At 69.8% G+C, this 56,272-nt stretch carries 55 protein-coding genes and 2 rRNA genes (2 of these 57 cut by a window edge); 26 read left to right on the forward strand and 31 right to left on the reverse strand.

All coding sequences use genetic code 11. The features are described from left to right. Nucleotides 1-1,608: ribosomal RNA gene (locus OG698_RS25175) — 23S ribosomal RNA — on the forward strand; it begins 1,516 nt to the left of the window's first position. Between the two features lie 89 nt (nt 1,609-1,697). Continuing rightward, nucleotides 1,698-1,814 (forward strand): 5S ribosomal RNA (rrf, locus tag OG698_RS25180). Nucleotides 1,815-1,901: 87 nt separating this feature from the next. Here the strand turns inward: rrf and OG698_RS25185 are convergent. From OG698_RS25185 to OG698_RS25200, 4 genes are read right to left on the reverse strand one after another with little or no spacing between them, the layout of a single operon-like run. Beyond that, nucleotides 1,902-2,564 carry a response regulator gene (locus tag OG698_RS25185; RefSeq protein ID WP_406105577.1) on the reverse strand — a complete coding sequence of 221 codons (663 nt, stop codon included), beginning with the start codon at nt 2,562-2,564 and terminating at the stop codon, nt 1,902-1,904. Continuing rightward, on the reverse strand, nt 2,561-3,823 hold the full coding sequence (locus OG698_RS25190) for a sensor histidine kinase (protein WP_406105578.1): 1,263 nt from the start codon (nt 3,821-3,823) through the stop codon (nt 2,561-2,563). Before OG698_RS25190 ends, OG698_RS25185 begins: the two co-directional genes overlap by 4 nt. A gap of 37 nt (nt 3,824-3,860) precedes the next feature. Then, nucleotides 3,861-4,634, reverse strand: coding sequence for an ABC transporter permease (locus OG698_RS25195; protein ID WP_406105579.1), 774 nt, complete (start codon nt 4,632-4,634; stop codon nt 3,861-3,863). Next, nucleotides 4,631-5,560, reverse strand: coding sequence for an ABC transporter ATP-binding protein (locus OG698_RS25200; RefSeq protein ID WP_406105580.1), 930 nt, complete (start codon nt 5,558-5,560; stop codon nt 4,631-4,633). Before OG698_RS25200 ends, OG698_RS25195 begins: the two co-directional genes overlap by 4 nt. A gap of 104 nt (nt 5,561-5,664) precedes the next feature. Between OG698_RS25200 and OG698_RS25205 the strand changes: the two genes are divergently transcribed. After that, complete coding sequence (locus OG698_RS25205; protein ID WP_406105581.1) at nt 5,665-6,231, forward strand: GNAT family N-acetyltransferase; 567 nt, start codon at nt 5,665-5,667, stop codon at nt 6,229-6,231. On the opposite strand, the gene OG698_RS25210 is transcribed toward OG698_RS25205, so the two are convergent. From OG698_RS25210 to OG698_RS25235, 6 genes are all read right to left on the reverse strand, one after another. Beyond that, on the reverse strand, nt 6,228-7,799 hold the full coding sequence (locus OG698_RS25210) for a TraM recognition domain-containing protein (protein ID WP_406111266.1): 1,572 nt from the start codon (nt 7,797-7,799) through the stop codon (nt 6,228-6,230). The two genes, OG698_RS25205 and OG698_RS25210, sit on opposite strands and share 4 nt — an antisense overlap. Nucleotides 7,800-7,864: 65 nt before the next feature. Further along, entirely contained in the window at nt 7,865-9,295 is a 1,431-nt protein-coding gene (locus OG698_RS25215) for an ATP-binding protein (RefSeq protein ID WP_399974704.1), read from the reverse strand. Nucleotides 9,296-9,310: 15 nt separating this feature from the next. After that, nucleotides 9,311-10,870, reverse strand: a complete 1,560-nt coding sequence (locus OG698_RS25220) for an SCO6880 family protein (protein ID WP_399974706.1) — start codon at nt 10,868-10,870, stop codon at nt 9,311-9,313. Beyond that, nucleotides 10,867-12,207: a hypothetical protein gene (locus OG698_RS25225; RefSeq protein ID WP_406105584.1), complete on the reverse strand. Its 1,341-nt coding sequence runs from the start codon at nt 12,205-12,207 to the stop codon at nt 10,867-10,869. Before OG698_RS25225 ends, OG698_RS25220 begins: the two co-directional genes overlap by 4 nt. Further along, nucleotides 12,197-13,009 (reverse strand): hypothetical protein, encoded by an 813-nt coding sequence (locus tag OG698_RS25230; protein ID WP_406105585.1) that lies wholly within the window; start codon nt 13,007-13,009, stop codon nt 12,197-12,199. Before OG698_RS25230 ends, OG698_RS25225 begins: the two co-directional genes overlap by 11 nt. A 143-nt stretch (nt 13,010-13,152) precedes the next feature. Then, entirely contained in the window at nt 13,153-13,461 is a 309-nt protein-coding gene (locus tag OG698_RS25235) for a hypothetical protein (protein WP_100595588.1), read from the reverse strand. A gap of 476 nt (nt 13,462-13,937) precedes the next feature. Between OG698_RS25235 and OG698_RS25240 the strand changes: the two genes are divergently transcribed. From OG698_RS25240 to OG698_RS25265, 6 genes are all read left to right on the forward strand, one after another. Then, on the forward strand, nt 13,938-14,375 hold the full coding sequence (locus OG698_RS25240) for a hypothetical protein (RefSeq protein WP_406105587.1): 438 nt from the start codon (nt 13,938-13,940) through the stop codon (nt 14,373-14,375). A 15-nt stretch (nt 14,376-14,390) separates the two neighbouring features. Continuing rightward, complete coding sequence (locus OG698_RS25245; RefSeq protein WP_406105588.1) at nt 14,391-16,655, forward strand: hypothetical protein; 2,265 nt, start codon at nt 14,391-14,393, stop codon at nt 16,653-16,655. Further along, the gene (locus tag OG698_RS25250; RefSeq protein WP_406105590.1) at nt 16,655-17,182 is read left to right on the forward strand and encodes a hypothetical protein; all 528 of its coding nucleotides are present in this window, start codon (nt 16,655-16,657) and stop codon (nt 17,180-17,182) included. The genes OG698_RS25245 and OG698_RS25250 overlap by 1 nt, the downstream gene beginning before the upstream one ends. Further along, the gene (locus tag OG698_RS25255; protein WP_406105592.1) at nt 17,164-17,313 is read left to right on the forward strand and encodes a hypothetical protein; all 150 of its coding nucleotides are present in this window, start codon (nt 17,164-17,166) and stop codon (nt 17,311-17,313) included. Before OG698_RS25250 ends, OG698_RS25255 begins: the two co-directional genes overlap by 19 nt. 200 nt (nt 17,314-17,513) lie before the next feature. Further along, nucleotides 17,514-18,536, forward strand: a complete 1,023-nt coding sequence (locus OG698_RS25260) for an NlpC/P60 family protein (protein WP_406111268.1) — start codon at nt 17,514-17,516, stop codon at nt 18,534-18,536. 235 nt (nt 18,537-18,771) lie between these two features. Continuing rightward, a complete protein-coding gene (locus OG698_RS25265) occupies nt 18,772-19,491 on the forward strand; it encodes a phosphatase PAP2 family protein (protein WP_406105594.1) in 720 nt (239 codons plus the stop codon). A gap of 434 nt (nt 19,492-19,925) precedes the next feature. Here OG698_RS25265 and OG698_RS25270 read toward each other — a convergent pair whose 3' ends face one another. Further along, complete coding sequence (locus tag OG698_RS25270) at nt 19,926-21,494, reverse strand: FAD-binding oxidoreductase (RefSeq protein WP_406105596.1); 1,569 nt, start codon at nt 21,492-21,494, stop codon at nt 19,926-19,928. 391 nt (nt 21,495-21,885) lie between these two features. Between OG698_RS25270 and OG698_RS25275 the strand changes: the two genes are divergently transcribed. Together OG698_RS25275 and OG698_RS25280 are read left to right on the forward strand one after the other, a co-directional pair. Continuing rightward, nucleotides 21,886-22,707 carry a hypothetical protein gene (locus OG698_RS25275; RefSeq protein ID WP_406105597.1) on the forward strand — a complete coding sequence of 274 codons (822 nt, stop codon included), beginning with the start codon at nt 21,886-21,888 and terminating at the stop codon, nt 22,705-22,707. Between the two features lie 97 nt (nt 22,708-22,804). Continuing rightward, entirely contained in the window at nt 22,805-22,996 is a 192-nt protein-coding gene (locus OG698_RS25280; RefSeq protein ID WP_399974728.1) for a hypothetical protein, read from the forward strand. A gap of 92 nt (nt 22,997-23,088) precedes the next feature. Here OG698_RS25280 and OG698_RS25285 read toward each other — a convergent pair whose 3' ends face one another. After that, nucleotides 23,089-23,439, reverse strand: a complete 351-nt coding sequence (locus OG698_RS25285; protein WP_384245867.1) for a metal-sensitive transcriptional regulator — start codon at nt 23,437-23,439, stop codon at nt 23,089-23,091. A gap of 188 nt (nt 23,440-23,627) precedes the next feature. Here OG698_RS25285 and OG698_RS25290 point away from each other — a divergent pair, with 188 nt between their 5' ends. Together OG698_RS25290 and OG698_RS25295 are read left to right on the forward strand one after the other, a co-directional pair. After that, nucleotides 23,628-24,248, forward strand: a complete 621-nt coding sequence (locus OG698_RS25290) for a DUF47 domain-containing protein (RefSeq protein ID WP_100595596.1) — start codon at nt 23,628-23,630, stop codon at nt 24,246-24,248. Nucleotides 24,249-24,257: 9 nt separating this feature from the next. Next, nucleotides 24,258-25,256 carry an inorganic phosphate transporter gene (locus tag OG698_RS25295; RefSeq protein ID WP_100595597.1) on the forward strand — a complete coding sequence of 333 codons (999 nt, stop codon included), beginning with the start codon at nt 24,258-24,260 and terminating at the stop codon, nt 25,254-25,256. A 106-nt stretch (nt 25,257-25,362) separates the two neighbouring features. Here the strand turns inward: OG698_RS25295 and pstB are convergent, their stop codons facing one another. The 12 genes from pstB to mshD all read right to left on the reverse strand — a co-directional run bounded on the left by pstB (nt 25,363) and on the right by mshD (nt 37,998). Then, nucleotides 25,363-26,139, reverse strand: coding sequence for a phosphate ABC transporter ATP-binding protein PstB (pstB, locus tag OG698_RS25300; RefSeq protein ID WP_100595598.1), 777 nt, complete (start codon nt 26,137-26,139; stop codon nt 25,363-25,365). Between the two features lie 25 nt (nt 26,140-26,164). Continuing rightward, complete coding sequence (gene pstA / locus OG698_RS25305) at nt 26,165-27,235, reverse strand: phosphate ABC transporter permease PstA (protein ID WP_399974735.1); 1,071 nt, start codon at nt 27,233-27,235, stop codon at nt 26,165-26,167. After that, nucleotides 27,232-28,233 carry a phosphate ABC transporter permease subunit PstC gene (gene pstC, locus OG698_RS25310; protein WP_399974738.1) on the reverse strand — a complete coding sequence of 334 codons (1,002 nt, stop codon included), beginning with the start codon at nt 28,231-28,233 and terminating at the stop codon, nt 27,232-27,234. Before pstC ends, pstA begins: the two co-directional genes overlap by 4 nt. Nucleotides 28,234-28,332: 99 nt before the next feature. Beyond that, nucleotides 28,333-29,463: a phosphate ABC transporter substrate-binding protein PstS gene (gene pstS / locus OG698_RS25315; RefSeq protein ID WP_406105601.1), complete on the reverse strand. Its 1,131-nt coding sequence runs from the start codon at nt 29,461-29,463 to the stop codon at nt 28,333-28,335. 238 nt (nt 29,464-29,701) lie between these two features. Continuing rightward, the gene (locus OG698_RS25320) at nt 29,702-30,160 is read right to left on the reverse strand and encodes an NUDIX hydrolase (protein ID WP_406105602.1); all 459 of its coding nucleotides are present in this window, start codon (nt 30,158-30,160) and stop codon (nt 29,702-29,704) included. Continuing rightward, nucleotides 30,157-31,218, reverse strand: coding sequence for a CHAD domain-containing protein (locus OG698_RS25325; RefSeq protein WP_406105603.1), 1,062 nt, complete (start codon nt 31,216-31,218; stop codon nt 30,157-30,159). The genes OG698_RS25320 and OG698_RS25325 overlap by 4 nt, the downstream gene beginning before the upstream one ends. Continuing rightward, complete coding sequence (locus tag OG698_RS25330) at nt 31,199-33,571, reverse strand: RNA degradosome polyphosphate kinase (RefSeq protein ID WP_383096561.1); 2,373 nt, start codon at nt 33,569-33,571, stop codon at nt 31,199-31,201. Before OG698_RS25330 ends, OG698_RS25325 begins: the two co-directional genes overlap by 20 nt. Before the next feature lie 112 nt (nt 33,572-33,683). After that, on the reverse strand, nt 33,684-34,631 hold the full coding sequence (locus OG698_RS25335) for an ABC transporter permease (RefSeq protein WP_406105605.1): 948 nt from the start codon (nt 34,629-34,631) through the stop codon (nt 33,684-33,686). Then, nucleotides 34,628-35,641: a hypothetical protein gene (locus tag OG698_RS25340; RefSeq protein ID WP_406105606.1), complete on the reverse strand. Its 1,014-nt coding sequence runs from the start codon at nt 35,639-35,641 to the stop codon at nt 34,628-34,630. The genes OG698_RS25335 and OG698_RS25340 overlap by 4 nt, the downstream gene beginning before the upstream one ends. Then, nucleotides 35,638-36,558 carry an ABC transporter ATP-binding protein gene (locus OG698_RS25345; protein ID WP_399974753.1) on the reverse strand — a complete coding sequence of 307 codons (921 nt, stop codon included), beginning with the start codon at nt 36,556-36,558 and terminating at the stop codon, nt 35,638-35,640. Before OG698_RS25345 ends, OG698_RS25340 begins: the two co-directional genes overlap by 4 nt. Next, entirely contained in the window at nt 36,555-36,944 is a 390-nt protein-coding gene (locus tag OG698_RS25350) for a GntR family transcriptional regulator (RefSeq protein ID WP_384245948.1), read from the reverse strand. Before OG698_RS25350 ends, OG698_RS25345 begins: the two co-directional genes overlap by 4 nt. Nucleotides 36,945-37,065: 121 nt before the next feature. After that, nucleotides 37,066-37,998 (reverse strand): mycothiol synthase, encoded by a 933-nt coding sequence (gene mshD, locus OG698_RS25355; RefSeq protein ID WP_406105608.1) that lies wholly within the window; start codon nt 37,996-37,998, stop codon nt 37,066-37,068. A gap of 172 nt (nt 37,999-38,170) precedes the next feature. Here mshD and OG698_RS25360 point away from each other — a divergent pair, with 172 nt between their 5' ends. Further along, complete coding sequence (locus OG698_RS25360) at nt 38,171-39,982, forward strand: bifunctional metallophosphatase/5'-nucleotidase (protein WP_406105609.1); 1,812 nt, start codon at nt 38,171-38,173, stop codon at nt 39,980-39,982. Between the two features lie 127 nt (nt 39,983-40,109). Then, the gene (locus OG698_RS25365) at nt 40,110-41,393 is read left to right on the forward strand and encodes a DUF2993 domain-containing protein (RefSeq protein WP_406105611.1); all 1,284 of its coding nucleotides are present in this window, start codon (nt 40,110-40,112) and stop codon (nt 41,391-41,393) included. Nucleotides 41,394-41,400: 7 nt separating this feature from the next. Here OG698_RS25365 and OG698_RS25370 read toward each other — a convergent pair whose 3' ends face one another. From OG698_RS25370 to OG698_RS25380, 3 genes are all read right to left on the reverse strand, one after another. Continuing rightward, nucleotides 41,401-42,867, reverse strand: a complete 1,467-nt coding sequence (locus OG698_RS25370; protein ID WP_406105612.1) for an ATP-binding protein — start codon at nt 42,865-42,867, stop codon at nt 41,401-41,403. After that, nucleotides 42,864-43,598, reverse strand: a complete 735-nt coding sequence (locus OG698_RS25375) for a response regulator transcription factor (protein ID WP_399974765.1) — start codon at nt 43,596-43,598, stop codon at nt 42,864-42,866. The genes OG698_RS25370 and OG698_RS25375 overlap by 4 nt, the downstream gene beginning before the upstream one ends. Before the next feature lie 99 nt (nt 43,599-43,697). Continuing rightward, nucleotides 43,698-44,789: a S1C family serine protease gene (locus OG698_RS25380; RefSeq protein WP_406105614.1), complete on the reverse strand. Its 1,092-nt coding sequence runs from the start codon at nt 44,787-44,789 to the stop codon at nt 43,698-43,700. Between the two features lie 338 nt (nt 44,790-45,127). Here OG698_RS25380 and OG698_RS25385 point away from each other — a divergent pair, with 338 nt between their 5' ends. Next, the gene (locus OG698_RS25385) at nt 45,128-46,882 is read left to right on the forward strand and encodes a trypsin-like serine protease (RefSeq protein WP_406105616.1); all 1,755 of its coding nucleotides are present in this window, start codon (nt 45,128-45,130) and stop codon (nt 46,880-46,882) included. A gap of 75 nt (nt 46,883-46,957) precedes the next feature. Here the strand turns inward: OG698_RS25385 and OG698_RS25390 are convergent, their stop codons facing one another. Together OG698_RS25390 and OG698_RS25395 are read right to left on the reverse strand one after the other, a co-directional pair. After that, nucleotides 46,958-47,980, reverse strand: a complete 1,023-nt coding sequence (locus OG698_RS25390; RefSeq protein ID WP_329572548.1) for a LacI family DNA-binding transcriptional regulator — start codon at nt 47,978-47,980, stop codon at nt 46,958-46,960. 23 nt (nt 47,981-48,003) lie between these two features. Next, nucleotides 48,004-48,867, reverse strand: a complete 864-nt coding sequence (locus OG698_RS25395) for a winged-helix domain-containing protein (protein ID WP_399974772.1) — start codon at nt 48,865-48,867, stop codon at nt 48,004-48,006. A gap of 256 nt (nt 48,868-49,123) precedes the next feature. Here OG698_RS25395 and OG698_RS25400 point away from each other — a divergent pair, with 256 nt between their 5' ends. The 9 genes from OG698_RS25400 to OG698_RS25440 all read left to right on the forward strand — a co-directional run bounded on the left by OG698_RS25400 (nt 49,124) and on the right by OG698_RS25440 (nt 55,267). Further along, on the forward strand, nt 49,124-49,957 hold the full coding sequence (locus OG698_RS25400) for an alpha/beta hydrolase (protein WP_406105619.1): 834 nt from the start codon (nt 49,124-49,126) through the stop codon (nt 49,955-49,957). A 36-nt stretch (nt 49,958-49,993) separates the two neighbouring features. Then, entirely contained in the window at nt 49,994-50,248 is a 255-nt protein-coding gene (locus tag OG698_RS25405; protein ID WP_100595616.1) for a MoaD/ThiS family protein, read from the forward strand. A 5-nt stretch (nt 50,249-50,253) separates the two neighbouring features. Beyond that, nucleotides 50,254-51,492 carry a hypothetical protein gene (locus OG698_RS25410; protein ID WP_406105620.1) on the forward strand — a complete coding sequence of 413 codons (1,239 nt, stop codon included), beginning with the start codon at nt 50,254-50,256 and terminating at the stop codon, nt 51,490-51,492. 126 nt (nt 51,493-51,618) lie between these two features. Beyond that, a complete protein-coding gene (locus tag OG698_RS25415) occupies nt 51,619-52,347 on the forward strand; it encodes a DUF2993 domain-containing protein (protein WP_406105622.1) in 729 nt (242 codons plus the stop codon). Nucleotides 52,348-52,538: 191 nt separating this feature from the next. Then, nucleotides 52,539-52,619 carry a putative leader peptide gene (locus tag OG698_RS25420; protein WP_351257108.1) on the forward strand — a complete coding sequence of 27 codons (81 nt, stop codon included), beginning with the start codon at nt 52,539-52,541 and terminating at the stop codon, nt 52,617-52,619. 135 nt (nt 52,620-52,754) lie between these two features. Beyond that, a complete protein-coding gene (locus OG698_RS25425; protein ID WP_406105624.1) occupies nt 52,755-53,594 on the forward strand; it encodes a sulfurtransferase in 840 nt (279 codons plus the stop codon). Nucleotides 53,595-53,642: 48 nt separating this feature from the next. Continuing rightward, complete coding sequence (locus tag OG698_RS25430; protein WP_100595620.1) at nt 53,643-53,930, forward strand: DUF1416 domain-containing protein; 288 nt, start codon at nt 53,643-53,645, stop codon at nt 53,928-53,930. Between the two features lie 375 nt (nt 53,931-54,305). Next, nucleotides 54,306-54,776, forward strand: coding sequence for a protease inhibitor I42 family protein (locus OG698_RS25435; RefSeq protein ID WP_406105626.1), 471 nt, complete (start codon nt 54,306-54,308; stop codon nt 54,774-54,776). Nucleotides 54,777-54,817: 41 nt separating this feature from the next. Then, nucleotides 54,818-55,267, forward strand: a complete 450-nt coding sequence (locus tag OG698_RS25440; protein ID WP_406105628.1) for a hypothetical protein — start codon at nt 54,818-54,820, stop codon at nt 55,265-55,267. A 28-nt stretch (nt 55,268-55,295) separates the two neighbouring features. On the opposite strand, the gene OG698_RS25445 is transcribed toward OG698_RS25440, so the two are convergent. Next, nucleotides 55,296-55,562 carry a DUF3099 domain-containing protein gene (locus tag OG698_RS25445; protein WP_399974787.1) on the reverse strand — a complete coding sequence of 89 codons (267 nt, stop codon included), beginning with the start codon at nt 55,560-55,562 and terminating at the stop codon, nt 55,296-55,298. A gap of 25 nt (nt 55,563-55,587) precedes the next feature. After that, nucleotides 55,588-55,950 carry a DsrE family protein gene (locus OG698_RS25450; RefSeq protein WP_100595624.1) on the reverse strand — a complete coding sequence of 121 codons (363 nt, stop codon included), beginning with the start codon at nt 55,948-55,950 and terminating at the stop codon, nt 55,588-55,590. A 112-nt stretch (nt 55,951-56,062) separates the two neighbouring features. On the opposite strand from OG698_RS25450, the gene OG698_RS25455 reads away from it, so the two are divergent. Beyond that, nucleotides 56,063-56,272, forward strand: the beginning of a protein-coding gene (locus OG698_RS25455) for a hypothetical protein (RefSeq protein ID WP_406105630.1). Its footprint extends 582 nt past the window's final position; the window shows 210 of its 792 coding nt (coding positions 1-210); it begins with the start codon at nt 56,063-56,065; its stop codon lies off the right edge, out of view.

Consider the following 56,272-nt stretch of genomic DNA (forward strand, 5'->3'; position numbering starts at 1 on the left):
GGTACCCGCTGTGAAGCGTCAAACATTGAATCAGGCGATGCTAAGTCCGTGAAGCCGTTCCGGACCCTTCGGGGAAAGGAAAGTGGTGGAGCCGACGGACCAGACTTGTAGTAGGTGAGTGATGGGGTGACGCAGGAAGGTAGTCCAGCCCGGGCGGTGGTTGTCCCGGGGTAAGGGTGTAGGCCGTGTGATAGGTAAATCCGTCACACATTAAGGCTGAGACCTGATGCCGAGCCGATTGTGGTGAAGTGGATGATCCTATGCTGTCGAGAAAAGCCTCTAGCGAGTTTCATGGCGGCCCGTACCCTAAACCGACTCAGGTGGTCAGGTAGAGAATACCGAGGCGTTCGGGTGAACTATGGTTAAGGAACTCGGCAAAATGCCCCCGTAACTTCGGGAGAAGGGGGGCCATCACCGGTGATTGAATTTACTTCATGAGCTGGGGGTGGCCGCAGAGACCAGCGAGAAGCGACTGTTTACTAAAAACACAGGTCCGTGCGAAGCCGTAAGGCGATGTATACGGACTGACGCCTGCCCGGTGCTGGAACGTTAAGGGGACCGGTTAGTGCACTTTCGGGTGTGCGAAGCTGAGAACTTAAGCGCCAGTAAACGGCGGTGGTAACTATAACCATCCTAAGGTAGCGAAATTCCTTGTCGGGTAAGTTCCGACCTGCACGAATGGCGTAACGACTTCTCGACTGTCTCAACCATAGGCCCGGTGAAATTGCACTACGAGTAAAGATGCTCGTTTCGCGCAGCAGGACGGAAAGACCCCGGGACCTTTACTACAGTTTGATATTGGTGTTCGGTTCGGCTTGTGTAGGATAGGTGGGAGACTTTGAACTCTGGACGCCAGTTCAGGGGGAGTCGTCGTTGAAATACCACTCTGGTCGTGCTGGATGTCTAACCTGGGTCCGTGATCCGGATCAGGGACAGTGTCTGATGGGTAGTTTAACTGGGGCGGTTGCCTCCTAAAGAGTAACGGAGGCGCCCAAAGGTTCCCTCAGCCTGGTTGGTAATCAGGTGTTGAGTGTAAGTGCACAAGGGAGCTTGACTGTGAGACCGACGGGTCGAGCAGGGACGAAAGTCGGGACTAGTGATCCGGCGGTGGCTTGTGGAAGCGCCGTCGCTCAACGGATAAAAGGTACCCCGGGGATAACAGGCTGATCTTCCCCAAGAGTCCATATCGACGGGATGGTTTGGCACCTCGATGTCGGCTCGTCGCATCCTGGGGCTGGAGTCGGTCCCAAGGGTTGGGCTGTTCGCCCATTAAAGCGGTACGCGAGCTGGGTTTAGAACGTCGTGAGACAGTTCGGTCCCTATCCGCTGTGCGCGTAGGAATATTGAGAAGGGCTGTCCCTAGTACGAGAGGACCGGGACGGACGAACCTCTGGTGTGCCAGTTGTCCTGCCAAGGGCATGGCTGGTTGGCTACGTTCGGAAAGGATAACCGCTGAAAGCATCTAAGCGGGAAGCCTGCTTCGAGATGAGTATTCCCACCCCCTTGAGGGGTTAAGGCTCCCAGTAGACGACTGGGTTGATAGGCCAGATCTGGAAGCCCGGTAACGGGTGGAGGTGACTGGTACTAATAGGCCGAGGGCTTGTCCTCAGTTGCTCGCGTCCACTGTGTTGGTTCTGAAACCACGAACAACCCCACGTTTGTCACAGAGCGTGGTGCGGTTGACAGTTTCATAGTGTTTCGGTGGTCATAGCGTGAGGGAAACGCCCGGTTACATTCCGAACCCGGAAGCTAAGCCTCACAGCGCCGATGGTACTGCAGGGGGGACCCTGTGGGAGAGTAGGACGCCGCCGAACTATTTTTGATAAAAAGCCTCATTCCCCGAGTGAAAACTCGGGGAATGAGGCTTTTTTGCGTTCCCGACCATAAAGGAAGCCGCAGATTCACGCCGGCTCCACCAGCTTCGCGTCGTACGCCACGATCACCGCCTGCACCCGGTCCCTGGCGCCCGTCTTCGCCAGGATGCGACTCACATGGGTCTTCACCGTCGACTCGGCCAGGTGCAGGCGCGCGGCGATCTCCGAATTCGTCCAGCCCCGGGCGATGACCGTGAGGATCTCGCGTTCCCGGTCCGTGAGGGCGGCGATGCGCGGGTCGGGGCCCTGGGGTGCGTTCGTGGCCGGCAAGTGCTGGACGTACGCGTCGAGGAGACGGCGCGTCAGGCTCGGGGCGACCACCGCGTCGCCCGTCGCGACCGCCCGGATCCCGGAGAGGAGTTCCTCCGGCAGCGCGTCCTTGACGAGGAAGCCGGACGCTCCCGCGCGCAGGCCGTCGTACGCGTACTCGTCGAGGTCGAACGTTGTGAGGATCAGGACCCGGGTGCGGGCGCCGGACCCGACGATGCGGCGCGTGGCCTCGATGCCGTCGAGGCCCGGCATGCGGATGTCCATCAGGACGACGTCCGGGTGGAGGCGTGCCGTGAGGCGGACCGCCTCGGCGCCGTCGCCCGCCTCGCCGGCGATGGTCAGGTCGTCCTGGCTCTCCAGCAGCATGCGGAAGCCGAAGCGCTGCATGGGCTGGTCGTCGACGATGAGCACGCTGGTCACGGGGAGGGTTCCTTCGGGAGGTGGAGATGGACGCGCCAGCCGCCCGGGGGCGTGGGCAGCGGGCCTGCCTCAAGTGTGCCGTCGTAGAGGGAAGTTCGCTCGCGCATGCCGGTCAGGCCGCGTCCCGCGCCCGGCTCCGGCGCCGGGCCTCCGCGGCCCGTGTCGGTCACGCTGACGCGCACCCCGTCGTCCCCGTACGTGACGTCTACGGCCGCGGCGGCGCCGGGACCGGCGTGCTTGAGCGTATTGGTGAGCGCCTCCTGCACGACGCGGTACACCGTCAGTTCCCTTCCAGGGGCGAGGGAGTCGGGGCGGCCGCGCAGCGCGAGGCGTACGGGCAGGCCGGCCGCGCGTACGCCGTCGACCAGCTGATCCAGGTCCGTGAGTGCCGGCTGGGGAGCCAACTCGGCTGTGGGCACGGCCTCTTCGCGCAGGACGTCGAGCAGACGGCGCAGTTCCGCGAGGGCTTGGCGGCTCGTCGTCGCGATGGCCTCCAGGGCCTGCCCGGCGCGCTCGGGGCTCTTGGCCGCCGCGTAGGAACCGCCGTCGGCGAGACCCGTGATGACGGAGAGGTTGTGGCCGATGATGTCGTGCATCTCGCGGGCGATGCGGGTGCGTTCCGCGGCCGCGGCGAGCCGGGCCTGCTGGTCGCGCTCGACCTCCAGGCGGCGGGCGCGCTCGACGAGGGACGACGTGTACTCCTGGCGGCTGCGGACCGCGATGCCGAGCAGTGCCACCAGGGTGATGGCCCAGACCTGCGGGACGATCTGCTGGTCCCAACTGCCCTTCGGATAGCGGGCGACGCCCACGACGACCGGCGCGATCGTCAGCGCGCAGGCGGCGGCAAGGAGCTTGAGGGGGCGGCGCAGCGCGACGTTGAACACGACGATGAGCTGGACCAGCGCCGCCTGGAGCAGGGCGCCCGTCCAGCTGTTCACGACACCTGCCGCCACCATCACCGCCAGGGCCGTCATCGGGCGCGTGCGGCGCCACAGCAGGGGCACGGTCAGAGCGAGGCTCAGGCACAGGATCAGCGGGCCCCGTACGTCGGTGTTGTGGGCGATGTTGCGCCAGCCGCCGCCCGCGTAGTCGATGACGGCGGCGGTCACGAAGAAGCCCGTCAGGTGCAGATCCCAGACGAGCGGGCGGCGCCGGTCGAAGGCGCGCACCCGCTCGGTGAGCCGCTGGACGTAAGCGGTGAGGGGGAAGGGGGCTCGCTCGGGCCCCTGGGTCCTGTCGTCCGTCACCTCGTCCGTCACCGCTTCATCCTCGTACGGGAAAGGGTTCCGCGGGGCGTCATACGTCGCGGCGCCTGAGGAGCAGGGCCGCGGCCGTGAGGACCGCGGCGGCCCACAGGGTCAGGGAGAGGAGCCCCATGGCGGGCGAGACCGCGTCGGCGAGCCGGGTGGCGGAGCCGAGGGCTTCGGCGGACTGGGTCGGGAAGTAGTTGATGGCGCTGTCCACGGCGTCGTACGGGAGCATGCCGAGGATCTCGGGGAGGATCATCACGCCGCCGACGAAGGCGCCGATCGCGGCCGGGACCGAGCGGAGCAGGCCGCCGAGACCGAGGGCGATCAGGCTCATCAGGGTGACGCCGGCGGCGTTGCCCGCGAGGGCGCCGAGGACGCCCGCGTCGGTGAGCGAGGTCGCCTTGTCGCCGTCGGAGAGCCAGATCTGTGCGACGAGGAACGTGACCACGTTCGTCACGAAGCTCAGGGCGAACGCGACGGCCGCGAACACGGCGGCCTTGGACCACAGGACGGGCGACCGGCGCGGGACCGCCGTCAGCGAGGCGCGGATCATGCCCGTCGAGTACTCGCTCGCCGTGACCAGGATGCCGAGGACGGCGACGCAGATCTGCGAGAGCTGGGTGCCGAGGAGGACGAAGACGACGGTGTCGATCTCGGAGTCGTCGCCGTCGTACGTCGAGCCCATGGTGACGCCGACAGCGAGGATGAGGGCGCTCGCGACGGCGAGGGTGATCCACGTGGAACGCAGGGTCCAGAACTTGTGCCACTCGGAGCGCAGCACGCGGGGCGTGGTGACGCGGTAGGGGACTGCGGTGGTCATGCTGCTGCTCCCGTCAGGGCGGTGGCCTGGTACTCGACCGAGTCGTGGGTGAGGTCCATGAAGGCCTGCTCCAGAGAGGCGGTCTGCGGGGTGAGCTCGAAGAGGGGGATGCCGTGCGTGGCGGCGGCGCGGCCGATGTCCGGGGCGTCGGTGCCGCGGACGTGCAGGGTGTCGGGGGACTCGCCGGTGACGTCGACGCCGGAGGCGCCGGACAGGAGCTCGCGCAGGCGTACGGCTTCGGGCGTGACGACCTTGACGTAGGCCGCGCCTGACTCGCGTACGAGGTCCGAGACGGTGGTGTCGGCGAGGAGGCGGCCGCGGCCGATGATGATGAGGTGGTCCGCGGTCAGGGCCATCTCGCTCATCAGGTGCGAGGAGACGAGGACCGCACGGCCTTCCGCGGCCAGGGACTTGAGGAGGTTGCGGACCCACAGGACGCCCTCCGGGTCGAGGCCGTTGACCGGCTCGTCCAGGATGACGGTGGCCGGGTCGGCGATGAGCGCGGCCGCGATGCCCAGGCGCTGGCCCATGCCGAGGGAGAAGCCCTTCACGCGCTTTCCCGCGACCTCGGTGAGGCCGGTGAGCGCGAGGACGTGGTCGACGCGGGAGCGCGGCACGCCGTGCGTGTGGGCGAGCGCCATGAGGTGGTGGAACGCGGTGCGGCCCGGGTGGATCGAGCGGGCCTCCAGGAGGGCGCCGACCTCGTGCAGCGGCGCGGCGTGTGCGGCGTAGGCGCGGCCGCCGACGGTGGCGCGGCCCGAGGTGGGGGCGTCGAGGCCGAGGAGCATGCGCATGGTGGTGGACTTGCCGGCGCCGTTCGGGCCGAGGAAGCCGGTGACGGTGCCCGGGTTGACCGTGAAGGTGAGGTCCTGGACGACGGTCTTGTCGCCGTAGCGTTTGGTGAGTCCGTGTGCCCTGATCGTCATGCTTCGAAGGTAGAAAAAGGGGCCGGGACGGGGCGTCCGACCGTGGTCCGGAGCTGCGGAAAACGCGTAGTACCCCGGTACGACGGTCCCGTAGGGTCCGGCCCATGGAGCCTGCCGAGAAGTACGTCGTACGTCCTGTCCGGTCACAGGAGTGGGAGGCGGTGCGGGAGATACGGCTCGCGTCCCTGCGCGATCCGGCGGCGCCGATCGCCTTCCTGGAGACGTACGAGACCGCGCTCGCGCGGCCCGAGGAGCTCTGGCGGGAACGGGCCGGACGGTTCGAACTCGACGGCTCCGCACGGCAGTTCGTCGCCGAGGGAGCGGACGGCCGGTGGTGGGGATCTGTGACCGTGCTGGTCGAGGAGGCCGGTGCGCCGCTCGCGTTCGGCGAGACGAGCGACGTGCGGCAGGCGCATCTCGTCGGCGTGTACGTGCGGCCCGAGCACCGGGCGAGCGGCGTGACCGAGGCGCTGTTCCTGGCGGCCGTGGAGTGGGCGCGCTCACTGGAGGGCCTGGAGCGGGTGCGGCTGTACGTGCACGAGGACAACGCGCGGGCGCAGGCGTTCTACCGGCGGTTCGGCTTCGTCCCTACCGGGGCGAGCGTGCCGGTGCCGTCGGACCCGTCGAAGTACGAGTACGAGATGGTGCTGGAGGGATCCGGGGACAACTAGGCCTGGGGAACCGGGAGTTCTGCGTGCGGCCAGCGGGCCCGGCCCTGTTCCCGGGAGCGGAGGAGGGCCAGGGTCGGCAGACCCCGGTCCGCTCCGGTGGACAGCAGCTCCGGCAGCTGGGGAAGCGGAGCCACCGCGGCGACATCGTCGAGGACGAGCGCCATTGGTGGGTCGAGCCGACCGGCAGATGACCGTTCGGCCATGCGCCGGCCGTGCTCGACCACGCTTGAGGCGAGGGCCGTGAGGAGGGGCATCGCGCCCGGGTCCGACTTGGGATCCTCGATGGCTTCACCCACCACATAAAGCGTGCCCCCTTCGTTCACGAAGGAATCCAGGGTGAGCGCATCAGTTCGGTTTGGGGTGCAGGCCTCGCGGATGTGGACAGAGAACAGCGAGGACAGAGCGCGCGCCGTCAACTCCTGGGCCATGTCCCGGCGTTCGAGATGAGAGGTGAGCGCGGCCTCCAGCTCGCCCGCGGCGCCGGCCGCGGCCTTCGGGCTGGTACGCAGAATGCGTACGGCCTCCTGGACCTGACTGCCCTGCGCCCAGCGGTGCACGTGCCGGAAGGGCTTCGCGTCCACGGCGGCGGCGTGCAGAAAGCTCCGCAGCAGCGTCTCGGCCGTGTCGGCGGTGGCCATGTCGAGTTTGGCGGTGGGCCGGATCGGGGCGAGGAGCGCGGCCGCCCGGGACGCGGCCGTGGGCTTGTCCTCGCAGCCCTGCGCCGGGTTCCAGTGGAGGCGGGCCGGGGTGTCGCACAGATGGGTGGGGTCGTAGACGAGGACGGGGCCGAGCTTCGACCGGGCGTCCTTGGTCTCGGCCCAGACACTCGCCGACGACGTGACGACGAGGACGGGACCCTCGGCGTCCCGGATGGCCTGAATGGCCCGGGGAGCCCGGGTCTCGGCGGGGCCGAGGACGACGGGGCCTCGGGGGGCGGGGACGGCCATGGGGGCGGCGGCCGGTGTGACGGGACTCGCGAGGTGCTCGAGATGCTCGTGGTGCTGGTCCTGCGCGTGGCGATGGTCGTGCTGGTCGTGCGCGTGACTGTCAGGGGGTTCCGCCCCAGCCGCCGGGACGACCTCCGAGACGGTGGCCCGGGGAGCGGGCGTGACCGCAGGCGCCGGTTCGGCCGACGGAGCGGCAGCGGCCCCCGCCCGGCCCCTCCGCCGTACGGCCCGCCACCGCGCCAACGTCCCCGCGACGAACACCGCGAGCACGATCAGCACGAGCACCTGGCCGATGAAAAGGCCCCAGAACAGCCCGTACCCGGAGAGCTGCCCGTCGGGGGTGTCCGGCCACGCGCCCGGCAGGTCGTGCGGGCGGCCGATGAGGGAGCGCATGGCCACCGGCGTGTGGCGGATCGTCACGCCGTCCGGCCAGGCGCCCTTGGCGAACAGACCCGACAGGCCCGTCGCCGTCCACACCATGACGGTCATGCCGAGCAGGAACGCGAGCACGCCGAGGAGCAGCCCGTCGGGAACGCCGCGTTCCCGTTCCCGCGGGGCGGGGCCACCGCGGCCCCGCTCCCCGTACCTGTCGTCCTGCTCGTAGGCGTCGTGCCGCCGCATCCCGCTCTCGCTCTCGCCGAGCCCCACAAGTAACTTCCCAGGCCTCAGGCCTCAGACCTCAGACCTCAGGCCACCGTCGACTCCGACGAGTCCTTGTACCGGTCGCCCATGTGCTGTTCCACGAACGCGGCCGCCCGTTCCTCCGCCTCCAGGTCGGCGGCGCGCATCGCGTCGTCGTCACCGAGCGTCTCGGCGGAGGACTCCGTCATGGCGCGGTCGGTGAAGACCAGGGGCCGTTCCGTCTCGGTGATGAGGTGCTTCACGACCTGGACGTTCCCGTTCACGTCCCAGACCGCGATGCCCGGCGTCAGCGAGGGGATGATCTCCACGGCCCAGCGTGGCAGGCCGAGCACGAGACCGGTGGCCCGTGCCTCGTCGGCTTTCTGGGCGTAGACGGTCCTGGTCGACGCCATCTTCAGGATCGCGGCCGCCTCCTTGGCCGCGGCCCCGTCCACCACGTCACTGAGGTGGTGGACGACCGCCACGAACGACAGGCCGAGCCGCCGCCCGAACTTCAGGAGCCGCTGGAACAGCTGCGCCACGAAGGGCGAGTTGATGATGTGCCACGCCTCCTCCACCAGGAAGATGCGCTTCTTGCGGTCCGGCCGGATCCACGTGTGCTCCAGCCACACGCCCACGATCGCCATCAGAATCGGCATCGCGATGGAGTTGCGGTCGATGTGGGAGAGGTCGAAGACGATCAGCGGGGCGTCGAGGTCGATGCCGACCGTCGTCGGACCGTCGAACATGCCGCGCAGGTCACCGTCCACGAGACGGTCGATGACGAGGGCGACATCAAGTCCCCATGCCCGTACGTCGTCTATGGCCACGTTCATCGCTTCCGCCGACTCGGGTTCCGGGTGGCGGAGCTGCTCGACGATGTCGGTCAGGACGGGCTGGCGGTCGACGATGGTCTCGTTGACGTAGGCGTGCGCGACCTTGAGGGCGAAGCCGGAGCGCTCGTCGAGGCCGTGCCCCATGGCGACCTCGATGATCGTCCGGAGCAGGGCGAGCTGCCCGGTCGTCGTGATCGCCGGGTCGAGCGGGTTGAGCCGGATCCCCATGTCCAGAGCGGCCGTCGGGTCCAGCCGGATGGGAGTTATACCCAGCTCCTGGGCGATGAGGTTCCATTCGCCGACCCCGTCCTCACCCTGCGCGTCGAGGACGACGACCTGGCGGTCCTTGAACCTCAGCTGCCGCAGGACGTACGTCTTCTCCAGCGCCGACTTGCCGTTGCCGGACTCGCCGAGGACCAGCCAGTGCGGGGCGGGCAGCTGCTGCCCGTACAGCTGGAAGGGATCGTAGATGTAGCCCTTGCCGGAGTAGACCTCCCGGCCGATGATGACGCCCGAGTCGCCGAGCCCGGGGGCGGCCGTCGGCAGGTAGACCGCCTGGGCCTGGCCCGTCGACGTACGCACAGGAAGCCGGGTCGTCTCCACCTTCCCGAACAGGAAGGAGGTGAAGGCGTCGGTGGCCATGGACAGCGGATCCCGCATCTCAGAGCCCTGCCTCTACCGTCGGATGCCGGTCGCGAACGGCAATGTGTTGACGAAGGCCCGGTGGTGCTCGCGGTCGCACCACTCCAGCTTCAGATAGGACTTGCCGGCGGAGGCGCGGATCGTGCGCTTGTCGCGCGCGAGGCTCTCCGGGGAGCGGGAGGAGACGGTGATGTAGCCGACGAGGTTGACCCCGGCCGCGCCGCTCGCGAGGTCCTCGCCGCGCTGGTCGAGGCGGGTGTTGGCGGCGACGTCGCGTGGGTCGACGGTCCGGTTCATCTTGGCGGCGCGGCTGGCCTCCGCCTCGTCGTTCGTCTTCTCGGTGAGCATCCGCTCGATGGCGACCTCGGTGGGTTCCAGGTCCATCGTGACGGCCACGGTGCGGATGACGTCGGGGGTGTGGACGAGGAGCGGCGCCAGGAAGTTCACGCCGACCGGCGTCATCGGCCACTCCTTCACCCAGGCGGTGGCGTGGCACCAGGGCGCGCGCGTGGACGACTCGCGCGTCTTGGCCTGGAGATACGTCGGCTCCATCGCGTCCAGCTCGGCCGGCCAGGCATTGCGCTTGGTCATGGCCTGGATGTGGTCGATCGGATGATCCGGGTCGTACATGGAGTGCACGAGCGAGGCGAGCCGCCCCTGCCCGAGCGGCTGGCGCACCCGGATGTCGGCCTCCTGGAGGCGCGAGCAGATGTCGGTCAGCTCGCGCGCCATGACGACCGCGAGCCCGGCGTCCCGGTCGACCTTGCGGCCGCTGTGCGGACGGGCCGCGCGCGCCATGGCGTGCGCCTCGGCGGCCAGCTCGCGGGTGTAGTGCATGCAGGCCACGAGGTAGGCGCGGTGCTGCTCGCTGCTCGTCGACACCATCGACTGGAGCTGGTTGTACGACTGCTGCAGCCAGCCCGGCGTGCGGTCGTCACCGCGCACGGCGACGTCCTTGGCATGCGCGTCGGGGTCGGCGGGGAGCGTGCGGGCGAGCATCTGCAGCCGCGTGACGAAGCCGTCCCCGTTCGCGACGTGCTTCAGGAGCGTCCCGAACCGGTCGACCAGCGCCTCCTGGTCCTCGCTGTCCCGCAGACCGACACCCGGGCCCTCGATCTCGATGGCGGCGGTGACGGTCCGCCGGTCGGCGTGCAGCAGCACGGCGATCTCGTCCGGCCCGAACGGCGCGGCCAGCCAGGTCAGCCGGCCGATGCCGGGCGGCGGCCCGATCTCCACCTCGCGCCCGTCGAGCCGCACCCCCGCGTCCATGGCCCGCGACCGGTACGTCGTGCCGCGCTTCAGCTGCCGCTTGTAACTGCGGTTGATCTCGAACCACTTGTAGAAGGTGCGGTGCTTGTACGGGATGTAGACGGCCGCGAGCGCGATCAGCGGGAAGCCCAGGAGCAGCATGATGCGCAGGGACAGGGCGGGGACGAGAAGCCCGCACATCATGCCCAGGAAAGCGCCCCCGATGATGAGGGCGATCTCGCCGGTCTCGCGGTTCCTGCCGACGATGGCGTTCGGCCGGGCACGGCCGATCAGATACGTACGGCGGGGCGTGACCGATGGGGACACATGGGACTGGGTCGTCAACGCCCTGCACCTCCTTGCCGATTGCTGTTGCCGGTGTTCCCGCCGCTACGCGTATTGCGCGCGTGCGGCGTGCTCGTGGGACTCGTACGGGGCGGAGGTGCGGCGGAGGGGACAGATCCGCCGCCACCGCCACTGCCCCCGGAGGAAGGGCGTGTGCTGTGTGCGGCCACGCCTCCCGACACGGGGTTCGCGGGGCGGGCCTGGGACTGGCCGCCACCGCTGCCGCCGCCACCGTCCGCACGGGCGCTGTGCGTCTTGATGCCCTGCGAGACGAGTGCGGCGGGTGAACTGATCACTGCGGCGGCCTTGTTCTCGGCGCCGCGCATGATGCGGTTGTTACGGCCGTTGGCGATCTCGTCGCCGAAGCCGGGTACGAAGCGGTAGATCATGCCGCTGGCGAAGATCGCGAGCAGCACGATGGCGAGACCGGAGACGACGGCGGCGAGGGAGTCCGGCCCTTCCGACCCGGACAACGCGCCGGCCAACCCGAGCACGATGACAATCACCGGTTTCACCAGGATCACGGCGATCATCACGCCGGCCCAGCGGCGGACGTGTCCCCACAGGTTCTTGTCGACGAGCCCTGCGTAGACGACGATGCCGAGCAGAGCACCCACGTACAGCAGCACGGCCCGCAGATACAGCTCCAGGTACAGCACGCCCGCGGCGAGGATCGACACCAGCGAGACGACGATCAGCATGATCGGCCCGCCCCCTATGTCGTCGCCCTTCTTCAGCGCACCGGAGAACGTCCCGAAGAACGCGTCCGTCTGATCCCCCGTCGCCTTCGCCAGCACATCCGAGACACCGTCCGTCGCGGATACGACGGTGTAGAGGATCAGGGGCGTGAACGCGGACGCGATGACCGTGAGCCAGAGGAACCCGATGGCCTCGGAGAGGGCGGTACCGAGGGGGACGCCCCGGACCGCCCTCTTGGCGACGGCGAGCAGCCACAGCAGCAACGTGAGAATCGCCGACGCCGCGAACACGATGGCGTACTGCTGGAGGAACTTCGGGTTGGTGAAGTCGACGTTGGCGTTCTGCTTGATGGACTTGCTGAGCATGTCCACGGTCCAGGACGCGGCGTCGGCACAGCCTCTGGCCAGGGAGGAGAGGGGGTCCAGGGGGTTGGTGGTGCCGGGGGGTGTGGCGGGGGTGCCGCCGCCGGATCCGGCCCTTCCGTTGCCGCGTTCGCAGTACTGCTTGGCGGGTCCGACGATGAGGTCGCACTTGTCATCGCCAGGCGCCGAGTAGGCACGGGTCGCCAGCAGGACGGTTGCGGTCTGGACGGCTGCCGCGGCGCCGGCGAGCTTCAGCAGATGGCGACTACCGGGCATAGGTGAACCCTCCGTACTGCTCAACGGCCTTGGCGATCTCGTCGGCCGACGAGATCTTGTTGTCGCCGTTCACAGGGGACGGTCCGTCCTTCTGGGAGAAGCTCTCGACCTTCCAGTCGCCGTCCGTCCACCGCAGCTTCAGAGTCATCGTGAACCAGTCGTTCGTGACAGGGTTCTTCGCGCTCTCACCGGCTGTACCGAAGGCACCCGTGCACCAGACCTCTGCGGTCGCCGTGCCGTCCGAGTACGCCGTGGTCTTGGTCCCGACCGGGACGGTCCGCGACACATAGGTCTGGCCCGCCGGCGCGTTGCCGTTCGTGTCCAGTCCGAGTTGGCTGAGGAAGGCAGTGGAGTACGCCTTGTCGAACTTGGCTTCCAGCCCGGCGACCTTGTCGGAGACGAAGAGCTGCCTGACGATCTCGGACCGGCGCTCCGGCTTCAGGATGTCGGCGGAAACCAGGGCCACCGCATAATTCGCCGCAGCGCTCTGCGCCCCCTGCTCGTCATGCGCGAACCCCGAAGCGACCGGCTTCGTCCCGGTCGCCGCCGTCGCGGAAGCGCCCGGCTTCTTCCCGTCGCCGCCCCCCGAAGAGGACTCGTCCCCACCGCGGTTCGCGAAGGCGATAGCAGCGATGAGGAGCACCACCACCCCGACCACCGTGATGAGGCTGCGCGATGACGACCTGGCGGGTCTGCGCCCGTCGCCGTATCCGTCGCCCGGCCCGCCCTCCGGCAGGCGCGTGCGGGTCTGGCCCGTGCCGCCGTAGAGGCCGTCGTCGTCGTTGCCGTCGCCCGGACTCATCCCGCGTACGCCCCCTCAGGCTCGTGCTGAACCGCCACGTACGACGGTAGCCGCGCGGCTTTCCGCGCGGGCGCGGTGTGGTGACTCGACATCAGGGAGTTGCAACCTCAGTGCAGATGAGACCGGAGCGGGCGGAACAGGGGCTAGATCGCCATGCCGTACACGATGGTGAAGAGCGTGCCGAGTGAGCCGATGATGAATACGCCGGTCAGGCCTGCGACGATGAGGCCCTTGCCCTGCTCGGCGCTGAATGTGTCGCGCAGCGCTGTCGCGCCGATCCGTTGCTTGGCCGCGCCCCAGATGGCGATGCCCAGGCACAGCAGGATCGCCACCGCCATCACGACCTCGACCATGACCTGGGCTTCCTTGCCGAGGTTCTGGAATGGGCCCCAGTCGGGGGCGATCCCGCCGATGATGGTGTCGATGTTGCCCTTGCCGGCTGCCAGCAGCATGTGTAACTCACCGCCCCATGTGGGTAGTTCTGTCGCCCCCGCCGCAGCGCAGAGGTCAGGCCCATTCTTGCCCAGATCGCCGCGGATGCCTGCCGACTTGGCGCCATTCCTTGGCTGAGTTCCAACGTCTTCACATGGTTGCGTATACGAGGGAACGTATGGTCACTCTGTGTATCACGCTGCGTCACTCCGGGCAATGAACCTCAAGTCTGTGCCGTGACCTGAACGGTGACGGTTCGTTGGCCACTCACTGAACGTCGTGCGGGGGCGTGGGGTGAATTGTCCACGAAGATCCCTCCGCCGTTCGCGGCGGGCGTCAGGACATCGTCAGAACACCGTCAGGGCAGGTGAAACAGCCCTTCCACCCTCAGTGGCGTCTGTGAGCGTTGTGGCTTTCCCGTGTGGCGCCCTCTGTCGGTCTGGCCGAGCGGTGCGGCTGCCGTACGGGACAGCGATCGCACGGGGAGACGGTGGACATGGCGTGGGACGAGTGGGAGCAGCTGAAGGCCGAGGCACTGGCCCGGCGGCAGGGCCATATGCAGCTGAACAGTCTGGCCCCGGCCGGTGGCCCCGGCGGTGGTGACGTCGGCACCCTCAAGTCGAGTACGTCGAGGAAGAAGGCCGCGGTCAAGGTGTTGCAGGAGGACATCAGGCCGGGGACGGACAAGGCGGGGGGCCACGCCGACGAGTCCTCGGGCTCGACGGTCCGGGAGTTCTCGGGCTGGGACACCGGTTCGGGGCTGAAGGGCGCGCACGCCGAGTGGGAGTTACAGGTCGAGGGCCTGAAGGGCCGCCTGGGCCGGGACCAGACGGCGCTGGAGCAGACCAAGCAGCACTTCCAGTACGTCGACCACGGAGTGAAGAGCCGGGCGGACCAGGTCGACACGGGGCGCGCCGGCCGGCGCGAGGCCTAGGGGCGGGGGACGCACATGCTCACGTATCAGGACGTCATCGCGGTCAATCTGAGGTCGCTGACGACGACGGCCAAGGACTGGGACGACATGGCCGACGGATTCGAGGATCTGGAGACGCTCTACAGGAATCAGGTGGAGTCCGTCGCGAACGACGGCAGTTGGGTGGGGGTGAGCGCGGGCGCCGCCTCCTCGCAGTTCACCGGGACGCGGAAGCAGTACGCGGACGCCCAGGTCGAGGCGCGTGCCGTCGCGTCGATCCTGCGCGACGCCCACGGGCAGTTCTCCCGCCTCATCGGTCATGTCGAAGACCTGGTCGAGCAGGCGAAGAAGGCCGAGATGCCCATCAACAACCAGGGTGAGGCGGTCTACGACTACAGCAAGCTGACGCCCAACCGGCACGACGAGGACTATCCCTCCCTCGTCTCGCAGTACAAGAAGGCCGAGGCGGCCTGGACGAAGAAGATCAAGGATGCCGTGCAGGCTGTCGACGACGCGGACCAGGGCGTGAAGCTCGCGCTCCACGATGCGGCAGGCATCAAGAGCTGGTTCGAGCGGGCCATGGATCCGCTGCACGGCATGGAGCACGGCTTCAACGGCGACGCCGTCGGTGACATCGAGGTCGTCGAGGCGCGTGAGGCCAAGCAGTACGCGGACCGGATCCTCGGGGGCGAGAAGCCGGACGATCTGGAGGAGTGGAAGCGCCTGATGCGCGACAACTCCGACGACCCGGTGTTCAGCCGGACGTTCCTGGACTCGCTGGGCCCCGACAAGACATTGCAACTGACCAACAAAATAGACGACTTGGCGTATTTCGACGACAAGAAGAACAAGAACGACTACCTCAACATCAACGGCGGCATAGCCGATTCGCTGGCCACCGCAACCCGCGTACCGGATTTCAAGGACGCGAACGGCAAGCACATTCCGTTCGGCACCGCCGCGTACAACGACGCTTTCAAGGGCTGGCAGAAAACATCGGATGCCGGCTTCTACAACAAGTGGCGCGACGCTCTGCATGAGCGCGGCGACGACAAGTACGACCTCAAGGCGGCGGGCGAGAACGTCGGCGTCGGCTTCAAGGGGCACGACCAGCAGGTCCGCGGATACCAGAGCCTCGCCACGCTCATGGAGCAGGGCCACAAGGACTTCTCGCCGCAGTTCGTAGCGGATGTCACGGACGACATGATCTCCATGGAGAAGAAGGACCCGGACATCTGGAACCTGTACGGCACCTTCGACGGGAAGGGCGGCGACGGCTGGTTCGCGAACGACCCGGTCGACGGAGCGCTCGGCGTCATGTCGCGCACCCCCGAGGGAGCCGCCGGCTATCTGGACCCCGGCACGGACGAGGGCAAGAACCGCTTCGACTACCTCCTCGGCAAGGGCGAGGGAAGCCGGGACTGGCAGGTCGTCAACGACACCAACTGGCAGGGACCAGGGGGAAACGTCGAGGTCGACGCGGGCGAGAGCTCGGACACCGACAACCGCAAGGGCCTGGGCGACGCGCTGACCGCGGCGGCGACGGGCATCGATCCGTCGGGAGCACCACACGGCCCGACCGCACACACGGCCGCCAACGACCGCGTTTTCCAGGCCGCGCTGAGCACGCTGTCCGGACAGGGCGACGACATGCCGTCGGCATTCCGGGACGACATGGCGAAGATCATGACCAGCCATGGCGACGAGGTGTATGCGGCGATGTCCGACGTCAGCGGCAAACACTCGACGCTGGATCAGGAGCAGGTCATGGAGATGACCAAGCAGATATCCCGGAGCGAGAACTCGTACGGAATGCTGCACGAGGGCATGAACTACGCCATCGTCGACAGCTTCCACGACCGCTCAAGAGCGCCGGAGGACACGCTGGACTCGGCGGGCTACGCCGTCGGCTTCATGGAGGAAGCCCGGTACAACGCGCTGAAGGGCGACCAGCACGACTACACCTGGGACAAGGCGTGGAGCTACCACGGCTCTGGAGCGATCCTCAACTTCATCCCCGTCTACGGCGACATCGCGCAACGCGGAGCAGACGTGGTCACCACCGCCTGGATCATGGACGAGCAGGAGCATCAGGCGCAGCGGCTGACGGACGACAGCACATCGACATACGCCACCCGGCGAAATCAGCTCAACGAGCTGGCTGATCAGTGGTACTCCGTCAATTCGAGCTGGGCTCTGGACGAGACCGGTTACTCCTTCCAGGACGGGGTCTACAAGAAGATCGCCGCAGCAGCGAACGACGGAAACGACATGGCCGACGGAATCGCGGGAGACCATTAGTGAAGACGACGACCCGCTCGGCGCTGCTTCTGGCCGCCCTCGCGATGACGACCACCGGGTGCGGCAGCGGCTATGCCGTCCCCGAGACGTTCTGCGATGCCGCGGTGAAGAAGGACGACCTCTCGCCGCTCCTGCCTGAGGGAGAGAATCTCAAGAACAAGCGGGTGAAAGCGCGGTCGAAACCAGGCGCCTTCTGCTCTCTGAGCGTCGACGGAACCCGCATCCTGTACGTGGCCTATCAGCATGACGACGCCCCACTGCTTCCGGAGAACCGCAGGGCGGTGATCCAAAGACTGGAGCGGGCAGCCGCGCGAAATGTGTCGTTCCCGGGCCAGGCCGTCATCGGGAGCAACGGTGCAGAAGTCAGCGCCAAGTGCGGTGATCCCACGCCCTACTTGACTTTCAACGTCCAGTTCGCAGGGGATCGCGTGGAGGATTCGAGCTCCGGCTACAAGAAGCTTCAGCGCTTCCTGGACGACTTCGTGCCGGCTGTGACGAAGAAGGTGGAGTGCACGGCGGACAGCTGACCGGTCGGGGCCGGACCAGTACGTTCGTCAGGCCGCAGGAGACGGCCGCCGGGCATCTGCGGGCGTACTTCGACCAGCCGTTGGAGCTCTCGCACTACCTCGCGGCCGAGCGGCTCGTCGCCGACACGTAGTTGAGCGGGGAGCAGCGGGCCGCCATCGTCGCCGAGCTGGTGCGGGCGATGGTCGGGTCGGGGGGACCGGGTGACGTGAGGTCCGGGCGTGCGTGATTCGGACAATCCGGGGGGTGCGTCCTCGCCATGAGGGCCGGTGAGAACCCTGCCCACCTACACTGAGGCCCGGCGTACTACCGGGCTTCGAGGGGCGGGTGACGGTGCGTAAGGCGTGGGTCGTCGGGGGTGCGCTCGCCGCCGGGGGGACCGGGTTCGTGACGCTGCTCGTCGTCGGTACGTTCATGGCCGCCGGCTCTCTCGCGAGCGGTGTCGGCAAGGGGGCCGTGGGGCTCGCCAAGGGCGCCGTGCCCTCCGCGTACCAGTCGATCGTGCAGGAGTGGGGGAACCTCTGCCCCGCGATCAATCCGGCGCTGCTCGCCGCTCAGCTGTATCAGGAGAGCGGGTTCAACCCGAACGCGAAGAGTCCCGCGAAGGCGCTCGGCATAGCGCAGTTCATCCCGGGGACGTGGGCCGCGCACGGGGTCGACGGTGACGGGGACGGGGACCGCGACATCTGGGATCCGAAGGACGCCATTCCGTCCGCGGCCTCGTACGACTGCTCGCTCGCGAAGTACGTGAAGGACGCGCCGGGCAATCAGACCGAGAACATGCTCGCCGCTTACAACGCGGGCGCGTACGCCGTCATCAAGTACGGAGGCGTACCGCCGTACCGCGAGACGCAGAACTACGTGAAGACGATCACGAACCTGGAGAAGAGCTTCGCGCGGCCGGTCGGGCGTGTGCAGCCGTCGCAGCAGGCGGCGGGCGCCATCTACTACGCGCAGAAGAAGCTCGGGACCGAGTACCTGTGGGGCGGGAACGGGACCGCCGATCAGGGCGGCCGGTTCGACTGTTCGGGGCTGACGCTCGCCGCGTACCGGGAGGTCGGGATCGAGCTGCCGCGGGTCGCGAACGACCAGTACAACGCCGGGCCGCATCCCAAGCGGGACGAGCTGCTGCCGGGGGACCTCGTCTTCTTCTCGGACGACCTCACCGACAGCCGCGCGATCCGGCACGTCGGGATCTATGTGGGCGGCGGCTACATGATCGACGCACCGCGGCCGGGTGCCGTGATCCGGTTCGACCCGGTCGACACACCCGACTATTTCGGGGCGACGCGGGTGACCGAGGATGGTGCGAAGGCGGTGCCGAGCGAGAGGCCGGCTGGGAACACCGAAGTGTGACGTGGCCGGAACTCTCCGTCAGAGCCCTGCCCTGAGCTGCGGCTTCGTGTCTCTCTTCGATAACGTCTGCGTGATCATTCGGTGGAGTGCGGAACGAAGGAGAGGGGACCGTGCGTTCCTTTTCCTGAGCCGATCGCGGATCGACGAAGACCGCGGAGCAATGACCACGGGGGTGGACGAGCGGCGCACGACAGTGTGCGCCCACTGAGCAGCAAGACGAAGGGGCCGCGGCGAGATGGCTGGACTGGCTGGACTCTCGGCACTCGGGGCCTCCGGGTCCAACCCCGACGTCGGTCTGCTCTACGACATCAACGGCCTGGCGAAGTCCGCCCCCGGCTGGGTCGACAGCGCCATGGCGTTCGTCGGTGAGTACGGTCTGCTGCTCGCGCTAGTGCTGCTCACCCTGTGGTGCTGGTGGGGCGTGCGGAAGCGGGACTCCCTCGACGACGCCGCCTCGTCCGTCGCCTCCGTCGTATGGGCCCCGCTCGCGGCCGGCATCGCCGTCCTGGTGAACGTGCCGATCCGCAGTTTCGTGGAACGGCCCAGGCCCTTCACCGACCACGAGGGCCTCGACGTCCTCGTCGACGGCAAGTCGGACTTCTCCTTCGTCAGTGACCACGCGACGCTCGCCATGGCCATCGGCGCCGGTCTCTTCGTCGCCCACCGCAAGTTCGGGCTCATCGGTCTTGGGCTCGCGGTGCTCGAAGGGTTCTGCCGGGTCTTCATGGGCGTGCACTACCCGACCGACGTCGTCGGCGGATTCGCCCTCGGCACGGCGGTGGCACTGCTCCTGTCGCCGCTCGCGTCCGCGCTGCTCACCCCGCTGGCGCGCGCCGTCGGGCGGACGACGAGGCTGCGGTGGCTGGTGTGGTCGCCTAGCCCTGCCTCGTCGGCTCGGGAGACGGTGGAGATTCCTGAGCCGCGGGAGTCCGAAGAGCGGGATCTGGCCGCTTAGCCTCTTCTGCTGCACGTCGGCACAGGATGACGGTGCCGCCGGCCGCGGCGGCGAGCGCCACGGCGCCGGACGTGACCGCGAGGGGGCCCGAAGCGGGGTGGTCCGAGTCGTCGTCGGTGACGGCGGCGGTCGTGGCGCCCAGGGCGAACGCGGCGGCGGCGATCGCGAGGACGGCGGCTATGCGGGGTATCCGGGGTATCCGGGGCTTGTTCATGATCCCAGCGGAACCCTGCGGGCTGCTTCGGGCCAGTTGAGGGCGTGTTGCCTGAGCCGTCCGGGGGGGGGCTTGCCGCCGCAACGGTCGTGCGTCGGTGCCGGCCCGGTGGTGGCTGGGCGCGCGCACGCGGCGGAGCCGCAAATCGGCACAGCCCCGCGCCCCTCAGGGGCTCAGATCAGGGCGCGCTCAGATCAGGGCGCGCTCAATTGGAGGGCGCTCAGAGTGCCTGCGGGAACGTGAAGAACCGGTTCGGGTCGTACTGCTTCTTGACCGTCGCCAGGCGTGTGGCCGCGTCGCCGTAGTACGCCTTGCGCCAGTTCGTCAGTGTCGGGTCCGTGTAGTTCTGGTACGCCGCCCCCGACGCGTACGGCCGCATCGCCGCGTGGGCGGAATCGAGCCAGGCGCGGGCCGTGGAGCCGGACGTTCCGGCCTGCCAGGAGACGATGTACTGCGCGAGCATCCGGGAGCGCCGGTGCACGAACGCGGTGGCGGTCGGGTCGACGCGGTTGATCGCCCCGCCGAGCGCGGTCAGCGCGATGCTGCCGGCGCCCGAGGTGACGTTCTCCATCTTGGCGAACAGGGCGCGGATGCCGGCCGAGGAGATCGAGCGGTCGAAGAAGTCCGAGCGGGCCGCGTACGTCTCACGCCCCAGCGCCCCCTGCGTGCTGCGCCCCGGGGTGGTGCCCGGCAGATGGCACATCGTGTCCTCGGCGAACGCCGAGCAGCCCGCGTACACCTCCATCGACTCCTCGTAGGAGCGCCGCTTCAGGGAGACGTTCGACGCGGGGCCGGGGCCGCCGGGACCGTCGGCGAGGCGGTCGACGGCGTTCTGGAGCTCGCGGTACGTGCCGAGCGAGAACGCGGCGACCGAGATGGTCGGCCGGCCTCCGACGGCGTTCGCTATGTGGCAGGACGACCAGATCTCGTCGGGCTGCGAGGGGCCCCACTCCTGCCAGGCCTTCAGGACGGCGGTGGCCTTCGACCAGGGCCAGGTCATGTACGCGGAGACGGCCTGCGGGGCGGGGTGCGTGCGGAAGCGGAGTTCGGTGACCACGCCGAAGTTGCCGTTGCCCGCGCCGCGCAGGGCCCAGAACAGGTCCTTGTTCTCGCTCTTGTTCGCGACGACCTGCTTGCCGTCCGCCGTGATCAGCGTGGCCTGGGTGAGGCTGTCGCAGGTCAGGCCGTAGGCGCGGGAGACGACGCCGTGGCCGCCGCCGAGGGTGAGACCGGAGACGCCGACGGTGGGGCAGGAGCCAGCCGGGATGGTGACGCCCTTCGCGGCGAGCGCGCGGTACACGTCGATGAGCTTGGCGCCCGCGCCCACCACGGCCTCGCCTCCGGAGGCCCTGATCGCGGAGAGCTTGGACACGTCGAGGATCAGGCGGCCGTCGCCGGACGACCAGCCCGCGTACGAGTGGCCGCCGTTGCGGATCGAGACGGGGACGTGGTGCGCCCGCGCGTAGGCGAGCGTGGTGCGGATGTCGTCGGGGTGGGCGACGTAGGCGACGGCGGTCGGCTTCAGGCTGTCGAAGCGGGTGTTGTAGAGCTGGCGCGCGGCCGCCCACTTGGCCTGACCGGGGGTGACGAGGGTGCCGTCGAGGTCCTTGGCGAGTGCCTTGAGGTTCGCCGCGGCGGAGGCGCTCGCGCTGGTGGTGCGGATGGGCGCGCTGGTCGTCGCGCTGGGCTTGGTCCGCCCGCCGGCCCCCGCCGCGCCGGTGCTGCATGCCGTGGCCGCGCCTGCCGTGACGGTGGCCGCGCCGACTGCGATGAACGTACGCCGATCCATGGACGCCTCCCGTTGTTTCCCGGGGTACGAGACGTCTTTGGGGAGCGCGGGGTTCCACGCCGGGCGGTCGGGTCAGGGGCGGGTCGTGTGTTCCTCGGCGTCGCTTCTCGCCTTCGAGCGGGCTCTGCGGGAGGGGCCGCGCCAGCCGCAGGTGCAGCGGGCCATACAGAAACGGCCTTGTTCGGCCGTGGTCGTCTGGTGAGTTTCGGGGAGTTCGGACTGCTCTTGTGCCACACCTCAACGGTACGCGTGACGGGTGCAGGCAACTGTCGTTATCCGGTCGACAGAGGGGCCGCGGACGCTCGGACCGACAGGGCTTGGGGGCAGACAGGCGATGGTGCAGCACGGACGCGCAGCACGGGCGGTCGCAGCGGCCGCGGCGGTCGGAGTGATGGGCCTCACCACTGGCTGTTCGGCCGCCGCCGAGGCGGACAACGAGAGCCCGGCCGACTCCGCCGCCGCCGTCCACGACGCGGCCGACCGCCTGGTCAGGGAGGGCAGTTCCAAGGCCCGTACGTCCATGGAGATGGCGAGCGGCGGGACCCGCGTCACCATCAGGGGCGAGGGCGTCTACGACTACCGGGCGCGCGTCGGGCAGTTGAAGGTGGTGCTTCCGCAGGATCCTTCCGGCGCCGAGGAGCACCGCCCCATCACCGAGCTCCTCGCGCCCGGCGCCCTGTACATGAAGAACCGGGGCGCGGGGGTGCCCGCCGACAAGTGGGTGCGGGTCGAGACGGCGTCCATGTCGGACGGGAACCTGGTCACGGGCGGGGCCACGGATCCGCTGGCCGCCGCCGAACTGCTGCGGGGCGCGCGCAAGGTGACGTATGTGGGGGAGAGCGAGCTCGCCGGGACGGACGTGCGGCACTACCGCGGGACCGTCGACATGGCGGCCGCCGCCCACGCCGCCTCCCCGGCCGGCCGGCCGGCCCTGACGGCCGCGGCGAAAGGGTTCGCCAAGGATCAGGTGCCGTTCGACGTGTACCTCGACGACGAGGGCCGGATCAGGAAAGTGCGGCACCGGTTCAGCTTCGTGAACACGACGAAGGTGACGACTGCGGTGAAGGGGAACGGGAAGGGGAACGGGCAGGGCGGAAAGAGGGACGTCGTCGATGTGGCGTCCACCACTCTGCTCTACGGCTTCGGGGTTACGGCGAATATCGAACTTCCCGACACAAAGGACATCTTCGCCGGGAAGATCGCCGAGAATTAGCCGTCCGGAAATGGTCCGTCCGTGCCATGCGCAGTGCGTAGGCCGCTCCCTACTCTAGGAAGTCGGTTACGGCTACGGCTTACGGCTGGAAGAGGTGATGAACGTGGCTCCGGTGGGCGGCACGGCGGTTCACGACCACGTCGCCCTCGCCGAGATCGAGCTGTGCGGTGAATTGATCATCGCGGCTTCGGCCGCGGATGAGGACCGGCTCAGTGCGGACCGTATCGACGAGGTGCTGAGGGTCGCCGACGAACGGTGGCCCCGGGGCGAGGGGTTCCGGGAGTCCTGAACCCGTGAGGGGCGCGGCCGGTCGTCCGGCGCGCCCCGGCTCCGGGTCACGTATCTCACAGGGCAGGGCGCGCGGTGCACGTCCCGGGCGTCTCAGGTGCGCAGCATCCGGGCGATCGCCTTCGTCGCCTCCTCGACCTTCGCGTCGATCTCCTCACCGCCCTTGACCGCCGCGTCGGCGACGCAGTGGCGCAGGTGCTCCTCGAGGAGCTGGAGCGCGAAGGACTGGAGAGCCTTCGTGGAAGCGGAGACCTGCGTGAGTATGTCGATGCAGTAGACGTCCTCGTCGACCATGCGCTGCAGGCCCCGGATCTGGCCCTCGATGCGGCGCAGGCGCTTGAGGTGCTCGGCCTTCTGGTGGTGGTACCCGTGGATGCCACGATCGTGGTCCGTCACGGTCTCACCGTCGTGGTCGGTCACGATCTCGGTCGCTTCCGTGGTCATCGCGTCCTCCCGTTGTATACCCCTAGTGGGTATATGGTACCGAATTTCGAGGGGGTCCGACGGGTTCGCGGGACCCCGTGCTCATCACAGTGCCCGATGGGCGACACTGGGGTATTGCCGGTTAGCCGTGGCCGGATGATGCGCCTAGCATCAGCCTGACCGAATCCAAAGCACCCCGAGGACCCCACGTGCGCTTTCGTCTGACCCCCAGGGAGACGAGCTTCTACGACATGTTTGCCGCATCCGCGGACAACATCGTCACGGGCTCGAAACTCCTGATGGAACTGCTCGGGGCGGATTCCTCCGCCCGGGCCGAGATCGCGGAGCGGATGCGGGCAGCGGAACACGCCGGTGACGACGCCACCCACGCGATTTTCCACCAGCTGAACTCCTCGTTCATCACGCCCTTCGACCGCGAGGACATCTACAAGCTCGCGTCGTCCCTCGACGACATCATGGACTTCATGGAGGAGGCCGTCGACCTCGTCGTCCTCTACCAGGTCGAAGAGCTTCCCAAGGGTGTGGAGCAGCAGATCGAGGTTCTGGCGCGCGCGGCCGTGCTGACCGCCGAGGCCATGCCGAACCTGCGGACCATGGACAACCTCACCGAGTACTGGATCGAGGTCAACCGGCTCGAGAACCAGGCCGACCAGATCCACCGCAAGCTGCTCGCGCAACTCTTCAATGGCAAGTACGACGCCATGGAGGTCCTGAAGCTCAAGCAGATCGTGGATGTGCTCGAAGAGGCGGCGGATGCCTTCGAGCACGTGGCGAACACGGTGGAGACCATCGCCGTCAAGGAGTCCTGAGGCCTTCTCATGGACACCTTCGCACTGATCGTGACGATTGGCGTCGCGCTCGGATTCACGTATACGAACGGCTTTCACGACTCGGCGAACGCCATCGCCACGTCGGTCTCGACGCGTGCGCTGACGCCTCGGGCGGCGCTCGCGATGGCCGCGGTGATGAACCTCGCCGGTGCCTTCATGGGAAGCGGCGTCGCCAAGACGGTGAGTGAGGGGATCATCGCCACTCCCGAGGGCGGCAAGGGGATGGGCATCCTCTTCGCCGCGCTCGTCGGCGCGATCATCTGGAACCTGGTCACCTGGTACTTCGGCCTGCCGTCCTCGTCGTCGCACGCGCTGTTCGGCGGCATGGTCGGCGCGGCGCTCGCCGGCGGGACGGCCGTCTACTGGTCCGGCGTGCTCGACAAGATCGTCATCCCGATGCTCACCTCGCCGGTGATCGGTCTGATCGTCGGCTATCTCGTCATGTGCGCGATCCTGTGGCTGTTCCGGCGGTCCAACCCGCACAAGGCCAAGCGCGGCTTCCGTATCGCGCAGACCGTGTCGGCGGCCGGCATGGCGCTCGGCCACGGTCTCCAGGACGCGCAGAAGACGATGGGCATCGTGGTGATGGCCCTCGTCATCTCCGGGCACGAGACCTACAGCGACCCGATCCCGGTCTGGGTCAAGCTCGTCTGCGCGCTGATGCTGTCCCTCGGTACGTACGCGGGTGGCTGGCGCATCATGCGGACCCTCGGGCGCAAGATCATCGAGCTGGACCCGCCGCAGGGTTTCGCGGCGGAGACCACCGGTGCGTCGATCATGTTCGGTTCGGCGTTCCTGTTCCACGCGCCGATCTCGACGACGCACGTCATCACCTCGGCGATCATGGGCGTCGGCGCCACCAAGCGCGTGAAGGCGGTCCGCTGGGGCGTCGCCAAGAACATCGTCCTGGGCTGGTTCATCACGATGCCGGCCGCGGCGCTGGTCGCGGCGGGGAGCTTCTGGATCGTGAATCTGGCCTTCGGCTAGTACGCAGTCTTCGTACGAAAAGAGGGCCCGCCCCCCGGGAGCCAGGGGGCGGGCCCTTTGCCTTGCGGTGGCACCGCCATGCAGCACCGCAAGGAGCTGGTGGTGTCTAGCCGAAGCGGCCCGAGATGTAGTCCTCGGTGGCCTGGACCGACGGGTTGGAGAAGATCCGCTCGGTCTCGTCGATCTCGACGAGCTTGCCGGGCTGGCCGACCGCGGACAGGTTGAAGAACGCCGTGCGGTCCGAGACGCGGGCCGCCTGCTGCATGTTGTGCGTCACGATGACGATCGTGAAGCGCTCCTTGAGCTCGCCGATCAGGTCCTCGATGGCGAGGGTCGAGATCGGGTCGAGGGCCGAGCAGGGCTCGTCCATGAGGAGCACCTGGGGCTCGACCGCGATGGCGCGGGCGATGCACAGACGCTGCTGCTGGCCGCCGGAGAGGCCGGAGCCGGGCTTGTTCAGGCGGTCCTTGACCTCGTTCCAGAGGTTGGCGCCCTTGAGGGACTTCTCGACGACGTCGCCGAGCTCGCTCTTCTTGTACGAGCCGTTCAGGCGCAGGCCCGCCGCCACGTTGTCGAAGATCGACATGGTGGGGAACGGGTTCGGGCGCTGGAACACCATGCCGACCGTGCGGCGCACGGCGACCGGGTCGACGTGGGTGCCGTAGAGGTCTTCGTCGTCCAGGAGCACCTTGCCCTCGACGCGGCCACCGGGGGTGACCTCGTGCATGCGGTTCAGGGTGCGCAGGAAGGTGGACTTGCCGCAGCCGGACGGGCCGATGAAGGCCGTCACGGAGCGGGGCTCCACGGTCATCGAGATGTCCTCGATCGCCTTGTGGGAGCCGTAGTACGCGGTGAGGCCGCTGACGTCGATTCGCTTGGCCATAACTAATTCACTTCCAGATGCCGCGTCAGCGGCCGGTCTTGGGGGCCTTCCAGCGGGCGATGCCGCGGGCCACCAGGTTGAGGATCATGATGAAGGCGATGAGGACGAGAGCCGCCGCCCATGCACGGTCGTACGCCGCCGGGCTGCCGCCGCTGTTCTGGTACTGCTGGTAGATGTACAGCGGCAGCGAGGACTGGGGTCCCTGGAACGGGTCCGTGTTGATGAGGGGGTTGCCCCAGACCAGCAGCAGTACGGGCGCGGTCTCACCGGCGATACGGGCGATGGCCAGCATCACACCGGTCGTGATGCCGCCGATCGACGTCGGCAGGACGACCTTGAGGATCGTGCGCCACTTCGGTACGCCGAGCGCGAGGGAGGCCTCGCGCAGCTCGTTCGGGACGAGCTTGAGCATTTCCTCGGTGGAGCGGACGACGACCGGGATCATCAGGATGGACAGCGCCATCGATCCGGCGAAGCCGGAGTAGCTGAAGCCGAGGATCAGGATCCAGAAGCTGAGGATGAACAGGCCCGCGACGATCGACGGGATGCCCGTCATGACGTCGACGAAGAAGGTGACCGCCTTGGCGAGCTTGCCCCGGCCGTACTCGACCAGGTAGATCGCGGTGAGCAGGCCGATCGGCACGGAGATCACGGTGGCGAGGCCGACCTGCTCCAGGGTGCCCATGATGGCGTGGTAGATGCCGCCGCCGGGCTCGGCGTCGGTGACGACGCCCATCGAGTGCGTCAGGAAGAAGACGTCCAGGACCTTCACGCCGCGCGAGACGGTCTCCCAGATCAGGGAGACCAGCGGGATCACGGCGAGGATGAACGCGACCCACACGACGCTGGTCGCGACGCGGTCCTTGGCCTGGCGCTTGCCCTCGACGGCGGTGGCGATGCCGTACGTGCCGAGCACGAACAGGACCGCGGCGATCAGACCCCACTGGATCTGGCTGTCGAGTCCGGCGCCCAGGCCGATCGCGCAGCCGAGCGCGATGGCGCCGACGGCGATGGCGTACGGGGACCAGCGCGGCAGGCGAGCGGCGCTGAGGGAGTTGGTGCCGGGGGCCGGCGGGGTGATGGTTGCGTTGCTCATGCGTTGGCCCCCGAGTACTCCTTGCGGCGGGCGATGATCGCGCGGGCCGCGCCGTTCACGACCAGCGTGATGATGAACAGGACCAGACCGGAGGCGATGAGCGCGTCACGGCCCTGCTCGGTGGCCTCGCTGAACTTCGCGGCGATGTTCTGTGCGAAGGTGCCGCCGCCCGGGTCGAGCAGGCTGGCGTTGATCTCGAAGCTGGGGGAGAGGACCGTCGCGACGGCCATGGTCTCGCCGAGCGCGCGGCCGAGGCCGAGCATCGAGGCGGAGATGACGCCGGAGCGGCCGAAGGGGATCACCGACATGCGGATGACTTCCCAGCGGGTGGCGCCGAGCGCGAGTGCGGCCTCCTGGTGCATCAGGGGCGCCTGCCGGAAGACTTCACGGCTGACGTTCGTGATGATCGGGAGGATCATGATCGCGAGCAGGATGCCGACGGCGAGGAGGGTGCGCGGGGCGCCGCCCTGCCACTCGAGGATGCCGGTCCAGCCGAAGTAGTCGTTGAGCCAGCTGTAGAAGCCGGTGAGGTGCGGCACCAGGAAGAGGGCGCCCCACAGGCCGTACACGATGGACGGTACGGCGGCGAGCAGGTCGACGACGTACGCGATCACGCCGCCGATCTTCTTCGGCGCGTAGTGCGTGATGAACAGCGCGATGCCGACGGCGATCGGGACGGCGATCGCCATGGCGATGACCGAGGAGACGATCGTGCCGAAGGCGAGGACCGCGATGCCGAAGACCGGCGGGGTGGCGTTGGCGTTCCACTCGAAGGTCGTGAGGAAGTTGCCGTCGTTCTTGGACAGCACCATCGAGGCGCGGTAGGTGAGGAAGGCCGCGATGGCGGCCATGATCACCAGAAGCAGGATGCCGGAGCCGCGCGAGAGACCGAGGAAGATCCGGTCACCGGGGCGGGTGGCGCCGCGGGCCGCGCGCTTTTGCAGCGTGGGCGGGTCGGCGGAGGCGGGTGGAGCAGTCGTCTTTGTGGATATATCCATGGGGTTCTCCGGTCTGCGGAGCCGCGGTCGGGCGGCTCCAGGCGGCGATGCACCGGACGGTGCGGCCCGCCCCCGGTCGGGGACGGGCCGCACACTGGGTCAGCTCAGGCTCGCGACGGTCTCGCGGACCTTGGCGTTGATCTCGGCGGGGATGGGCGCGTAGCCGAGGGCCGCCAGGGAGTCCTGGCCGTCCTGGCTCGCGATGTAGGTGAGGAAGGACTTGGTGGCCTTGAAGGTGTCGGCCTTGTTGCCCTTGTCGCAGACGATCTCGTAGGTGACGAGGGTGATCGGGTAGGCGCCGTCGGCCTTCGTCGCGTAGTTCAGTTCGAGGGCGAGGTCCTTGCCGGTGCCCACGGTCTTGGCCTCGGAGATCGCCTTGGTGGCGTTCTCGACGGTGGCCTTGACCGGCGCCGAGGCGCCCGTGTCGAGGTCGACCGTCTTGATGCCGTCCTTGGCGTAGGAGAGCTCGAAGTAGGAGATCGCGCCGGCGGTCTGCTTGACCTGCTGGGCGAGGCCGGAGGAGCCCTGCGCCGACTGGCCGCCCTTGGCCTGCCAGGCCTTGCCGCCCGAGTACTTCCAGTCCGCCGGGGAGGCGGCCTTGAGGTACTTGGTGAAGTTGTCCGTGGTGCCGGACTCGTCCGAGCGGTGGAACGCCTGGATCTTGGTCTTGGGCAGCTTCGCCTTGGGGTTCAGCTTGGCGATGGCCGCGTCGTCCCAGGTGCTGATCTTGCCGTCGAAGATCTGGGCGAGGGTCTTGGCGTCCAGGACCAGGTTGTCGACACCCGGGACGTTGTAACCGACCGCGATCGGGCCGCCGACCATCGGGAGGTCGATGCCCTGGCCGCCGCTGCAGATCTTCTTGGAGGCGGTGACCTCTTCGGGCTTCAGCGCGGAGTCCGAGCCGGCGAAGGCGACCTGGCCCTGGGTGAACGCCGTGACACCGGCGCCCGAACCCTCGGGCTTGTAGTTGATCTGAACGTCCTTGCACTCGGCGGTGTACGCCTTGACCCAGGCCTGGATGGCGTTGGCCTGCGCGGAGGAACCGTTCGCGAGGAGCTGGCCCTTGACGTCGTCGCACTTGATGCTGCCGGCCTTGGCCGTCGGGCCGCTGCTCGAACCGCCGTTGGCACTCGTGTCGTCCGAGCCGCACGCCGTGAGGGCCAGGGCGCCGGAGACGGCGATGGCGCCGAGGGAGAGGGCGCGGAGCCGGTTCTTGCGCTGAAGCTTCACTTTCGGATGTTCCTTCCAGGAGCCGCCGGTCGGAAATCCGGGACGGCGTGCGAAGTCTGTTCGTTCCAGGTAGGCGGTGCGGTGTTCGCCCTTGTGGGTGACTCGCACCGTGTAAGGCCGAAATTAGGCAGGACAGGTGAAGCGACCGATGGGCATGAGTGAACGGCGGGTGAACCTCGGCGGTCGGTGCGGTGAGGTAATGTGTGACGTTTTGTGACGACGCGGATACTTACTGCGACTATGCCAGGTGGAGGGCGTTGAGCAGCGCGTCGACGAGCGTCTTGTCACGGGGCTGGGTCAGACGGTGACGGGCGGCGGCCGGGGCGAGCCAGGCGACGCGGTCGACCTCGCGGTTCGGCGTGAACCCGCCGTCCGTCGCCTCGGCGGCCCAGTAGTCGACCCGCTTGGGCCGGCCCCTCGCGATGTAGCGGGTGGTGGGGAGGCGGGCGCCGGGAGTGCACTGGAAGCCGGTCTCCTCCGCCACCTCGCGCAGCGCGGCCGCGAGGGCCTCCTCGCCGCGCTTCAGCTTGCCCTTGGGGTGCGACCAGTCGTCGTACTTGGGCCGGTGCACGAGGCAGATTTCGAGTGGCGCCTCCCCTGCTCGATCGAAGTCGAGAGCTTGGGGAACGTGGTCGTCGGAGGAGCGGCGCCACAGCACGCAGCCGGCCGCGCGGATCGTGTCGTCGCCGCTGTTCATGTGGTGTGGACCGTCTCCTTCAGCCAGGCCCGCTGGAACGCGAAACGGGCCGCTTCCACCTCGTGGCGCTGGTCGGCGTGCAGGACGCCGAGCGCGTAGGCCGTCGCCGGGGCGATGCGCGGGGTGCGGGCCGCGTGCGCCGCGGCGGCCGCGGCCTCGGCGGCGTCCCGGTGCCGGTCGAGCGCGGCGGCCGCCTCGGTCTCCGCGTCGGTCGGCCCGCCGCCGGGTCCGCACGGCACGACCTCCTGGGCATAGCGGTGCAGCCGCAGCAGGAGGCGTACGTGGTGCCAGGGCGCGTCCTGGGACGGGGGCGCCGTGTCGGCGGTGAGGCCCTGGACGAGGGCCTCCGCGTTGTAGGGGTGGCCCGCCCGGTGGAGGGGGAGCGCGGTGACGGCCTCGGCGAGGCGGGACTCCGCGGTGGCGGCCAGCGCGTCGAGGTCGGCCGGGGCGGCGCGCAGCGGGACCTCGCTGGCGAGTACGGCGACGTTGTCCGCGACCGCGTGGAAGCGGGACGAGCCGAGTGCTTGCAGCGCCGTCGAGTGGGCTCGGGTCCGGGCGAGGGTGAGCTGGCGCTCCAGGAGGGCGCCCGCCTTCGCCGCGCCCACGGTCAGATTCCCCGAGGCCGTGTTCTCGTTGCGCGGCAGCTGGGCCGTGCCCACCCGCCCGGCGAGAGCCGCGGGGGCCTGGGCCGGGACCACGTGCGCGCCGGAGAGCCGGTGCAGCGCGGAGAGCAGGCGCTCCAGGCGGCCCGCGTACGCGTGTTCCTGCGCCAACGTGCCCGACAGCCACGCCAGTTCGGGGCGCAGCGCGTCGGACCACTCGGGGTCGAGGAGGGGACGGAACGTGTGGAGCGTGCCGCTGATGCGGCGGGCCGAGCGGCGCAGGGCGCGCGCCGCGTCGGCCGCCTCCTCGGCGGTTCCCCCGGGTGCGGCGCCGCCGCTCTCGCGGTGCTGCCGCAGGGAGCGCAGGAACTCCGTGGCCTGCTCACGCAGATGGGCCGCGACGACCTCGCCCGCCGAACCCTCCGCTCCCGCTGTCTCAAGGTGTTGCTGTGCCACGCCGGCGCCTCCGGGCGTCTATGAGCATCTCCTGTACGTTCCGCAGGGGCCGGCCCTCCGCGTCCTTGGCGTGCCGGACCCAGTTCCCGTCCGGTCCCAGATGCCAGGAGGCGGTGGTGTCGGACATCCCCGTCTCCAGGAGCCGGTTCAGGGCGCCGCGGTGAGCCGGGTCGGAGACCCGGACCAGGGCCTCGATGCGGCGGTCGAGGTTGCGGTGCATCATGTCCGCGCTGCCGAACCAGACCTCGGGCTCGCCGCCGTTGCCGAAGGCGAAGACCCGGGAGTGCTCCAGGAAGCGGCCGAGCACGGACCGTACGCGGATGTTCTCCGACAGGCCCGCGACGCCCGGCCGCACGGCGCAGATGCCGCGGACCCAGACGTCGACGGGTACGCCGGCCTGCGCCGCCCGGTACATCGCGTCGATGACGGCCTCGTCGACCATCGAGTTGACCTTGAAGCGGACGTAGGCGGGGCGGCCGGCGCGGTGGTGCTGGACCTCGTTGTTGATCCTCGAAATGAGGCCGTCGCGAAGGGACTTGGGGGCGACGAGGAGACGGCGGTACGTCTCGCGGCGCGAGTAGCCCGACAGCCGGTTGAAGAGGTCGGAGAGGTCGGCGCCCACCTGCGAGTCGGCGGTGAGCAGGCCCAGGTCCTCGTAGAGGCGGGCCGTCTTCGGGTGGTAGTTGCCCGTGCCGACGTGGCAGTAGCGGCGCAGCGTGTCGCCCTCCTGGCGCACGACGAGCGACAGCTTGCAGTGCGTCTTCAGGCCGACGAGGCCGTATACGACATGGCAGCCGGCCTCCTCCAGCTTGCGCGCCCACTTGATGTTGGCCTGCTCGTCGAAGCGGGCCTTGATCTCGACGAGGACGAGGACCTGCTTGCCGGACTCCGCGGCGTCTATCAGCGCGTCGACGATCGGCGAGTCGCCCGAGGTCCGGTACAGCGTCTGCTTGATCGCGAGGACGTCCGGGTCCGAGGCGGCCTGCTCCAGGAACGCCTGCACGGACGTGGAGAACGAGTCGTACGGGTGGTGGAGCAGCACGTCCCGCTCGCGCAGGGCGGCGAAGATGTCGGGCGCGGACGCGGACTCGACCTCGGCCAGGTCGCGGTGGGTGCCCGCGATGAACTTGGGGTACTTCAGCTCGGGCCGGTCGAGGCTCGAGATGCCGAAGAGGCCCGTGAGGTCCAGGGGGCCCGGCAGCGGATACACCTCGGACTCGCTGATCTTCAGCTCGCGCACGAGGAGATCGAGGACGTAGCGGTCGATGGTCTCCTCGACCTCGAGCCGCACCGGCGGGCCGAAGCGGCGCCGCATGAGCTCCTTCTCCAGCGCCTTGAGGAGGTTCTCGGCGTCGTCCTCCTCGACCTCCAGGTCCTCGTTCCGGGTCAGCCGGAACATGTGGTGCTCCAGGACCTCCATGCCGGGGAACAGTTCACCCAGGTGCTTGGGCGCCGAGATGACGTCCTCGATGGGGACGTAGCGCTGCGGCGAGGCCTCCAGGAAGCGGGAGAGCAGCGGCGGCACCTTGACGCGCGCGAAGTGGCGGTGCCCGGAGACCGGATTGCGCACGACGACGGCGAGGTTCAGGGACAGGCCGGAGATGTAGGGGAACGGGTGCGCGGGGTCCACGGCCAGCGGTGTGAGCACCGGGAAGATCTGCTGCTTGAACAGCGTGAAGAGCCGGGACTGCTCCTTGTCGGTGAGCTCCTCCCAGCGCACCAGGTGGATGCCCTCGTCGGCGAGCGCGGGGGCGACGTCCTCCTGGAAACAGGCGGCGTGCCGGGCCATGAGCTCGCGCGAGCGGTTCCAGATCAGCTCGAGAACCTCACGGGGCTGGAGCCCTGAGGCCGAACGGGTGGCGACGCCCGTCGCGATACGGCGCTTGAGTCCGGCCACGCGGACCATGAAGAACTCGTCCAGGTTCGACGCGAAGATCGCCAGGAAGTTCGCCCGCTCCAGGAGCGGGGTGTCCGGGTCCTCGGCCAGTTCGAGTACGCGCTCGTTGAAGGCGAGCCAGCTGCGCTCCCGGTCCAGGAAGCGGCCCTGGGGCAGCTCGGCGCTGTAGTCCTCGAACTCGTCGGGGTCGGCATCGATGTCGGCCGTGAGCTCGGGGAGATCGGGTTTGAAGTCACCGCCTGCGACGGTGTGCGGGCGGTGCGCGGCTATCGAGCCGACGGACGGCTGCGCCTGCCGGTCGGAGGCCTGGTCCTGGGCGTTCTGCTGGCTCATGGACCCATTCTTCCGCGCCTGGACCACGATGGGCGCGTCGGAGAGCGCGGGCGTGAGGCGGAGTCTCCCGTTCGGGGAGCGCTCCGCCGGTGCCCCGGTGGGGTCGGGCGCGGCGGGCTGCATTCTGTGAGGGTGGCAAGCCCGTCTGAATGGTTGGTTACGGCGACATGACGTGCGGGGCATGGTGGGGCGTCCCGGGGACGTCCTCAGACGCCCCGGCATGCCCCGCGGTCGCCTACGGCCGCAGATTCCTGCGCAGGAGGGCGAAGACCGCCGTCACCGTGAGTGCCGTCAGGCCGAGAAGGATGCCCGTTTCGACGAGCTGGAGCGGCCAGAAGTGGGAGGACGGCTGGAACTCGCGGTAGAAGCCGGTGACATCGTGCTGGGCGAGGCAGTTCGTGCTGTCGCGGCACAGGGGGTCGGCGATGTGGGCGCCGCTCCCGGTGACCGCGCCCTCGTCGAGGAAGAGGCCGGTGAAGCCCCGGTAGCCCTCGCGGACATTCCCGGTGACGGTGACGGCGGGCCACAGGCGGCCCCGGATCTCGCCGAGCGCGGTGATCACGATGCCGGTGAGGGCGAGCGAGACGCACATCGACGTGATCACGCGCCGGGAGATGAACGCGACCAGGGCACCGAGTGCCAGGCCGAGCAGCGGGAGCGCGACGGCGGTCGGGCCGAGGACGCCGTAGATGCCCTCGGTGAACCACTGGTTCGAGGGGAGGCTGCTCGCCTCCGACGCCACCAGGCGGCGCAGCGCCACGAGGATGCCGGTGCCGACGACGAGGAACGCTGCCGGGACGGTGAGCTTCGTCGTCAGCCAGCGGGCCGGGGAGACGGACTGCGTCCACGCGAGAGTGGCCGTGCCGCGCTCCAGCTCGCGGCCGAAGAGCACCCCGCCCGCGAAGGCGGCCGCGATCGCGGGCACGAGCGTGATCAGGCTCGTGGTGAGCATGAGCAGATACTCGTACCTGCCCGCTCCAGGACCCGTGACGGTGCAGGTGTTCGTGACGCCCGCGACGCACCTGCCGGCGATGTGCAGCCCGGAAAAGCCCGGCCCCCACAGCCACAGCAGCATCGCGGCGGTGATCGCGACGTAGGCGACCCACAGCCACAGGGCGAGCCGGTGCACCTTCAGCACGGTCCAGGTCAGCCCGGTCGAAGGGGAGAAGGTGGCGGTGCTCATGCTGCGGTCTCCTTCTTCGGCCGGTGGGTGTTCTTCGGCTGGTACCGGCGCAGGACGAGGAACGCGCCGACGACGGCGAGCGCGGTCAGGGCGAGCAGGATGCCCGTCTCCGCGAGCTGGCGGGGCCAGTAGTCGGGCGAGTGGAGGTAGGTGCGGGTGAAGCCGGTGATGTCGTGGCGGTCGAGGCACTTCTGGCTCAGGTAGCAGCCGGGGTCCGGGACCTTCGCGCCCGAGGACGTGATCGCCTTGCTGTACACGGGGAGTTCGGGCTGCAGGCGCGAGAACGGTGAGTGCTGGAACGGCCAGTTGTTGCCGCGCAGCGCGCCGGCCAGGAACTGCACGACACCCGCGACCGCGAAGGCGGGCAGCATCCGGCGCAGGACCAGGGCGGCGAGCACGCCGACCGCGAGGCCGAACAGGGCGGTCGCGACGGTGGCGGGGCCGATGGAGAAGGAGAACGAGCGGGGGCCGATGCCCGCGACCAGCAGGTGGTTGTGCGCGTTCCACACGAGCCGGTACAGGATGACGATCAGGCCCGTGCCGACGCCGACGAACACCGCGGGCACGGCCAGCTTCACGGCCAGCCAGCGGGCGGGCGACATGGACTGCGTCCACGCCAACTGGGCCGTTCCCTGCTCCAGTTCGCGTGCGATGAGCGGTCCGGCGGCGAACACGGCGATCGCGCACGAGGCGATGCCTATCAGCGAGGACGGCTCGTAGAAGAGCGAGTCGAACGAGCCGCCGATGAGGATGATCCGGGCCGGCCCCTGGAACGCGTTGTCCTGTGCCCCGGCGTAGCCGAACATGTCGAACGCCTTCTGTGCCGCGCTCGCGCCCGGTCCCCACAGCCACAGCAGCAGGCCCGCGGTGATGACGACGTACGCCGTCCATACCCACAGCGCGGTGCGGTGCAGGCGCAGCACGGTCCACACGAGGCCGTCGGGGCCGGGCATCCGGCGCCGGGCTGGCCCCTCGGCGGGACGCTCGAGGACCGGGGTCGTGGAGCTCATGCCGTCACCGCCACGGCGGACGCGGCCGTGCCCGGAGTGATCAGCGCCGGGGCAGCGGGGTTGCGCAGATGGGCGAGGATCAGTTCCTCCATGGACGGTTCCTGCGCCTCCCAGGCGCTGTCGAGCGGTCCGTCGCGGCGGATCAGGGCGGTCAGTCCGCGGCCGGCGGCGCGGGACTCGACCACGGTGTGCGGAGCGAGGTCGGCGGCCGAGCCGCGCCCGGTGACCAGGCTGTGCGCGGCCGTCAGGTCGTCGATGCCGCCGCCGAGCCGGATGCGCCCGGCACCCAGGAGCAGCAAGTGGTCGCAGGCGTCGGCCAGTTCGGCGACGATGTGCGACGACATCAGGATGGTGGTGCCGTGTTCGGCGGCGTCCGCCATCAGCGTGCCCATCAGCTCATGGCGGGCCAGCGGGTCGAGGTCCGCCATCGGCTCGTCGAGGAGCATCAGCTGGGGGCGCTTGCCGAGCGCGAGGGCGAGCGCGACGCGGGTGCGCTGGCCGCCGGAGAGTGAGCGGACCCGGGCCGCGGGGTCGAGGTCGCCCTGCTCGATGATCCTGTCGGCGTACGCGGCGTCCCAGTGGTCCGGGTTCAGTTCGGCGCCCATGCGCAGGGTGTCCGCGATGGAGAGCTGCGGGTACAGCGGCTTGTCCTGCGAGAGGTACGCGACGCGGTCGCGGTGCACGCCGGGGGCGGCGCCGAGGACGGTGAGGTGCCCCGAGCTGGGACGCAGGAGCCCGGCGGCGATGGCGAGGAGGGTGGACTTTCCCGCCCCGTTGGGCCCGACCAGGGCGCTGATCCGCCCGGCGGGCAGCCGGAAGGAGCACGTGTCGAGGGCGGCCCGGTCATGGCGGCCGTAGCGCTTGCCGAGCCCTGTCGCCTCGATGGCGACGGCCGGGGTGGTGCTGGTGGAACTCACTGGTCCCCCTTCGGGAAGTTTTCGTCCAGTACGGCGCCGAACAGGGCGGCCGCGTCCTCGCGGTCGAGGCCCGCGGCGCGGGCGCGGCGGGCCCAGTCCGCGAGTTCGGCCCGCAGCGGGGAGTCGGCCGGGGCCGCCGCGCCGAGCGTCCTGCGGACGAACGTGCCGAGACCGCGGCGGGCCTCGACCAGGCCCTCGCGCTCCAGCTCGCGGTACGCCTTGAGCACGGTGTTCGGGTTGATCGCGGTGGCTTCGACGACCTCGCGGGCCGTGGGCAGCTTGTCGCCGGGCGCCAGCAGGCCGAGGCGCAGGGCCTGCTGGGTCTGCTGGACGATCTGCAGATAGGTGGCGACGCCGCTGCGCCGGTCGATCCGGTACTCGACCACGTTCTTCAACACCACCCTTTCACTAATCAAGTAGTGAAAGGGTGGTGCAAGAGAGGGGCAGTGTCAAGTGACGACTGCCCCTCGGGTGCTGCCGGCCCGTGTCCTGTTCCTCTGCGACCGGCTACGACTCCGTGCGGTACATCAGGTCCGTCTCGTGCGTGACGAAGCCGAGGCGCTCGTAGACCGTGACCGCCGGCTTGTTGTCGGCGTCCACGTAGAGCATCGCCGTCGGCATGCCCGACGCCGCCAGATGCCGCAGGCCCACCGCCGTGAGCGCCTTGCCGAGGCCGCCGCCCTGGTTGCCGGGCGCGACCCCGACGACGTACACCTCGCCGAGCTGCTCCTCCGCGTGGACCTTGGTCCAGTGGAAGCCGATGACCTCGCCGTCGCCCTCCCGTACGGCGAGGAAGAAGCCGGCCGGGTCGAACCACGGCTCGGCCTTGCGGTCGTCCAGGTCGCGCTGGGTCAGCGAGCCCTGCTCGGGGTGGTGGGCGAACGCCGCCGCGTTCACCGCGAGCCAGGCCGCGTCGTCCTCGCCGGGCACGAAGGTCCGGATGACGACGCCCTCGGGCAGCACCGGCTCGGCGAGCGGGGGCCCCTCGGCCAACGGGCGCCGCATCTGGCGCAGTTCACGGAACAGGGTCAGGCCGAGGACCTGCGAGAGGTGCCGGGCCGCCGAGTGGCCGCCGTGCGCCCAGACCCGCAGCCGCTTGCCGGACGCGCCGAGCAGCGCCGAGCCGAGCGCCCGCCCGTGCCCGTGCCCGCGGTGCGCGGGGTGCACGACGAGTTCGGCGGCCGGCGCCTCGACCGGGTCGGTGTCCTCCAGCTGGCCGTACCCGATCAGCTCGCGGTCGACCTTCAGCAGGAAGTGGCGCACGCCCTCCCTGGGGCCGCCGCGCAGTTGCAGCCTGCCCTGCTCCGACACCGCCTGCTGCCCGTCGGCACGGGCGGCGTCGACGAGGATCTCCAGGACGGCTTCCGCCTGGTCGGGAGTGAGGGCGGTGAGCGTCTCGATCTGGCGGTCGGGGGAGGTGGGCACGGCATCGCTGGTCATGCACAAGAGGGTACGGCGACGGGCCCGCGCCGGGCTCGCGGCGGGTGATGGCAACCAGCCCGTAACCGGCAAACACCTGTTGTGCTACGCGCGTTGACCCTAGGCTGCCGACTTGGTCACGGCACACCGCCACCACCGCCGCCTCACAGCACCCACACAGGGGGACGTACCCATGACTCCGCTGACACCGCACAGGCCCGGGCGCCGCGCCGCATCGCGGCTACTCGCCGCGGCGGCCGGGCTCGCCACCGTCGGCGCGCTCGTCGCGGCGCTGCCCGCGAACGCCACGCAGGACCGGCACCACGGGGACAAGCACCGCCGCACGGTCGACGTGCAGCTGCTCTCCTTCAACGACTTCCACGGCAACCTGGAGCCGCCGGCCGGCTCCTCGGGCCAGGTCACGGAGAACCTGCCGGACGGCACGACGAGGAAGGTCGACGCGGGCGGCGTCGAGTACCTCGCGACGTCCCTGCGGACGGCCAGGAAGAGCCACCCGTACAGCGTCACCGCCGCGGCCGGCGACCTGATAGGGGCCAGCCCGCTGCTGTCGGGGCTCTTCCACGACGAGCCCACCGTCGAGGCGATGAACAAGCTCGACCTGGACGTCACGAGCGTGGGCAACCACGAGTTCGACGAGGGCGCCACGGAGCTGGCGCGCATGCAGAACGGCGGCTGCCACCCCAAGGACGGCTGTTTCGAGGACGGCAGGAAGTTCCAGGGCGCCGACTACCCCTACCTCGCCGCCAATGTGACGAACGAGAAGACCGGCAAGCCGATCCTCGCCCCCTACTGGGTGTGGAAGCACAACGGCGTGAAGATCGGGTTCATCGGCGTGACCCTTGAGGGCACCCCCGACATCGTCTCCGCGGACGGCGTCAAGGGCCTGAAGTTCCACGACGAGATCGAGACCGTCAACAAGTACGCCAAGATCCTCGACGAGCAGGGCGTGAAGTCGATCGTCACGCTCATCCACGAGGGCGGCGTGCCGGCCTCCGGCTCGTACAACTACGACTGCGACTCCCCGAGCGGCGGCGCGGGCATCTCCGGCCCGATCGTCGACATCGCCAAGGGCATCTCGCCGAAGGTCGACGCGCTGGTCACCGGCCACACGCACAACGCGTACGTCTGCACGATCCCCGACCCGTCCGGCAAGCCCCGCATGGTCACTTCGGCGTCCTCGTACGGGAAGCTCTACACGGACACGACGCTGACGTACGACCGCCGCACCAAGGACATCGTGCGTACGTCGGTGAAGTCGGCCAACCACGTGGTGAGCCGCACGCAGCCGAAGGCCGCGGACATGACCGCGCTCATCGGCCGCTGGAACAAGATGGCCGCGCCCGTCGCGGGCCAGCCCGTCGGGTTCATCTCGGCGGACATCCCGGGCCGCGGCGCCGCCTCGCCGGAGGCGCCGCTCGGCGATCTGATCGCGGACGCGCAGCTCGCGCACGCCAAGACCCTCGACCCGAAGACCTCGCTGGCCCTGATGAACCCCGGCGGCGTGCGCTCCGACCTCGTGTACAAGGCGAGCGGCAGCGAGGGCGACGGCGTCGTCACCTACGGCGAGGGCTTCACCGTGCAGCCCTTCAGCAACACCGTGAACCTGGCCGACCTGACCGGCGCGCAGGTCATCGCCGCGCTCCAGCAGCAGGTCAGCGGTTCCAACGAGTCCTCGCCGAAGATCCTCCAGCCGTCGGCGGGCCTGACGTACACGCTCGACATGACGAAGACGGGCGCGGCCCGGGTCGTCGTCGACTCCATCAAGCTGAACGGCGCCGCGATCGACCCGGCGGCGACCTACCGCGTCGCGATGAACTCGTTCCTCGCGGGCGGCGGAGACGGCTTCGCCGCGCTCGGCCAGGGCAAGAACCCGCTGGTCGGCAGCGACGACCTGAAGGCGCTCAACGACTATCTGACGGCCAACTCGTCGGCCACGTCGCCGATCGCGCCCCCGAAGGCGGACCGGATCACGATCGTGAAGTGATGGCTGTTACGTGAGGGTTGTGACGATCCTGAAGTGACGTATCGCACGGCCCGGCGGGCAGTCGAAACCGGTAGTTACTGGGAGTAAAGCTTAGCGGTGGGGTCGGTTCGTATGGTGAAATCTCACGATGCGTTCCCCCCACCGCATAGCCATGTCCACCGACCCGTCAGATGCGTGGACGGAGGAATCCGTTCCATCCGGCACTGTTTCATCGGGCGCCGTTCCACCCGGCGCCGCTCCGCCGAATCCCTACGACGAGCTGGGCGCCCTCGCGGACAACCCGCTCGACGAGTTCCTCCACGAGGAGGACCCCGAGGCGGGCCCGGACGACCAGCCCTGGTCCAGGCCCAACCACCGCCGCGGCAGCCGCCGCCGCAACCGGTTCGCCGGGCTCCCGCTCGCCACGAAGGCCGTCGTCGGGATCCTCGTCCTCGCCGCCTTCGTCACCCTCGCGGACCGCTGGGCCCTCCTCTACGCCGAGCACCGCGCCGCCGACCGGCTCAAGGACCAGCTGCACCTGAGCGCCGCGCCCGAGGTCGACATCGAGGGCTTCCCGTTCCTCACGCAGCTCGCCGACCGGCGCCTGGACGAGGTGAAGGTGACCGTCCCCGACGTCGCCGCGAGCCGTGTCTCCCTCGCCAAGGTCTCCGCGACCATCCGCGACGTACGCATCGACGGCAACGGCCTCACCGATGTGCGCGGTGCCCGCATCGGCGGCATGACCGGCGAGGTCCTGCTCGCCTTCGACGACCTGAACCGCGAACTCGGCGCCTCCCAGGTCACGTTCAGCGGACAGGGCCGCGACCGGGTCCTCGCGCGCGGCACGCTGCCCGTCGCCGGACACGACCTGAAGGTGCGCGCCGACGCCACGATCCGGCGCATCGGTGACACCGGCATCGCCACCGACATCGGCGGCATGCGGTTCGACATCGGCGACCTCGCCACCTACCGGCCCGGCACCCGCCCGTCCGAGGGCCTGCACCTGAGCCGCCGTTCGGTGACGCGCCTCGCGACCGAGACCGCCAGGGCGAAGGCCCTGCTGTCCGTGCCGTCGCTCGTGCACCGGCTCGGCGTGCCCGACTCGGCGGTACGCGCGGCGCTGCGCAGCGACCGGCGCCTGAGCGAGCTCACCGGCTCACCGCGCTTCGTGCACCAGCTGATGTCCCTGAACCTGGTCGACCTCGCGCTCGCGCACCCGGCGCTCCTGAAGAAGTTCGGCCTCGACCCGGCGCTGCTCCAGGGCCTCACCCGGCTCACCCGCCCCGAACTCGCCGACCGCCTCTCCCTGGCCTTCCGCCTGCCGAAACTGCCGGGCGACGGGATGGGCGACGTCCGGCTGAGCGACGTGAAGGTCGAGAAGGACGGGATCCGGGTCGGGCTTACGGGGGAGGGGCTGGGCTTCGAGCGCTAGGGCCCCCCTAGGGCGTGTCCAGCGCGCCTTCGGGGACCTCCGGCGGAGGCGTCGGGGCGCCCGGCAGCTGCACCGTCGCGACCGTGCCGCCACCCTCCGCGGCCCCGAGCTCGACGGTGCCGCCGCAGCTCTCCACCGTGCGCGCCACGATCGACAGGCCCAGACCCGAACCCGGCAGCGCCCGCGCGCTCTGCGAGCGCCAGAACCGGTCGAAGACGTACGGGAGTTCATCGGCCGGGATGCCGGGACCGTGATCGCGCACGGTCAGCCGGCCGCGCATGAGGTGGACCTCGATCGTGCCCTCGGGCGGGCTGAACTTGACCGCGTTGTCGAGGAGGTTCACGATCGCGCGCTCCAGCGACGCGGGCTCGGCCCGTACGTACCAGGGCGCCAGCTCGGAGGTGATCGTCAGCTCGGGCCCGCGCAGCGCGGCGCGCTCCAGCGCGGTGCGGACCGTGTCGTGCAGGGCGACGACCTTGAGGGGCGCGTCGCCGGCCGTCAGGCCCGTACGGGACAGCTCCTGCAAGTCCCCGATGAGCGCGGCCAGTTCGGTCATCTGCGCCTTGAGCGAGGCCATCAGCGCCTTGCGGTCGTCCGGCGGGATCGCGCGGCCCGTCTCGTCGCTGCGGGTGAGCAGCTCGATGTTGGTGCGCATCGAGGTGAGGGGCGTGCGCAGCTCGTGCCCGGCGTCGGCGATGAGCTGCTGCTGGAGGTCGCGCGACGAGGCGAGCGAGGCGGTCATGGAGTTGAAGGACGCGGACAGCCGCGCGATCTCGTCGTCTCCCTCTACGGGGATGCGCACGGTGAGGTCTTCGGTCCGGGCCACGTGCTCGACGGTGTCGGTCAGTTCGTCGATCGGGCGCAGCCCTGTGCGGGCCACCCACAGTCCGGCGGCGCCCGCGCCGACGACGCCGATCCCGCCGATGATCAGGAGGACCAGCGCGAGGTTGTTGAGGGTCTTGTCGGTGTCCGTCAGGGGCACGGCGACCGTGAGAGCCAGGTCCTGCACCACGGCGCGCGCGGGGCCGTCGGTGACCGCGGCGCGGGTCATGACGCGCAGGGGCTTGCCGTCGCTGTCGACGCCGTTGCGGAAGTAGACGCGGTCGGCGTCGCCGTGCTTCGCGATGTCCTGGTCGCTGGAGGCGGCCTCGACGGTGCCGAGCGAGGTCGGGGCCACGCACACCGTGCCGTGGCTGTCGACGACCTGCACGTAGTACACCTGCGGGCGGCCGAAGCCGTTGTTCTCGGCGGTCGTCGTCGTGCAGTTGGCCACCAGCTGGGCGTACTGGGCGGCGGGCGCGCCCGGGATGGCGTCGCGCAGGTCGTCGTCGAGCTTGCTGTACAGCTGGTCGTGCACGATGAACCAGCACGTCACCGACACCGCGGCCACGGCGAACGCCACGGCGACGGCGGACAGCACCGAGAGCCGTGACCTGAGGGGCAGCTTCCGGAAGTAGCGGACGACCCGGTTCATTCGCTCCCGCCCGAGCGCAGCACGTACCCCACACCCCGCACCGTATGAACGAGCCGCGGCTCGCCGCCCGCCTCCGTCTTCCGGCGCAGGTACATCACGTACACGTCAAGGGAGTTGGAGCTCGGCTCGAAGTCGAAGCCCCAGACCGCCTTGAGGATCTGTTCGCGGGTGAGGACCTGGCGCGGGTGGGCGAGGAACATCTCCAGGAGCGTGAACTCCGTGCGGGTCAGTTCGACGGGGCGCGCGCCGCGCGTGACCTCGCGGGTCGCGAGATCCATGCGCAGGTCGGCGAAGGACAGGACGTCGCCCGCGTCGTCCGCCGGGCCCGCCGCCGAGGCGTAGGCGCTGCGTCGCAGCAGCGCCCGTACCCGCGCGAACAGCTCGTCCAGTTCGAACGGCTTGACCAGGTAGTCGTCGGCGCCCGCGTCGAGCCCGGTCACGCGGTCGCCGACGGTGTCGCGGGCGGTGAGCATCAGGATCGGCGTCCTGGACCCGCCGGCCCGCAGCCGCCGGGCGGCCGTGAGGCCGTCCATGCGCGGCATCTGGATGTCGAGGACGACCAGGTCGGGCTGGTAGGCGGCCGCCTTGCCGAGCGCGTCCGCGCCGTCGACGGCGACCTCCGTGCCGTAGCCCTCGAAGGCGAGGCTGCGCTGGAGCGCCTCGCGGACGGCGGGTTCGTCGTCGACGATGAGAATGCGCTGGGGTTCGCGGTCGCCTTCGGCGGGGCTCATGGGCGGGCTTCCTCGGGGGTGCGGACGGTGGTGGGGGCCGGTATCAGCCTCGCACGGTGGCGCTGCGGGTGGGCGCGGCGCGGCGGCGCGCGGCCGGGGTCAGCTGCCGGAGGTGCCCCCGCTGCGCAGCGAGTCGAGGTCGGCCTTGACGGTGTTGACGGGGATGGCGAAGCCGAGACCGACGCTGCCCGCGCCGGACGATCCGGACCCGCTGTCCGAACTGGCCGAGTACATCGCGGAGTTGATGCCGATGATGTTGCCGTTCATGTCGATGAGGGCGCCGCCGGAGTTGCCGGGGTTGAGGGAGGCGTCGGTCTGGAGGGCCTTGTACGTCGTCTTGGACGAGCCCGTGTCGCCGTTGAACTGCTGCCCGCCGAACTCGAACGGCCACCGGCCGTCGCTGCCGCCGCCCTGTTGCTGCTGCTGTTCCTCGTCCGTGGAGACGGTGACGTCGCGGTCGAGCGCGGAGACGATGCCGCTGGTGACGGTGCCGGTCAGGCCCTCGGGGGAGCCGATGGCGACGACCTCGTCGCCGACCTTCACGTTGTCGGAGTCGCCGAGGGACGCGGTCTTGAGGCCGGACGCGTTCTTCAGCTTGATGAGGGCGAGGTCCTTCTTGGCGTCGGTGCCGACGACGTCGGCGGTGTAGGTCTTGCCGTCGCTCGTCCGCACCTTGACCGTCGAGGCGCCCGAGACGACGTGGTTGTTGGTGACGATCTCGCCGTCGCTCGTGATGACGACGCCGGAGCCGGTCGAACTGCCCGCGTTCGAGGTCGCGCTGATCTCCACGATGGCGGGGCTGACGGCCTCGGCGACACCGGCGACGGTGCCCCTCTTGCTGGTGGGTACGACGCTCGCGCCGGCGCTGGTGGACGTGGAGTCCTTGCCGGTCAGCTCCTGGAAGGCGTACGCGGTGCCGCCGCCCACGGCCGCGGCGGCGATGGCGACCGCGGCGAGAAGCCCGAGCGGGCCCTTGACCCGCCGCCGGCGTGCGGGCGGCGCGGGGGAGCCCTCCGGTACCGGAGCGGGCCACATCGCCGAACCCGGGGCGGCGTTCACCGGCTGCGGCGGGTCGTAGGCGGGCGGGGGCGGAAACGCGCCGCCCGCCTCGGGGGTCCCCGGATACGAGGACTGCGAGTGCTGCTGCTGGCCCTGGGGGTACTCGCCGCTTCGGCGGAAGCTCTCGGTCATGGCAGTAAGCCTGTGCCGTGTTCATGAGAGCCACCTGAGCGTGCCCTGAGAGTCCCGCGAGAACCCTGTTTGCCCGAAATAAAGGCGCCCCGGGAAACGGCGGGTTGACGGGGGGTGAGATACGGGAGGGCGCAGGAACAACTCTCACCTGCCTGCTGTGAAGGTCGTGTGTTCAGGGGGCCGTGGGATCTACGATCCGTGCGCCGGAGGGGGGTCTGCGGCGGTACCTGGGGGCTGAGCCCGATTCTTCGTGTGCTCTGTGTCCGGTACCGGCCGTGGTGTGCGTCGTGACGCCCCTTCTCGGGCCCTGAAGCCACTCTTCACACCAGGAGCCCTGAGTGATACCTGCCCTGCGCGACCGCTGGAGACGCCCCGCCACGGCGTTGTCCACGGCCGCTCTCGCGCTGGCGCTGAGCTGCGCCGGCGCCCTGGTGGCGCACCCTGCCACCGCGGCCGACGATCCGCCCGTACTGCCCGACGCGAGCGTCGCCCGTACCGCCGATCCGGCCCCGTCCGCCTCCGACGCCGAACTGCGCAAGCGGGTCGTCGAGGCCGCGAAGACCCAGGCGACCCCGGAGACGAAGCCCAAGAGGACGCCGTTCATCATCGGCGGCACCGAGACGGCGATCTCCTCGGCGCCGTGGATGGTCCAGCTCTCGTACTACGACGCCGCGTCCGGCGACGGCTACTTCTGCGGCGGCACCCTCGTCGCCCCGAACAAGGTCCTCACCGCGGCGCACTGCGTCGCCGGTCTGGACTGGGTGAACAACGGCGCGGTCGTGGCCGGCACCGCCGGCCTGCTCGACAGCGCCCAGGGCACCGTCGCGGGCGTCTGGCGCCAGTGGAACCACCCGCGCTACAACGCCGAGACCATCCAGAACGACATCGCGGTGCTCACCCTGGACCGTCCGCTGGAGGACCAGTGGGCGAAGGTGGTCCAGAGCAACGACACCGCCTCCTACAAGGCGGGCACCTCCGCCACCGTCTACGGCTGGGGCCTGACCTCCGGCGCCGAGGACGCCGACCTGTCGGCGACCCTGCGCAAGGCGACCCTGCCGATGGTCTCCGACTCCACCTGCAACACCGCGATGCAGTCGGTCCTCGGCGAGGACGACTTCATCGAGGGCTCGATGTTCTGTGCGGGCACCCCGGCGACGGGCGCCGACGAGGGCACCAAGAGCCCCTGCAGCGGTGACTCCGGCGGCCCGGTGGTCGTCGGTGGCCGTGTCGTCGGCATCGTCTCGTGGGGCGTCTCCGGCTGCACCGCGCAGGGCGCCTACCCCGTCTTCACCAAGGTGTCCTCGTACGTCTGGGCGGCCCAGCCGCGCATCGACGACACGGACCTGAGCTTCGACGGCCGGGCCGACCTGCTGGCGCGCACCCCCTCCGGGGGCCTGTTCGAGCAGGACAGCAAGGGCACCTCGCTCGCCACGCGCGCCTACCAGAGCGCCGGCTGGCAGACCGCGAGCTGGGCCCTCCAGGCCGACCTGGACCGGGACTTCTTCCAGGACCTGATCATCCGCGACAGCACCGACGGCAAGCTGTACCGCAGCTACTACAACCACGCGTCGGACGCCTTCGAGTGGATGCAGATCACCTCGGTGTGGGGCGGCTACAAGTCGTACGCCATCCCCGGCGACATGACCGGTGACTCCCGCCCCGACCTGGTCGCGGTGGACGCCGACGGCTCGACGTACCTCTACCCGGGCAAGGGCAACGGCGAGTTCTACGGCAAGGTCAAGGTCGTCGACAAGGCCTGGAAGGGCGTCAAGATCTTCGGCCGCGGAGACCTGACCGGCGACGGCAAGGCGGACCTCCTGGTCCGCAACAGCTCCGGCGTCCTGTACCTCTACCGGGGCACGCAGGTCGAGAAGGCCCCGTTCGCGGCGCGCATCCAGGCGCGTACGGGCTGGAACTTCACCTCGTACGTGACGAACGGCGACGTGACCGGCGACGGTATCGCCGACGTCATGGCCCGCGACTCGGGCGGCACGCTCTGGCTCTACCCGGGCACCAACAAGGCGTCCGCGGACGTCTTCGGCGCGCGCAAGAGCCTCGGCACCGGATTCAACCAGTACAACCTGATGTTCTGAGCACGTGTTCCGAGTGACACGCAGCACGCGCGCGTCGGTCCCGCGGTTCGGGGGCCGGCGCGCGTTTCTGTGCGGTCAGGGGCAGCCGCAGGACTGGCGCACGACCAGCCGCGAGGGGAACACCTTCAGGCGCTCACGCCGGGACCCGGCGACGCGCAGCGAGTCGTCGAGGACGAGGTCGACGGCGGACCGCGCCATCGCCGAGCGGTCCGATGCGACCGTCGTCAGCGGCGGATCCGTCAGACCCGCCTCCTTCACGTCGTCGAACCCGGCGACGGCCAGCTCGCCCGGCACATCTATCCGCAGCTCGCGCGCGGCCCGCAGGATGCCGAAGGCCTGGTCGTCCGTGGAGCAGAAGATCGCCGGCGGCCGCTGGGGCCCGGCGAGCAGCTCGAGCCCGATCTTGTACGCGTCGTAGCGGTTGTACGGCGCCTCGAACAGCCGGCCCTCGGTGGGGAGTCCCGCCTCGTGCATGGCCCGGCGCCAGCCCTCGACGTGGTCGGAGACCGGGTCGCCGACGGACGGCGTCTCGGCGGTGCCGCCGAGACAGGCGACGTACGGGTGGCCGTGCTCGAGGAGATGGCGGGTGGCGAGCTGGGCGCCGCCGATGTCGTCGATCACGACCGCGACGTCGTCGATCGCCTCGGGCCGCTCGTGCAGCAGGACCACGCGAGCGTCCCAGGCCTCGATCTCGGCCGCGGCCAGATCGTTCAGGCCGTGGCTGACGAGGATGAGGCCGGACACCCGCATGCCGAGGAAGGCCCGCAGATAGTGGACCTCGCGCTCCTCGACGTAGTCGGAGTTGCCGACGAGGACCATCTTTCCGCGCTCGGACGCCGCCTGTTCGACGGCGTGCGCCATCTCCGCGAAGAACGGCTGGCGCGCGTCCGGCACGATCATGCCTATGAGGTCGGTCCGCCGCGACGCCATGGCCTGGGCGACCCGGTCGGGCCGGTACCCCAGCTCCTTGATCGCGGCGAGTACACGCTCGCGCGTGGCCGGGGCAACCGGCCTAGGTCCGTTGTTGATGACGTAGCTCACGACCGCGGTCGAAGTACCCGCCAGTCGCGCCACATCATCCCGAGTCACCTTGGCCACGCGCGGAGTCTACGCGGATGGACCTACCGCTGGGCAGGGCGTCCGGCGGCGGCCTGGTGACCGCCCGCCCGGGGCTGATCGACCGGCTCCCGCACGGCACGGGAATCGGCCCCGGAGTCCGTGTTGTCGGCCTGTTCCGCGTGTGCTGCGTGCTCTGCGCTGTCCGGCTTCGGAGCGGCCGCCTTGGCCTTCGCCGCGTCCGCCGCCCGCTCGACCTTCTCCGGCGTCACGAAGCGGTAGCCGACGTTGCGCACGGTGCCGATCAGCGACTCGTGCTCGGGCCCGAGCTTCGCGCGCAGGCGCCGCACATGGACGTCGACGGTGCGGGTCCCGCCGAAGTAGTCGTAGCCCCACACCTCCTGGAGCAGCTGGGCGCGGGTGAAGACACGGCCCGGGTGCTGCGCGAGGTACTTGAGGAGCTCGAACTCCTTGAAGGTCAGGTCGAGGACCCGCCCCTTCAGCTTCGCGCTGTAGGTGGCCTCGTCGACCGACAGATCGCCGTTGCGGATCTCCATCGGGGAGTCGTCGGCGACGATCTGCTGGCGGCCCATCGCGAGCCGCAGCCGTGCCTCGACCTCGGCGGGTCCCGCCGTGTCGAGAAGTACGTCGTCGATGCCCCAGTCGGCGGTGACCGCCGCGAGGCCGCCCTCCGTCACGACGAGGACCAGCGGACAGCCGGGCCCGGTGGAGCGGAGAAGCTGGCACAGGCTGCGTACCTGCGGGAGGTCGCGGCGCCCGTCGATGAGGATGACGTCGGCACCGGGGGTGTCGACGAGAGCGGGGCCCTCGGCGGGGGCGACCCGCACGTTGTGCAGCAGCAGGCCGAGAGCGGGGAGCACCTCCGTCGACGGCTGAAGGGCATTGGTCAGGAGCAGCAAAGAACTCATCGCGTCCCACCTGCCTGGGTCGTCCTGCGGTCGTGCACGTTTCGCTCGCCCATAACGTCTGGTTCCTCCTCGGTCCCTGCGAGGACGTTTACGGCACTGCTTCGTACTGCTTGTTCGTACTGCTTTGCACTGCTTCGGGCCCCGCGCCCTGGGGCCCTGCGCCGTGCGGTCCGCGTTCGTATACAACGCGGTCCGAAAGCACAAAAGGACCCGGGGGCTTCGCTGCCCGGATCCTCTGCCAAGGAGAATAGCCCACATGAGTTCCGGTCGGGCAGGTCAAGACGCACGTTCTTCTGTGCAGCCGATCACTGCGCGCTCACGGCGTGTGATGCTGCGCACGCGGGACGGTGTGCCGATCGAGGCCGCCTACGACCCCGGGCCAGGGCCTGCCGGGGGCCCGGTGATCGTGGTCGCGCACGGGTTCACGGGCGATCTGGAACGGCCGCATGTCCGGCGTGCGGCGGGGGTGTTCGCGCAGCGTGCCGCCGTGGTCACGTTCTCGTTCCGGGGGCACGGGCGGTCGGGCGGGCGGTCCACCGTCGGCGACCGGGAGGTACTCGACCTGGTGGCCGCCGTGGAGTGGGCGAGGTCACTCGGGCATGAACAGGTGGTGACGGTCGGATTCTCGATGGGCGGGTCCGTCGTCCTGCGGCACGCCGCGTTGCACAGGGGGCGCACGGAAGCGCGGTCCGACGCCGTCGTCGCGGTCAGTGCCCCGGCCCGCTGGTACTACCGCGGGACCGCGCCGATGCGGCGCCTGCACTGGCTGGTGACGCGGCCCGCCGGCCGGATCGTGGGCCGCATCGGGCTCCGCACCCGCATTCACCCACACGAGTGGGACCCGGTGCCGCTCTCGCCGGTCGAGTCCGTGCCGCTGATCGCGCCGACGCCGCTCCTGATCGTGCACGGCGACCGGGATCCGTACTTCCCCCTCGACCACCCGCGCATGCTGGCCTCGGCCGCGCCCGGCGGGGCCGAGCTGTGGCTGGAACCGGGCATGGGCCATGCCGAGCACGCGGCGGACGACGGGCTCCTCGCGCGGATCGGTGGCTGGGCCACGGCATCATGGACGACGACAACCGCCGAATAGACCGTATGGACAGACCGCATGGGAGGAGCGCCGCACATGGCCAACGGAACCATCCGCTACTGGGCCGCGGCCAAGGCGGCCGCCGGTGTCGCCGAGGAGCCGTACGAGGCCGAGACGCTGGCCGACGCGCTGGAGGGCGTGCGTACGCGACACCCCGGTGACCTGGTGCGTGTCCTGCAGCGGTCCTCGTTCCTCATCGACGGTGACCCCGTCGGCAAGCGCGGGCATGAGACGGTACGGCTTGCCGAGGGCGGCACGGTCGAGGTGCTCCCGCCGTTCGCAGGAGGGTGACCGCGATGAGTAACGAGCCGTACGAAGACGAGTACGGGCAGCAGCAGCCGCCCCAGCAGACCCAGCACTGGCAGGGCCAGACCTGGGACACCCAGGCCCAGTCGACGTATCCGCCGCCCCAGGGATTCGAGCCCGGCCAGGCCGAGTACGGGCAGGCCGCGTACGGGCAGGCCGCGTACGGGCAGGGTCCGGTGAGCCGGACCGGCGGCGAGCAGCACGCTTACGGCGACCAGCAGGCGTACGGCGGTGACCAGCACGCCTACGGCGATGACCAGCAGGCTTACGGCTACGGGCAGGGGCCCGCGGTTCAGACGCCCGGTGGCCAGACTCCGCCGCCCGCGCATGCCGCGTACGGCCAGGCGCCCCAAGCCCCCGGTGCCGATCAGCAGACGCAGGTCTTCGGGACGGTGGCGGCGGCCCAGCCGCTGCCCGTGGCCGAGCCGGAGGCCGCCGGTTACGGGCCCGCCACCGTCACCGGCAACGCCCGCGTCACCGACGCGCAGCGCGCCCGTGCCGAGGGGCGGTCGCCGATCATAGAGCCGGGGATGCAGCCCGCCGCGCTGACCGCGCTGCTCGGGCTGCTGCTCGCGGGCGGTGCCGCGGTGGGCCAGTACGCGCTGCTCGTGCCGCTCGTGCTGCTCCAGGCCGTCACGGCCGCCGGCTGGTTCCGGCTCAACGGCATGTGGCCCGCCCGGCAGGGCATCGCGCTCGCCTTCGCGGGCGGCCTCGCCGCCGACGCCGCGCTGCTCGTCACCGGCCGGGAGCACGCGCCCGCCGCGATCCTCGGCACCCTCGGCGTGTGGGTCCTGCTCACCCTCGTCCTCCAGCTCCGCAGCCACGCGGCCCCGGACGAGCGCATGTACGGCCTGATGGCGACGGTCGCCTCCGCGGCGCTCGCCATCGTCGCGACCGGACACCTCGCGGCCGACCCGGACGCCGTGACCGTCGGCGCTGTGGCCGTCGCCGTCGCCGTCCTCGCGCGGGCGCTCCCGCTGCCGACGCCCGCCTCCGTGGCCGTCGCGCTGCTCGCCGCCGCGGGCGCCGGCATCGCCGCCGGCGGCGTGACGGACATGGGATCAAAGGGCGCGCTCCTCGGCCTCGGCGCCGGTGTCTGCGCGCTGATCGGCCACCGCGTCGCGAGTTACGACTATCCGTCCCGCTTCGTGCACATGACGGCGGGCGTGGCCCTGCCGCTGGCCGCCGCGGCCCCGGCCGTCTATCTGCTCGGGCGGGTCGTGGGCTGAGCGTCGGGCGGGCGTACGGCCTGTCACAGCTGATCGACAAGAATCGGGCCGGGCCCCCTTCGCGGGGGTCCGGCCCGTACTCTCGCGATCAGGAACTGTCGTCCAGGTGGGGGGAAACACCGGGTCATGCGTGCTCTGCGGATACTTCTGATCGTCGTCGTGATCCTGGGCGGCCTGTTCGTCATCGCCGACCGGGTCGCGGTGAACTACGCGGAGGGCGAGGCGGCCGACCGCGTGCGCACCAGCGAGGGCCTGGCCAGTACGCCCGACGTGTCCATCAACGGCTTCCCGTTCCTGACCCAGGCCGTGGGCGGCACCCTGGACGACGTGGAGATCGGCATCAAGGACTACGACGCGAAGAGCGGCGGCGAGTCGATCCGGATCGCCGATCTGAACGCCGAGATGCACGGCGTTCGGTTCAACAGCAGCTTCAGCTCCGCCACCGCCGACTCGGCCACCGGCACCGCCCGCATCTCCTACGCCGAGCTGCTCAAGGCCGTCAAGAAGCAGGACGCCGCCCAGGTCGCCCCGGGCGTGACGGCCCGGATCGAGGGCCTCTCCTACGGCGGCGGCGACAAGGTCAAGGTCAAGGTCACCGTGCACACGCCGGTGGGCACCCTGCACCCCACCGTCCTCAGCTCGATCAAGGTCACCGACGGCAAGGTCTCGGCGCGTGCCGACAGCCTGCCCAAGGCCGGCGCGCTCGACCTGGCCGAGGGCCGGATCCGCGCCGTCACCGACTTCCAGCAGGCGATCGACGACCTGCCGGCCGGGATCGAGCTGGACCGGGTCGAGGCGGTCAAGGACGGCGTCGAGATCTCGGTGAAGGGTTCGAAACTCGACCTCGTCGGGTAGCCACCGGGAAACGGCGCGTCCGCACTGCGAGACGACGCCGTCCGCACAGCAGTGATCGGCGGAGCCGCAGCGGCCCCGGAGCCCGAGGCGAGCGGCTCCGGGGCCGCGCTCATCTCGTATCGTGGACGATCGCGTCTCAGGATGCGACACGCCGGTGACACGGCCGCCCGTGCGTACCTACGATCGGTGGCATGAAGCGACAGGCGGATCTCACGAAGCGGCGGGCAGTAGACCTGTGCCGCGTCGCCGCCATGCTCTGTCGCACCGCCTGAGCGGGACGGCAACTCCCGCTTCCCCAGGCCCCTTTGAGGCCTCCCCTCGCGCGCGCCGAATGCCGTCCCTGCCTGCATGCAGGGACCGTGCCCGCACTCCCGCACCCCGCCGCAACTGCCCCGGAGGAGAAAAACATGAGCCGCAGCGACGTCCTGGTAGACGCCGACTGGGTCGAGGCGAACCTCGACAACCCGAAGGTCGTCATCGTCGAGGTCGACGAGGACGCTTCGGCGTACGACAAGAACCACATCAAGAACGCCATCAAGGTCGACTGGCAGCAGGACCTCCAGGACCCGGTCCGCCGCGACTTCATCGACCAGGCCGGCTTCGAGAAGCTTCTGTCCGCGCGCGGCATCGCCAACGACGACACGGTCGTCCTCTACGGCGGCAACAACAACTGGTTCGCGTCCTACGCCTACTGGTACTTCAAGCTCTACGGCCACGACAGCGTCAAGCTGCTCGACGGCGGCCGCAAGAAGTGGGAGCTCGACTCGCGCGACCTCGTCGCCGAGATCGTCCAGCGCCCCGCCACGGAGTACAAGGCCAAGGCCCAGGACACCTCGATCCGCGCCTTCCGTGACGACATCGTCGCCGCGATCGGCAGCCTGAACCTCGTCGACGTGCGTTCGCCCGACGAGTTCTCCGGCAAGCTCCTCGCCCCGGCGCACCTCCCGCAGGAGCAGTCGCAGCGTCCGGGCCACGTCCCGTCCGCGCGCAACATCCCGTGGTCGAAGAACGCCAACGACGACGGCACGTTCAAGTCGGACGACGAGCTCAAGGCCCTCTACGAGGACGAGCAGGTCGACCTGGCCAAGGACACCATCGCGTACTGCCGCATCGGTGAGCGCTCGGCTCTGACGTGGTTCGTCCTGCACGAGCTGCTCGGCCAGGCCAACGTCAAGAACTACGACGGCTCGTGGACCGAGTACGGCTCGCTCGTCGGCGTGCCGATCGAGCTCGGCGCCAACAAGTAACCCCGCCCGACCCCCTGACAGACCTGACCGACCTTTTTGGAGAAGCACATGTGTGGAGCGAAGGCCGGCGGCCCCGACGCCTCGACGATCAAGCCCGGTGAGACCACCATCCAGGGCCAGGTGACCCGCGACGGCGAGCCCGTCACCGGTTACGTGCGCCTGCTGGACTCGACCGGCGAGTTCACGGCCGAGGTCCCCACCTCGGCGACGGGACAGTTCCGTTTCTACGCGGCCGAGGGCACGTGGACGCTGCGCGCCCTGGTCCCCGGCGGCTCGGCGGACCGTACGGTCGTCGCCCAGACCGGTGGTCTCTCCGAGGTCGCCATCGCCGTCTGACGCGGCTCGCCGTGTGACGGCGGCGCAGATACGGCCGGAGGGCCGCACCCCAGGGGGTTGGACGCTTTCTGGATCGGGTGCGGTCCTCCGGCTTTTGTCGTGGGGCCGTGGGTCGACGACCGTCACTCCGAGGCCCACGAGGGCGGCGTCCACCGCGTCTACCTTTGATCTTGGCCAGTGCTCCGCCGCTCATGGCGGGGGTGAAGGCGATCTCGGAACTGTTGTGACCCGCACCGCACGCACGGGTTCGCAGCGTTGTCCTCAGCCGGCAGGGCGCCGCTGGTTCTCGATGTACTGCTTGACCCGGTTGGGCCACGCCGGGAGAGCACTTCAAATCCAGCAGGACCGAACTCACCGGAACTCACCACCGTGCGAATGCGAAACGTTGTGCGTACCGCGGCCGCGTCGGCCGCCGCCCTCGTCACCCTTTCCGGCTGCGGCGGCTCCGCCGGGCCCGCCGCCGTCGGGCCGGGCGAGCGGAGCGTCTCCGTCGACAAGGGCGACACGTTCACGCTCGAGGTCCCGGCCAGCCCCGCCCTCGGCCAGAACTGGTACCTGGCGAGCCCGCGCCCCGACAAGGGCGTCGTCACGTACCAGGGCAGGCGCGAGGAGGAAGACGGGGGCGACGAAGACCTCATCGGCAGTGGCGACGGCGCCCAGTTCTTCGACTTCAAGGCGCGCGCGGCCGGGACGACGACGGTGAAGCTGCTGTTCTGCCCGAACGGCCTGTGCGGGAGCGCCGCGGAGGTCGGCGCGAGCCCGGTCCCGACGGCCACGACCACCACGGGCCCGACGGAGTCGGACGACGAGGTCGCCTACTACGTCTACACGGTCACCGTCCGCTGACCTGCACGGGAACAGAACGGCGAACGGAACGACGGACCGGAATGACCATGGTCCACGGCCGCGCACCGCGCACCGACGACGAGGTGCTCGCCGCCACCGACGTCCCGACGCTGCTGCGCCACGGCCTGGCCCGTGACACCTTCCGCACCGCGCTCTTCGGCGACGGCGCGATCGCCGCCGCCGTCACCCTCGATCGGCTCGGCGTGCTGCCGCGCTCGGTGACGTACGTGGCGGAGATCGTCCGGGCCGGCGGCCCCGCGTATACGGCCGCGCTGCCCGAGCCGCTGCCGTCACGTGAGGCGTCCGCGTGCCTGCGTGACTGGCTGGAGACGGCGGCGCGGGCGGCAGAGGCGCCGGGTGACGAGACGCGGGCGGCGCGGTGGCTGGAGACGGTCGCGGAGATCGTCGCGATGCGCCGCGCCGGCCGGGACGAGGGGTCTCAGGGCCCTAGGGGCCTGGGGTCCCAGACGCCGCTCCCCGCCGCTCCCTGATCCGGCGGCCTGATCCGAACGAGAGGCCCTAGTAGTCTTCGGGCCGCTTCTTCCCGTCCAGCTCGTCCCACCACTCGTCGGACTTCGCGTCCCCGGACGGGTCGTCCCACCAGCGGTCGTCGGGGCCGCGGCGGTTGGCGACGATCGCCGCGACGGGCGGAATCACCATCGCCACGATGCACATCGCCACGGCGGCGGGCACGGACCAGAGGCGCACGACGGCCCAGGCCAGGACGAACAGGCCGATGCAGAGGCCCATCATGGCGAAGTACAGATGACGACGCCGCGAGTACATGCTTCAAGCGTAGGTCCGCTCCGCGTCAATAGACGAGCGCCTGCGTCCCGTCCGTCATCGCCTCCTGCACGAAGACCTGCGCGCCGGCGATCCGGACGCCCTCGATGACGTCCTTCTCGGTGATCTCGCGGCGGGCCGCGCACTGCGTGCACAGCGTGATCCGCCCGGCCGCCAGGATCGACTCGATCAGGTCGGGCAGCGGCGCGGCGTGCGGCAGCTCGAACTCGGCGGCGCGGCCCGGCAGCGCGAACCACGACGACTCGCCGGTCAGCCAGAGCGAGACCTCCACCCCGCTGGCCACGGCCACCGCCGCCACCGTGAAGGCCTGCGAGCAGCGTTCGGGGGCATCGGCCCCCGCGGTCACCTTGATCACGAGCTTGTTCGCCATGGCTGAATCGTAATCAAGGCCGGCACAACCACGTGCGTGGCCTGTGGGTCTCTTGTGCGCGCGGATACGGAATCTGCGCTTCATATTCCATTCGAGTTCTGTGGGGGGACCGTTGGAAGACACAGAAGTATCGGAAGACATAGAAGTAAGCGACAGGGACGAGCACGCCGACGTCGGTGAGAGCCCGGCCCGCAGGCCGCGCCGCCGCGGCCGCACCGCCCTGCTGATCGCCTGCGCCGCGGCACTGGGCGTCGTCGCGGGTACGTGCGCCGGCTATGTCGTACAGGCCGGGCGTGCCCCGGACCCGCTGCCGCCGCTGTCC

Source organism: Streptomyces sp. NBC_01003 (assembly GCF_045162695.1).
Classification (GTDB): domain Bacteria; phylum Actinomycetota; class Actinomycetes; order Streptomycetales; family Streptomycetaceae; genus Streptomyces.

Coding starts and splice junctions, on each gene's coding strand:
- OG698_RS25435 (WP_406105626.1), top strand. CDS start 54,306: ATGCGAAACGTTGTGCGTACCGCGGCCGCGTCGGCCGCCGCCCTCGTC.
- OG698_RS25450 (WP_100595624.1), bottom strand. CDS start 55,950: ATGGCGAACAAGCTCGTGATCAAGGTGACCGCGGGGGCCGATGCCCCC.
- OG698_RS25340 (WP_406105606.1), bottom strand. CDS start 35,641: ATGAGCTCCACGACCCCGGTCCTCGAGCGTCCCGCCGAGGGGCCAGCC.
- OG698_RS25265 (WP_406105594.1), top strand. CDS start 18,772: ATGGCTGGACTGGCTGGACTCTCGGCACTCGGGGCCTCCGGGTCCAAC.
- OG698_RS25240 (WP_406105587.1), top strand. CDS start 13,938: ATGGCGTGGGACGAGTGGGAGCAGCTGAAGGCCGAGGCACTGGCCCGG.
- OG698_RS25215 (WP_399974704.1), bottom strand. CDS start 9,295: ATGCGGGATCCGCTGTCCATGGCCACCGACGCCTTCACCTCCTTCCTG.
- OG698_RS25275 (WP_406105597.1), top strand. CDS start 21,886: ATGGGCCTCACCACTGGCTGTTCGGCCGCCGCCGAGGCGGACAACGAG.
- OG698_RS25205 (WP_406105581.1), top strand. CDS start 5,665: ATGGAGCCTGCCGAGAAGTACGTCGTACGTCCTGTCCGGTCACAGGAG.
- OG698_RS25230 (WP_406105585.1), bottom strand. CDS start 13,009: ATGAGTCCGGGCGACGGCAACGACGACGACGGCCTCTACGGCGGCACG.
- OG698_RS25415 (WP_406105622.1), top strand. CDS start 51,619: ATGCGTGCTCTGCGGATACTTCTGATCGTCGTCGTGATCCTGGGCGGC.
- OG698_RS25375 (WP_399974765.1), bottom strand. CDS start 43,598: ATGAGCCCCGCCGAAGGCGACCGCGAACCCCAGCGCATTCTCATCGTC.
- OG698_RS25395 (WP_399974772.1), bottom strand. CDS start 48,867: ATGAGTTCTTTGCTGCTCCTGACCAATGCCCTTCAGCCGTCGACGGAG.
- OG698_RS25380 (WP_406105614.1), bottom strand. CDS start 44,789: ATGACCGAGAGCTTCCGCCGAAGCGGCGAGTACCCCCAGGGCCAGCAG.
- OG698_RS25445 (WP_399974787.1), bottom strand. CDS start 55,562: ATGTACTCGCGGCGTCGTCATCTGTACTTCGCCATGATGGGCCTCTGC.
- OG698_RS25365 (WP_406105611.1), top strand. CDS start 40,110: ATGCGTTCCCCCCACCGCATAGCCATGTCCACCGACCCGTCAGATGCG.
- OG698_RS25200 (WP_406105580.1), bottom strand. CDS start 5,560: ATGACGATCAGGGCACACGGACTCACCAAACGCTACGGCGACAAGACC.
- OG698_RS25210 (WP_406111266.1), bottom strand. CDS start 7,799: ATGCGGCGGCACGACGCCTACGAGCAGGACGACAGGTACGGGGAGCGG.
- OG698_RS25285 (WP_384245867.1), bottom strand. CDS start 23,439: ATGACCACGGAAGCGACCGAGATCGTGACCGACCACGACGGTGAGACC.
- pstA (WP_399974735.1), bottom strand. CDS start 27,235: ATGAGCAACGCAACCATCACCCCGCCGGCCCCCGGCACCAACTCCCTC.
- OG698_RS25410 (WP_406105620.1), top strand. CDS start 50,254: ATGAGTAACGAGCCGTACGAAGACGAGTACGGGCAGCAGCAGCCGCCC.
- OG698_RS25295 (WP_100595597.1), top strand. CDS start 24,258: ATGGACACCTTCGCACTGATCGTGACGATTGGCGTCGCGCTCGGATTC.
- OG698_RS25335 (WP_406105605.1), bottom strand. CDS start 34,631: ATGAGCACCGCCACCTTCTCCCCTTCGACCGGGCTGACCTGGACCGTG.
- OG698_RS25280 (WP_399974728.1), top strand. CDS start 22,805: ATGAACGTGGCTCCGGTGGGCGGCACGGCGGTTCACGACCACGTCGCC.
- OG698_RS25270 (WP_406105596.1), bottom strand. CDS start 21,494: ATGGATCGGCGTACGTTCATCGCAGTCGGCGCGGCCACCGTCACGGCA.
- OG698_RS25195 (WP_406105579.1), bottom strand. CDS start 4,634: ATGACCACCGCAGTCCCCTACCGCGTCACCACGCCCCGCGTGCTGCGC.
- mshD (WP_406105608.1), bottom strand. CDS start 37,998: ATGACCAGCGATGCCGTGCCCACCTCCCCCGACCGCCAGATCGAGACG.
- OG698_RS25370 (WP_406105612.1), bottom strand. CDS start 42,867: ATGAACCGGGTCGTCCGCTACTTCCGGAAGCTGCCCCTCAGGTCACGG.
- OG698_RS25405 (WP_100595616.1), top strand. CDS start 49,994: ATGGCCAACGGAACCATCCGCTACTGGGCCGCGGCCAAGGCGGCCGCC.
- pstB (WP_100595598.1), bottom strand. CDS start 26,139: ATGGCCAAGCGAATCGACGTCAGCGGCCTCACCGCGTACTACGGCTCC.
- OG698_RS25330 (WP_383096561.1), bottom strand. CDS start 33,571: ATGCAGCCCGCCGCGCCCGACCCCACCGGGGCACCGGCGGAGCGCTCC.
- OG698_RS25420 (WP_351257108.1), top strand. CDS start 52,539: ATGAAGCGACAGGCGGATCTCACGAAGCGGCGGGCAGTAGACCTGTGC.
- OG698_RS25245 (WP_406105588.1), top strand. CDS start 14,391: ATGCTCACGTATCAGGACGTCATCGCGGTCAATCTGAGGTCGCTGACG.
- OG698_RS25360 (WP_406105609.1), top strand. CDS start 38,171: ATGACTCCGCTGACACCGCACAGGCCCGGGCGCCGCGCCGCATCGCGG.
- pstC (WP_399974738.1), bottom strand. CDS start 28,233: ATGGATATATCCACAAAGACGACTGCTCCACCCGCCTCCGCCGACCCG.
- OG698_RS25430 (WP_100595620.1), top strand. CDS start 53,643: ATGTGTGGAGCGAAGGCCGGCGGCCCCGACGCCTCGACGATCAAGCCC.
- OG698_RS25320 (WP_406105602.1), bottom strand. CDS start 30,160: ATGAACAGCGGCGACGACACGATCCGCGCGGCCGGCTGCGTGCTGTGG.
- OG698_RS25235 (WP_100595588.1), bottom strand. CDS start 13,461: ATGCTGCTGGCAGCCGGCAAGGGCAACATCGACACCATCATCGGCGGG.
- OG698_RS25225 (WP_406105584.1), bottom strand. CDS start 12,207: ATGCCCGGTAGTCGCCATCTGCTGAAGCTCGCCGGCGCCGCGGCAGCC.
- OG698_RS25440 (WP_406105628.1), top strand. CDS start 54,818: ATGACCATGGTCCACGGCCGCGCACCGCGCACCGACGACGAGGTGCTC.
- OG698_RS25425 (WP_406105624.1), top strand. CDS start 52,755: ATGAGCCGCAGCGACGTCCTGGTAGACGCCGACTGGGTCGAGGCGAAC.
- OG698_RS25400 (WP_406105619.1), top strand. CDS start 49,124: ATGAGTTCCGGTCGGGCAGGTCAAGACGCACGTTCTTCTGTGCAGCCG.